Genomic DNA, 57671 nt, shown 5'->3' on the forward strand with positions numbered 1-57671 from the left:
CCGACTGGCAAAAAATGCCGTAGGGGAAAATACCGAATCACTGCGCGTCCGGCAGGATGTACAGGCCGTGAAGGAATTACTGGGGCGACGCCATAAACTGTACCGCAGTGCACTGACCTTTCTGGTGCGCGGTCAGGATTTAGATAATCTGAACCAGCGGGTGCATCAGTTATCTTCCACATTACTGAGCGCCGGATTACAGCCCGTGCGACCTGAATTCAGTGTGTCCCCGCTGAATGCTTATTTACGGGCGTTGCCGATGGGCTTTAACCCGCAGAAAGATAAAAAACACTGGTACAGCCGTCTGACGTGGGTCCAGCATCTGGGAGGACTTATGCCTGTCACCGGACGCTCAACCGGCACCGGGCATCCGGGCTTCAGTTTCTTTAACCGGGGTGGAGCACCGCTGACCTTTGATCCAATGAACAAACAGGATCGCACCCAAAACGCGCACTTATTGCTGTTTGGCCCGACTGGGGCAGGGAAATCCGCCACGTTGTGTGCTTCGCTGGTACAACTGATGGCGATCCACCGTCCGCGTCTGTTTATTGTCGAAGCGGGGAACAGTTTTGGATTGTTGGCAGACTATTACGCCAGTCTAGGGCTGACGGTGAATAAAATCGGTATTAAACCGGGTTGTGGTGTCAGTCTGGCGTTGTTTGCCGATGCGCATCAGTTGCTGCAACTCAGTCCAAAACAATTACGGATTAATGAAGCCGATATTCCGGACACGGAGGAAGGACAGGAAGAGGGCGATGAACAGCGCGATATTCTGGGTGAGATGGAAATTGCGGCCCGGCTGATGATCACCGGCGGTGAGAAAAAAGAAGAAGAACGCCTGACCCGTTCGGATCGCGGTTTGATCCGTGAAGCGATTATGCTGGCCGCACACACCAGCTATGAGGCAGGGCGTCAAATGGTGGCCTCAGACTTACAGGATGCACTTTATGCCATCGCCCGTAATCATCGGCAGGATGAACACGGTCAGCCCTTAATCACGGCACACCGTCGGGCACGGGCCGATGAAATGGCCGGAGCCATGTCGATGTTTACGCAGGGATTTGAAGGCGAGCTGTTTAACCAATCCGGTAGCCCGTGGCCGGAAGTGGATGTGACGTTAATTGATTTGGGTACACTGGCACGGGAAAACTACTCGGCACAGATGGCACTGGCGATGGTGTCACTGATTAACACCGTCAATAACCTCGCCGAACGCGATCAGTATCAGGACAGGGAACTGCAACTGGTGATAGACGAAGGCCATATCACCACCACCAACCCGCTGTTGTCCCCCTATATGACTAAGGTCGTGAAAATGTGGCGTAAGCTGGGTGCCTGGTTGTGGCTGGCCACGCAAAACCTCGCTGACTATCCCGACACGGCTGAAAAAATGCTGAACATGGCGGAATGGTGGTTATGTCTCACCATGCCCCCGGATGAAGTGGAGCAAATCGCCCGCTTCAAAAAACTCAATGAAGAACAAAAAGCCGTACTGCTTTCTGCCAGTAAACTCCCGCGTTGTTATACCGAAGGCGTGGTGCTGGCGAAAAAAATAGAAGCGTTATTCCGGGTTGTGCCACCGAGCCTGTATCTGGCACTGGGCATGACGGAAAAAGAAGAAAAGTCTGAGCGAAGAGCGTTAATGCAGACATATCAATGTAGTGAACTGGAAGCGGCAGTTTTAGTCGCAAGAAAGATGGATGTAGCTCGGGGGTTACAGGTTGATCCCGACCATCCTGTATAAACGTGGGTAACATAGTCTGCTCTTTCTATGGATACAGGCCACACTGGAAGGTAAATGCTTTATCACATGATTTTTTCATCCTAAAGATGGCTCATGTTCATAAACACATCACATAAACTCACATTTTTAGGCACAATGATACTGATATCATATTTTTTTGAGCTGAAAAGAAAGGAAAAAAGATCCCGGCCATTTTCCAGTTTTCTTGTCTTATCGAGTGAGTCAAAATAGCGGTGGATCTCTGAGATGACTTTTTTATGTATTTCACTTTTAACTAAATCATCTCTCTGATAGAGGCTTTCATCGTCTCCATCGTACAGTTCACGAAGATAACGAATATCGTCCTCTTCGTCTTTATCCATGGGAGACCTGATTAAGGCCATGATTTCATCCGTGCGATCTTTCTTGACACCAGTAAAAAAATCATGAATACATTGCTGTAACTGAGGTGTGCATTTTCCCTGTGGTTTCGGCCGTTTGACTTCTTCAAACGTAGATTGTTCCGCCGACATTTTTAGCATATCCGTCATGATATTTTTAAATTCGTCCGGACATTGGGTTTGCTTGACTTCTGCATAAACACAGCGGCCATAATAACCGGCATTGTAGGTGTAATTGTATTTTCTGATGGTCAGAACATAGGTTCCCGGCGGAGGTTCATACCCGCTGATTTCAGAGGATTCATAGGCAAATTTGAAGTAGATCCCGTTTTTTTTGTTATAACCGATTAGGTTTCCTGCCTCCGAAAAATCGGTGACAGTGCATCCATGATCGCAATAGAAGGGGATCTCACCATTAATGAAAAGAAACCATCCTTCCGGAAAAGTTATTGCGTTTTGCATTGGGTTTATCATGTATTGTCGTCCTTTTCATAATGTATGATTGTGGTTATAAAAATAGGTCATGAACTTATTATATGACAGCGGCCACCATAGAGCTAACATAATTTGAACATTTTCCGAGTAAGAAAAATGGAATATTGCAAGGATTTTTTGTCTTTTTCTTTTACATATTTTCTATATCAACTACTTTTTAATATTATAGGATTAAAAACAGCCATTTTTTTATCTTTAGACATTCCACATGGATAAAGACCTTCTTTATATATTTCGAATATCTTTTCTAAGATTGATTCCTTTTGTTCCCCCAGTATATATCTTTGGATAGACAGCATTTTTAGTTGGTAATAGATCTCATCTAAGACCTCAAAATAAAAGTCATCATAATCTGAATTCTCTTTCTTTACTTTTTTCTTTCTATAATAAATTGATATTTTGCTTTGGTGAGTAGAAAAAACTTCCTCTATATCATTTAAATATTCATCAGCATCATCATACTCATTACTTAATCTGAATTTTCCAATTGAATTATCAATAATATCTGACCATACAACATATCCATTAGGTAATATTTGCTCAAAAGCTAGAGTTAATGCTAATTCAAGATCACTAATTTCTAAATAAGATTCAAGCTGAGCACAGGGAGTTCCAAAAAGTAATTTTTCAGATAAAAGAAAATTCATTGGTTCAATCACAAATTCTTTTTTTACATCAATCATATGTCACCTATTTATCGCCTTTATATGTATTTCCAGAACTCTCCCTATATTATCCGTTATGCAGTATAGCAACCATTTTTTGCAATAATTTACTGAATAATTTTATTTTTCAACACCTTTTACCTTTGGTAATGGAGGTATTCTGCTGAATAGGAACTGATGGGGATTATAAATTAGGATGATGATTAAAAACCGGAAGAACAGCGGATCTTGCCGGTTTTTTTATGAAGTTATTATACGGAATTGAATTTATTATCCATAAAAATAGTCAAAGAAATTTACAAAATTGTCTGAACCTATTAATGGTTCAATTTCCTTGGTAATCATTTCAATAAACTCTGTTTTCAGTTCATCATCTTCATCACAAATTTCAAAAATGTCAAATTCACCATACACTATTTCAATTAGTTTTGATAGAGATAAGAAAAAATCGGCCAACGAATCAGATATTTTAAATGGTCTTCCAGAATCATAGTTAGCGTAAACAGGAGTATCTTGAGTATCTAATAAGGCAATGATTGGTTTTCCCCCACCAATATCATCCATGAATACCAAATTATTATCTGGCCAATTAGGATTTTTTGTTATCTTATCTGAGTTTTTTATCCAGCAATATCCATATTGAGCTTCCTCAATCTCATCAAAATTAAAAAGCTTGATTGGAGCAAATCCAGTTTCGATTTCTATATCTATAGGAAAAAAATTTTCAAATAAGAATGAAATTTCTTTAGATATTTTAATATAATCAGGCCATGTTTGATTGGTATCATAACTTTCTTCGAATTTACCCTGAAGAGTAAAATTTTTGTGAATATTAACTAGTTCACTTAACGCTTTTTCTAATTTTTTCATGTTAATCTCTTGGAGTAATTAAATTTATTTAGCTTTACATTTTTTCAGCTGTAATTGCCTTATTGTTTCTTCCCTGTCAATTAGGCGACCTTTTCCTGGATATATTCATATCATTCTTGCATTCACATAATAAGTGCAACACCGTTATAAACGAAGTAAATGAGTTGATATTCCTTTAAATAATTCATTCGGTGTTTTGTAATTCCTCGTTTTACGAGGACGATTATTTAATCGGTTTGCCACAAGATTCACCTCTCGCTCTGATACCTGATTAAAATCAGTTCCCTTTGGGAAGTAATCTCTGATTAATCCATTTGTGTTCTCATTTATTCCTCTTTCCCAAGGGGAATACGGGTGAGCAAAATAAATTTTTGCCTCTAAATTTTTACTGATAAGAGCATGTTCAGCAAACTCCAGTCCGTTATCAAAGGTAATTGTTTTAACTTTGTTTTTTATCCCAGATAAGTGTCTTGTTGCCGCTTTTGCAACGCCTTTTGCTGTTTTATCTTCCAGTTTAATGATGAGAGTAAATAGCGATTTTCGTTCAACTAAGGTCAATAATGCACTTTTATGATCTTTGCCAACAATAGTATCGCCTTCCCAATCACCAATACGCTGCTTTTTATCAACACATTTTGGACGTTTTTCAATACTGACTCGGTTTTTGATTTTTCCTCGGTGTTCATCACTTCCGTAGCGTTTACGATATGGTTTTTTAGCTATCCTGAGATTCTGGCATAAGTCACCACCATTCACTTTATCTTTATAAATCAATCTATAAACTGTTTCATGATGCAAAGAGATGATATTTTCCCTTTTGAGATAACCAACGGTTTGTTTAGGACTCAAATCTTGCCAAGTTAACTGTTTAATCAATTTGACGATCTCAGGTGTCACTTTTACGGCTTTTATCGCGGCATGACGGCGCTCTGAGGCTTTAAGTTGAGCCTGTTTAGGGCAGTATTTCTCGTCTTCCTGGTTTCGTCTCAATTCCCGGCTAATTGTTGATGGATTTCTATTAAGAGACGTTGCGATAAAGCGTTGTGTAAAACCGGCTTCTTTTAAACTAAAAATCTGGTATCTTTCTATTTCGGTCAGTTGTGTATAGGCCATAGTGCATTTTCCTTTGGCGAGAAAGATGCCTACTATAGCAACTGACCGCCTTTCTTAAAAATTGCACTTATTAGGCGAATCCAAGATTGATTAATAAATAAATAAATAAATAAATAAATTATTGTCTACGTCATCAGGGTTTTTACCATTTAGTGGGAATACAATATTTCTAGGGTCTCCTTTCCAAGCCCCTCCTAAGGCTCCATTGCCATTTCGGAAAGGTTATTTCATTTTAGATTGGATTATCATGTATTGTTGTCTTTTTCAAAACTTATGATCGTGGTTAGGACTCATAATATAATTCACTTGTTATATGAATACAGCCTTGAGGGTTACAAAGTAATATGATGATGAAAAAGCCGGAAAATAATGTGGTTCTTTCCGGCTTTTTTCAAAATCTATGACTATATTTGATATGTGACTTAGCCTAAGTAGAGTTTTTCTAGCTATATCATGCTCACATATCTAGCTACTTTCATTACCGTTTATTTATAGAGTATATATATACTTTTTCACCTTTGTTTTTAAAATATATGCCTTCTAAGTTTTTAGTATCATCATATTCTAAATAAATAGAGTTGCATGCGTTTATATTATAATGTGTCATGGATATTATTTCAGAAATAACATCATCATTATAAATATAATGATAACCAAAAAAATCGCCATCATCATCTACTCGATAGCATTCTTGATTCTTTCCCTGATCATCCAAAATTAATTTTGTCAGAGACCTAAAATCTCCTCGAAAATCTTTCAGTATACTGAACACTTCATTATTGGTTCTGATAATATATTCAATATCTTCAATCTCTGAACGCGTATTATATCTGATAATTTTATCTATATTACCATTACCAATGTAACAGTAAGCATTTTTTTTGTTTTTAGGCTCTCTTTTTAGCATGCTATCAGAACTATAGCCTGTCAGCTCACTATAAAAGGGAATGACACCATAAGCTCTGGATTTAGACCAAGATAAAACTGTATCACCAAAGCTACCATTGTTTATTTTTTCATCTAACTCTGCCGTTGAAAGTAACTCTTCCTTTAACTTAGTAAGATGGTTATTCATTGTCTTGATCAATGTTTCCATATTCTGTCCTGTATATTAAGGCGTTGGCCATTTTCCACTAGCCAACTGAAAAACTTTACCGTTAGCCAATTCATCTTTTAGAACTTTAAGAGCAGCAAAAAATTCTTTATCTGTTTTACTGTTTATTAGGCTATCATAAACATGTTGTTTATAAGAATTGCCATGCACCCCATTACCTTTATGTGCTGTTGTTTTTGCACTAGGAACCCTGTCCTTACCCGTATTTGGTAACCAAATACCATTTCTTTTATCATTAATATTAATATCTAAAGAGTCCATCAGGTCCCGAAGTTCTTGCATTCTCTTATCTTTAGCATTAGACATAACAATATGATGTGCATCATGTTGACCTCCCAAGTTAGGTTTAGCACCTAAATTTTCTGCTAATATTTTGGCGTCTGAACATGTGGAAAGACCAAGCGGATCAATCCATCCTGTGGGATTATGAACATAACTATAGGGGTTCTCACCTCCTGTCAGCCCAATCGGATCCGGCGTCAGATACTGCCCCGCAACAGGCGAATAATACCTGAACCGATTGTAGACCAGCCCGCTCTCTTCATCCAGCCACTGGCCGGCGAACTGTTGACCCGGATTGTACTGTGCATTTTCACCTGCGACTTTCAGTCGTATCCCGTATAGGCTTTGAGGTGGCTGACGCCAGACACGGTGACCTTGCGGATTAAACAGTGCCAGCGGTTCTCTTGTTGGAGCACACACGGCATATTGCGTTTGCACTTCCTCCGCCAGCAATTCACTGCGGTTGTCTGGGTCGGGGGTGAAGAACTGGATTTGTTGCGCCAGCAGCTGCCAACCGTCAAATACCAGATGCCGGATACTGTACAACCGGTGGTGCCGGTATTCACGGATTTCCACCGGTACATCCCCGTCCCACAGATAGGTGGTGCGCATGCCGGTCGGTTCACAGACTTTCTCCGTGCGCCGTCCAAAGGCATCATAGCGGTAGTTCCACTGCTGGCCGCCCGGGGTCTGTACCCCGATAAGCTGATTTTGACTGTTCCAGCGGAACTTGGTGAGCTGAGCGCGGTGACCTGCCTGCCAGAGCTGCATAGCGGTCATGCGACCAGCATCATCATACTCAAATAAATGCTGACCGAGCTGGCGTAACCGGTGGCCTTTCTGGTAAAGACGTTCCCCGTCAATGTCGTGCAAACCGTCAAAACGACGTGCTGGGTAACCGGAGGCATCATATTGATAATGTTCCTGCAAGCGGTTCCAGTCGCTGACCGAAGTCACTTGACCGTTGCCGTTGACTACATAACGCAGCCACTGCCGTTCATCGTTTGCGGCCACCAGATTGAGTGCCGCATCGTAGCGATATTCCCGATCCAGTCCAGCCAGTGTCGGTTGGGGAATATCCGCCACTTCATGGGCTTCAAAAAACTCGGTATTGCGTCCGGCACGCTGAGCGGTCAGTTGCCCCATCAATGAGTGTTCCTGCCGCAGAATAAAACCTTTATCTGATTGGCGATGCCATTCATGGCCGTCGTCGTCTCGTTCAAGTCTGAGTGTATGTTCACCGCTGAAACTGATTTTCCGCAGTTCGCCGACTTTATTGGCTTCGGTTTTTGCCTGCCAGACCTGATTATTTGTTGTGATAAGTGTTCTTTCGACGGTGATGCTGTCCGGGTAATTACGCTGGATGTCGCCATGTGCCTGTGTTTCTTTCACGATGCGATCTTTATCATCGTATTCGAACGTCAGTGGTGTATTATCGGGAGTAATGACTTCCAGTAAACGTCCCAGAATATCGTAACTGTAGGTGGTCATGCCTTCGGGAGTGTGCATCGCGGTCATCTGCCCGCTGGCATCATAGTCATAGCGGGTGATGTTATTCAGCGCATCCCGTTTTTCCGTGCAGTTGCCATTGCCGTCATAGGCATAATGCCACTGCGTACCGGCGTAATCAGTCTCCGTGGTCACCTGCCCGTCGGCATCCAGCTGATAACAATAGCTTTCTCCTTGCGGGTTAATCACTTCCCGTAATTGCAGGCTGTCTAAATCGTAACGATACTGCCAGCGATGACCTTCTCCATCGAGCCGACTAACCGGCAGGTCAAACGGCCCGTATTCAATCTGCCATTCCACGCCCCGGGCATCTGTCCACCGGGTCAGGTTGCCGTGGCGGTCATGTCGGAAGCGCTCAAGACTGTTGTTAGGGCGGTCACTTAAAGCAACACGGTGATGGCGGTCATATTGCCACAACCATAAGGCTCCGCCGCCTGATGATAGTCGCTGTAACCGGTCATGGCTGTCGTATCCCAACCGTAGGCTGCGGTTTTCTTCGTCAAACAGCCGGGTCAGCCGCTGATGGTCATCGTATTCCCAGCTTCGTTGATTACCTTCTTCATCTTCGGCCTTCGTCACCAGCCCGAACGCATTGCGGGTCAGGGTGGTTTTGCTGCCGTCCGGGGCAATAAAACATTCAGCCTGGCCCTTATCATCGTATTGCTGCCACCAGACTCTCCTAAGCGGGTCAGTCATGCTGGTCAACCGGTCAGCCTCATCGTAGTGATACTGCCACACCGCACCGCCGGTATCGGTAAATGCGGTAACCAGTCCGGTATCCGCCAGATAGTCCAGTTGCAGAACCTGTCCTTCCGGCAGGATCTGCCGTTGCAGATTGCCCCAGTCATCATACTCATACCGGGTAACGTGACCGCACGGGGTTTCGACCTGCGTGACCTGCTGTCCGGCGTTATAATGCCAGGTAGTGGTATGCCCTTGTGGCGTGGTGGAACGGGTAATACCGGCTTCATAGTCCAGCCGGACGGGGTAATAGCCTCCGCTACCGACACTTTCAATGCAGCGTCCCTGGGCATCATACACATAATCCACGGCTGTCTGGTCGCCATCCGACCAGCGGCTAATCAGCCCCTGTGCATTGTATTCATAGAACAGGTGAAATTGCTGGGTACTGTCCGCTTCCGCCAGCCAGCCATTGTCGTGGTAGTCATAGCGCACCAACACGTCACTGAGACCATTGTCTATGCGGCGAATGTCGGCCAGCAGACCATCATCACGGTAGAGTAATATCAGCTCCGGACCGTCGCTGTGAGTGACTTTTTCCAGTTGATGGGGATCGTTATAGTGAAAACGCACGGTATTGCCATTGCGATCACGGTGTTCAGTGAGTAACCAGCGTTGTACCGTATTTTCTTCTGTGAGTGCTAACCGGGTGAAGTATCTGCGAACCGGATGATTGCGCTCGCTCAGAACGAAACCCTGTTTTTGCCGGCTCAGGGTAAACTCCGGGTGCTCCGGGTTGATACTGTGGTCAACGCTGTGGGGCAGGGCGAAATGCAGGGAGGCCCCTTCCAGTGTCAGGATTTCCACCCGGTCGCCGGTCACGATAATGGCCTCGGAGAAGTTGTCCAGCCAGTTTTCGCCAAGCAGGCCCCGCCTTCCCGGTGACCAACTGCGGGTAAAGGTCAGGGGTATTGTCTGGCCCAGTTCAAATTCGGTGCGCTGGTCAAACAGGCTGCCGGTGGTCACGTCTATCGGGTCACCTGTGAAGAATTTTTTGGTGGCCTGAGTGAAACGTTTCATCCCTTTATTGGCTTTAAACGCGGCCTTGGCACAAATCAGCCTGCCCTTCAGGGCACGACCGGCTTTTTTGGCCCCCAGCTTTGCGCCAGCCAGCACTGCTTGCCGACCGGTTTTGGTCAGCAGCTTACCCACGCCTTTGAGCAGCCCGCGGGTCGGCGGCACCAGAAATTCCACCGCCACCAGTAATGCCCGCTGCCAGCCGGAGAACTCTTCTTCAACCTTGAGGTAAGTCCCCTGACCGGAGCCGATAAAGACTTTGCCCGCGCCCCCTTTGATGGCAGCCCCACAGACCAGCTTGTCGCCGACTCGCGCCGCAGGCTGACCATTGATAAACACGGATTCACTGCCCTGCGCTATCAGGGGCGGCGGTGCCGGGTGTTTGCTACATTTAGCCATATCTACTGTAGCCCGTGCCGCGGGTTTGCCTTCAATGAGGACGTTACCGGAGCCGCTGTCCAGCACGCCGTCCGGTGAGCCGAAGCTGTCGATAAAGTCCGTGACGGCCGAGCTGGCTGCCGCAATGGCATCGCTGGCCAGATAGGTTAATCCGCTGCCGGCGGCCGCCACAATCAGCGTCGCCCCTAGCCCGCCGGTGCCGGCAACCAGTAATCCCACGGCCCCGAAAATCGCGGCACCAATCAGGGCACCGGCCACCGCCCCCATCAGAGCACCAAAGAAACTCTTATGCTGGATGGGGTCGCCCTGGCGTGCGGCTGCCGGCCCTCTGGCCCCACCACCAGGTGGCAGGGGCGGCCGGGCATGGGTAGCCCCGACCCGGGCAATCCGGGTAATAATTTCATCACCTAATCCCATATCAGCCTCTCCTTATGCCGCCTGAAAACTGCTCACCACGGCCAGTAAGGCTGCCCGCTGCCCGGTATTAAAGGGTTGTGGTGAGGTCAGGTTAAATGCCAGTAACTGGCTGCCCCGGATTTGAAGCACCACTGTCTGGTGCATTTCCCCCTCCGGGCTTTGCCATTGGTAATCCAGCCGCCACGCCGTGTCACCGCTGAGTTCCATTTGCAGTCGCTGATGCTCCTGATACCCCGGCAGGTGGGTGACAAACTGGGCCAGTGTCTGTTCATAATACGCATCGCTGTCCGTGCCTGCCGGCACCGGGGTGCGGTTAATCACCAGATTGACACCGCTGTCATCCGGCAGCACAAACACGTGCATCGATTCATCACGCCAGCCGGTAGGCAGGGTCAGGATACCTTCGTTCATCTGGTAGGGTTGTTTGCTCATGATTTTCCTTTTCACTCTTTTTACGTCATTGATATTCAGCGATATTCAGCCCGCCGTAAAAATACGGCTGAGCAGGTGTCAGTCTGTAGTTGGCCTGCCCGGACTCAGTTCAGGGTGATAACCTCTTGTCCGTTCACAATGACGGTCTTACCGGTAATATGGATATTGCCGTCGGCATCAATCGCGATACTCCCTTTGGTGTTGCCGAGGGTGATACCGCTTTCGGTAGACTGAATAGTAATTTGTCCTTTGACGCTGAGGACGCTGGTTTTTTCTACGGTGACCTGCCGTGTCCCGATGCTGCTTACTTCCATACCGACCACTTCTTTATGCCGGTCAGCCCGTACGCTGATAGCCTGATTGTGGCCGACACTTTCGGTATGGTCGTGCATTACGCGGGTACTGCGGTCATTCAGGACGGTGGTATCCATGTCTTTCTGCGCGTGCAGTGACAGTTTCTCACTGCCTTTGGCATCCTCGAACAGCAGTTCGTTATAGCCCTCACCTTTATGGGTCTTGGAACGAAAGGCCATCTGGGTTTTGCTGCCCGGCAGCCCGCCCGGCGGGATATTGCTCGCGTGGTAGGTGCGGCCGGTAACGATGGGCTGATCCGGGTCGCCATGCAGAAAATCCACCACGACTTCCTGCCCGATACGCGGGATAGCGAGCATCCCCCAGCCCTGACCGGCCCACGGCTGGGTGACCCGTATCCAGCAGGAACTCTGGTCGTCACTCTTGCCGTAGCGGTCCCACGGAAACTGGAGATGGATACGCCCGTACTGGTCACAGAAGATTTCTTCCCCGGCCGGGCCGACGACTTTGGCAATCTGTGGGCCGTCGATGACCGGTTTCGGTAACGGTGCCGGACGCCAGTGCTGGTTATGGCGGATAAAGTGGAACTGGCTGTTCAGAGTAGTCCCTGTACCACTGTGAGCAGTTTCGAGTGCCTGAGGCTGGCTGCCGGCATGACTGGCGCCCACCACCTGCCAGGACTGGTTCAGGTCTTCACGCGGGTGGTTGTACAGGGTGAATAACCGCCCCGGTTGGATCGCAATTGCATGACCACGGCCTTGTCCTGTCACGGCATTGTTGCGCAGTGCTTCCAGACGGTAGCGGGTAAAATCCTTACCGTGTGCCTCATCCTTAAAACGGCCCGGATAGTCGTAATGTTCGTAATACAATTGCTGGAGCGTGTCTTCCTTCATCTGCTGGCTGAATTCGGCCGGCCATGCGGGATTCTTGAAGGTGTAGTCTTTGAGTTGTACCTGTGCCGGGCGGACCTGTGCCCGGTGTGTCAGGTGGCTCACTGCCGGCTCTCCCAGCGTACTGGTGTCACCCGGCTGGTAAGGCAGCACAATGCCCGGTGGCACAGAGCCGGCATCATCGGCGAACACCAGCGTATTACGCCCGTTACCGCATTCAAAAAAGTAGAAAATACCTTCTTCTGCGGTCAGCCGTTGCAGGAAGGCAAAATCACTTTCCTGATATTGCACACAGAATTCCCGCTCCGGGTGGGTATGGCGCAGGCTGAAGACGACATCACGGATACCGTGCTCTTTCAGAATCGTAGTGATAATGGCCGCAATGTTCAGTTGCTGGAAAATACGCGAATTCTGACGCAGCGTGGTGCGCCACAGGTCCGGGCGAATACTCATCTGGTAGGTGGTCTGGTGCAATCCGGTATTACCCTGCTCAAAGCTGGCAACGATACCGGTGATACTCCGGCTTTCAACCCCATCCTGTGTGATAGTCAGGGTAGCAGAGCGGTCGAGTACCGCAGGAAAGTCGATGGCCGGGTCAGCACTCGCCAGCCCGACTTCCAGCTGGAACGGCTGGGAAAAATGTTCGTTCAGGGTAAAATCCGTGACGACAAAGGTCTCCGGTGCCAGACCGCCAGCCGTCAGGGTAAATTGCAGGCCGCTGGGGGAGTCGCCACCATTCAGCAACTGGCTGGCTTTTTGCAGGGCTTTGGTGGCGGCATTGTGTCCGACTGCCGCCTGCTGTGCCAGACCCTGACCACCGCCGGGCGGACCGGCAAAACCGCCGGATGTCGTCAGACCCCCTTTCTTCATCAGGCCGGCGGCACCGCTACCCCCCAGCAGGCCTGCCGTCTGTTTACCTTTTTCCAGCAGGGATTGTCCCTGCTGCAACTTTGTCAGGTGTTTTTTCATTGACATGGTGTCATTTTCCTTATTGTCATGGGCTTTTTGTTGTTCTCCTTCCGGTTTTCGCTGACTTATGCCTCCCGATATCCGGACAGAAAAGGGACAGGCAAAGCCCATTCGGTATGCCTACCTTTTTTGCTCATTATGAGAATGGGCTGACTGTTTTATCGGCATATTTTTCATTAAGTTCATAACAAATTTTGTCATCCGGTTAATCCGGGCTGTTATTACATTGGTTTGTCGGAAATGCATCAGCGAATCGGGGCGTTAATTTTCATTTTCGGAAAATCAGTTATGGGCTGACTTTTACCGTGGCTTGCTTCACGCTGGTCTGAGGGTTTGCAACCGAGGCGGAGAGGATGAAAAAGCTGTATTTAGTGTTTTTGCTGGGATGGAGTGGGGCAGGGAGTGCGGGGACAGTGGTGTATACTGACCGTCAGCACCCGCCGGTGAATCTGATGCCGGACAGTCACATCGTCTGGTTGGATGAAGCTGAACAACAGCAAAAGCAACTCTTTGCCCAACTTTCCGCCAATCCGCAGCAAGCCGCTATTCAGGCACAGGTGATACTGCAATCCTCCCAATGGCGTCAGCAGGAGCAACAACTGATCAAGGCTTACCGTGCTGTGGTGCAGGCATGGCAATCAGGCGTAAAAAAGTATCCGGCCGTGGTCTTTGATGATAGGGAGGTGGTGTATGGCACCGCGGATGTGGCAAAAGCCCGCGCACTCAGGGAGCAATATCAACCATGAGTCTTCAACGTGTGACGTTTCCTGCACTCATCACCCTGATAGCAGCATTTTCTCCGGTGACGCAGGCTTCCATCAATACGGCTCAGATTGTTGCCGGCAGTCTTTCACCCTCCTGCATTCAGTGGCGGGTCAGCGGCATCTGTTACTGGCTGCTCTGTGGCCTGCACGGTTGTACCGTGAAAACCTCGGTGAAGGTGACCCATTACCTCCCCGAAGTGGTGGTGTCCACGTATCAGGCCTCTGGTGGCAACCCATGGACAGAAATGGCACAGGTCAGTCAACTCGCCGGTGGCGTGGAAAATACCGTGACCGGGGCGTTCTCTCATCTGAACGCCGGCGGGGGTAATCATAATGTCCAGATTGCCGGGCAACGGCGTACCAGTCTGCGTTTCAAATATGCCGATGCCATCGGGCATCCGGCAACTAACCTGATAGGCGGGCAAATCCCCGGTTATTCGTGTCGCAGTGCGGCCACCCCGCTGATGCCTTATTTTTTCAGCACACTGGATAGCGTGGCATGGCGCTCGGGTCTGCCGGAATCGTTCTACCCGGAAGCCCTGATGCCCGGTCAGCGGGAACTGGGCAGTCAGATGGCTGGCACTATGTGGGGCAATATTTATCCGCGCTCAGGGTTTATTAATCAGACCGATGATGACAAGGCCTCGGCTGTGGTGGCGCAACGGGTAGCGGATATCATTAGTCGTGTCGGGCAACCCCATGTTTATCAGCCCCTGAAAGGCACCCGTACCGCGGGTTACTGGCCACCTGAATCGGTCACCGAAAACACCGGCATCAAAAATCATCAATGGTAGCGGTTATCACCGACGTTAAGTCAGTCCTGTGCCGTGTTTCCTGATGGTGAACACACGGCGGCAATCGATGGTAATCAGGCGTATGCCCTGTGGCAGCCTTACAGTTGTTGCCAGCGGCGTGGACAGCGTTTTCTCAGCAGTACGGATATCTGAACAAGGGATGAATGATAATGAAAAAAAACGCGTTATGGCTGATAGTCGGTGGACTGGTCATCACTTCGGAACAGGCCAATGCCACCGGGCTGTCCCTGACCTTACCGCAGGTGAACCGCAGTGCACTGGGCTATGGGGCAGACGCCAGCGGTGCGGTGTCTGATACGTTGTTCTATACCTTAGGGGGAGGTTCGGTGATTTCTGAACCGGCCAGTCGCAGTGGTTCCACCACTCTCGGTGGATTAGAGCTGGGCTGGCGCTCGGATTTGATGTGCGGCAATTTTAACCTGAAAGCCACGGTCAGCAACCAGTTGAACGGGATTACGGCCGGGTTCAAGAACCTGATGAGTGATGTCATTCAGGGCGCCACCGGAGCCGTGGCCAGCCTGCCGGCGATGATTATCCAACGCGCCAATCCGGGACTGTATGACATGCTGACCAACGGGGTCTTGCAGGCCAATGTGGCGTTCGACAAAGCCCAGTTCAACTGTCAGGCGATGGCCAATAAGATGATGGATTTTGCGCAGAATAATAAATGGACGCAGTCAGCGGCTTTGCAGGAATATAAAAGCCTGGTTAACAGCGGGGATGGCGATGCGGTGCGTGTCAATAACGCCGGCAGCAAAGCAACCGGTGCCGGCGGGCATCCGTGGATTGGCGGCCAGCGACAGGGCGGTAAGGGGCAGAGTGCCATTCGCCCGACCCGGGATTTAGTCAGTGCCGGCTTTAATATGATGAATCAGTTGCCGGTGCTGAGCCAGTCATCGGTCAGTAGCCTTAAGTGTGAAGGCAGTGTCTGCCGTAAATTCAGCAATGCCCATGAAGCGGCCGAAGCGGTGGTCAGTGTGCTGGGCGACCGGGTCATCCGTACCTGTGCTCAGGCGGCAGACTGCACTAGTGGCGGCGAGAAACACCAGCCGGGCACCACCGTGGCGGGTACGGGATTTGCCCCGATGCTGGAAGCACACACCAAAACCAATACGGAACAGCTGGTGAAACTGGTCAGCGGCGCGGAAAAACCGACGATGGTCAATCTGGCGAAACTGAAAACCGGCAGTCTGACGGTAACCAAAGGTGTCATTCAGTCGTTGCAGCGAGACCAGGACCGGGCTGCCCTGACGGGACGTTTAGCGGGAGAGCTGGCGATGGCGGAAACCGTAGAAACGGCGTTACTGATGCGGCGGATGCTTATCACCGGCATGTCCGAACCCAATGCGGCGGCACAGTCAGAAGCGCTGGCAGAAGGGGAACGCCGGATTGCCGCGCTGGACCGGGAAATCAATGCGCTGAAGAATGAAATGCAGCTGAAACAGGCCCTGTCCCGTAATGCCATCCTGACCATCATTGAGCGGGATACCCAGCGCATCAACATGCATCCGCAAAAACAGGTACCGGATAGCACGGATGCGCGTTTTTATCAACTGGAAGCACCCAATCGTGAGCGCAGGTAAGGCGAATGATAGCAGAGAAGCATTCAGTATTCAGAAAAGGTGCGGTGTTATTACTGGCTATCGCTGTGGTGATGGTCATTACTGTAGCGGCAGGCTGGGTCGGGCTGCATCAGGCAGAAAAACTTCACCGCATTCACGACTGGGTGACCGAAACCGGGGGAGTCTGGTTAGTCTGGCGGTTAGGCCTGTATGCGGTACTGAGCTGGGGAGGTCAGAAAACCTGGCAAAGGCTAAAACATCTGCCGGAATACCGCGCAATGTTGATACGAATGATGGTGGCCAGCCTGCTGTTTATCCTGCTGGGTGAGTATGCCCTGTCAGGCACTATTGAGGAGATACGATGACAGCCAACAGCTATCTGGAATATTTTCTGACACTACTCGGCTGGGTCATCAACAATGGCCTGTGGCACATCCTGATTGCGACCGGACTGTTTACGCTGCCGTTAGTGGTAAAAGTGATTTCGGTCTGGCTGAAAGTCAGAGAGTGTGGCGAAGAAGACGGTCAGGCCGGGTTACAGTCGTTGGCCCGGATTGAAAACACCCTGTACGGCGCGTTCTTCGTGATGGTGGTCTGTTGTGTGCCGCTGGTCAATGTCAGCCTGACCACCCTTCAGTACGATACTTCCCGTGCCAAAAGCTGTGGCACCTGGACACCGACAGCGCCGGATAACGGTGGGTATGCACCAATAATATCCAGCCTGAATAACCAGACAGCGGCTGTGCCGCTCTGGTGGGCGGTGGTGCACCGATTATCCAAGGGACTGACACAGGCGGCGGTGGCGTCCATTCCCTGTCGGCCGGATCTGCGGCAACTACGCTTTGACGTGCAGCACACCCGCATCAGCAACCCGGCACTGGCGGCGGAATTGCAGGATTTTACCCACGATTGCTATGCCTTAGCCCTGTATCAGTGGAAACAACGCGATCAGGAGCACATCACTGACCCTATTATCCTGAATGATATCGGCTGGTTGGGCAGCCACACGTTTTTAGCCGGGGATTACCGGATGCTGCAATCTCGCCTCCCCCGGGCGGATTTTCCGTGGCAGGAGAGTCGGGATAACGGGCGGCCGTATACCGGGCAGGGCGGATACCCGACGTGTCAGGCTTGGTGGTCAACGGCCCAGATTGGTCTGAAAGACCGGGTACTGGCGCAGGCCGATCCGGGGTTGTGGCTGCGTCTGTCAGCGACACTGAAAATACTGGGGAAAAACACGCAGGCTTATCAGGAAGCGGTGATCCGCCGTCTGGTCAGCCCGGTAAACCTGAGCGTTTCACAGGACGGGTATGTGTATGCCGGGTATGGTGGTAGTGCCGATCCCACCTTGTTGGATGGCGCTAATCGAATCGGCACTTCCGCAGGGGCTTTATTGGGTGGATTACTCAGTATGCCGATGTTCGATGCGGTACGACAGGCGCTGCCGATGATGCAGGCGGTAATTTTGATGGCGTTGTATATCTTAATCCCGTTGATCCTGCTGTTTGCGGCCTATGAATTTAAGACCATCTTCACGCTGACATTTGTGATTTTCGCATTGAATTTTTTGACCTTCTGGTGGGAACTGGCGCGCTGGCTGGACAGCCATTTACTGGAAGCCCTGTACGGCTCAGACACCCACAGCCTGTTTAATCTGGCGGGTATTCAGAATACCTCGGACGATTTAATCATGGGGCTGGTGATGGGGACGCTGTTTATCGTCCTGCCGATGGTCTGGCTGGGCGCATTAGCGTGGGCCGGCGTGCGGATGGGGGATATGGCAGGGATGATGAGCCAGGGCGTGGGGCAGGTCAGGCAATCTGCGGGTATGTTTGGACAGTTGGTGCTGCAAAAGATGATATCCAAAGGAAAATAAAATTGTGAGGCCGTTTTTTCTGTATCTGGAGCAGGAATATTTTTTCGAGAATATTTACATTTCACTGGGGCTATCATGTCTTTTATAAAATCATCTTGTTTGGAATGAATAACAATATCAACTCATATTATTGTGTTTTATGTTATATTAATCTAATAAATTTACTTATTACTTTTAACGCATTGTGAGTCGTTTCACACTATTGGATTTTAAATTATGGAATGTAATAAACTTCTAAAAAAAATTGGCATCTCAGTTTTACCAATGTCATCAATTTCCTCTATCATATCAATAGTTATTATTTGGTTTTTCCTTAATAGGATGGGACGTTTGGATATATTTAACGAATCTGTCAGTTTCAAAAATATGTTTAATATTCTTGTGTTTTCTTTTATTATTAACATGGCGTTTTTTTTGATTATTTTCTTCATGGGGTCTTGGCTATTATCTCTTTTCATACCGGCAGAAAATAAACACTTTATTTATTATGATAATATAAAAAATAATCTCATAACGATACTTATGGTAAGTGGGTTTTTCACTCCAATAATTATTGCATTGAGTGTATTTATCTTTGATGATCCTAGTAGTGTTTTTCACATAATTATTCTTTCTTCATTTTTTATTTTGGTAGTTAGTATATCAATTGTGTCTTACCTTATGAATAAAGAAATATTAAATCAAGAGTTAAGAATCAAATCAAACACCATAAAAAATAAATATAAATTTAGAATTTATTTATTGATTCCTTTTTTTATTTCTGTTTTATCTTATAGTCAAATTATTCCTATATCATTGTTTTCTGATTCAATGAAATTTCCTGATTTAATGGGAGATACTTATCAAGTTATTGGGTTTGTGGCTATTTCTTATGCTTTTTATATAGTTACTATGTTTCCTGGGGTTGTTTTTATACGAATGAATAATGGTGAAAAATTAGTCAAGAAAGTTACTGTTCCGATCGCGCTGGCATTTGCCATAATGTTAGTGATGTCATACTTTATTACTGTTATCCCGGTTATGTTTGTTCACTCTGTAATGAAACTTTCAGGGATCAGTGATTTTACACCTCATACTTATTTGGTAGATGAAAAAGAATATCCTCAGAACCTTTTTGATAAAGGTGTATGGATAAGTTGGAAAGTTGAGGATACAGGGAAAATTGCTATCAGAGCGGTTTCTATATTTTCATTTGGTGAGTTTCAGCTTATGTGTCCTTCAGAAATTACTAAAGCATATAAAGAGAGTTGGAAATTTATTCCGGGCAATACTGATTATGATAATAAGGTTAGGAAAGCGCTTCAGGAAGACGCTGAATGGTGTATTGCCTTCAATAAAGAAGATATAAAAAGATGGAACGTACCTATTAGTTATCAGGAAATTAATTCAGCAACAGATAGATAATTTTGATAGTGAAAAAATGGAACATTATTCGACACTACAATAGCTCTTATTTCCATGGTCTGGCTTATGTGTGCAATAGTTTTTTCATTTGAAGACTAACATCATGAGCCTTAGTCGATTTGTTCAGAAGAAAATTCGTGAGATGAGTATGATAGAGCAAAAATTTGCTCGTTTCATGTATAACTGTTAGCATCTCCATTAGTAATTATCAAAGTGCCCATCACCTCCAAGGGGCAAAAAAATTCCCGTAGCCTGAAAGGGAGTGCAAGCATTGCGGTACATCTGTGCACTTTTGGGAGCAGATATCCCCGGACACCTAACCCATCGTCTGAGGATGAAAGTTTCCCGGTGTTATTCACCGGCTATTCACACAACAGAGCAAAACAGGCCCTGTCTTACGCTGAATGAGACCATTCTCATCAGTACAACATTTATCTGTATTTTCAGTTCATCACGGTAAACGTCCCGAATATTGTGCGGCGTCACTTGTGTTGAAGCGCAGCGATTACCAAGTGACGCCGCAAAGCGGCAAACGTCCATAGCCCATCCGGTCTGGCTTTACGACCGATTTGAATCCCGCATTACTCAGTGAAACCACGTAAAACAGACTATTAACCACCCTGTTGTCTGATGGATAAACGATTGTCCTATCGGATTTTCAACCCACTGCCTGATTGCAGGCTGATGCAGTAAAAATTAAGGAGAAATGAATCACGTCAAGATAATGAGGCGTTCATCCTGATGAGATCAGGCACTGAACGGGGAGCATGTCATCGCTGTGCTGAGCACGTCGCGAGCTCCTGCAATAACTCAACACAATCTCGCCCTGCTACACATTGTCTGACGCACCACGGAACGGTGAACCTGAACCGACACGCAGGGAATTGTTTTAAAAACGACTAAAAATGAATAAAACAAACGCAAAGTAGCAGAAGAGGCGAGAATGGCGCAGGGATCGACACGTTCAAAGGTTGAGCTGTTCAGAAAAGTTTTTATCACGCATGCCCGACAGGCAGGCGGAAGTTTTGTTACGGTGGCGGATCGGGCGCGGATTGCCCGGCACTTCCTTGATTATTTGAAAGACAATGGCATCAAACTCCGCCAAATGGATAGCCTGAAGGTGAAATATATTGAGCACTACATCGCTGAACGCAAAGCCAACAATATCAGTCATCGGACACTGCAAAATGAAATGTCGATGCTGCGAGCCATTTTAGCGCAGGCGGGAAAGCATAAGCTGGCTGATCCCGATAATGCCCGCCTGAGTAACCGGGCATTGGGTATCGCGGATACCAGCCGCTAGGGAACGAAAATGGCGCTGGTACCGGCTGCATTCTGGGACATTTTTCAGCAGGTGGAACAAAAAGACCGGCGTGTCGCGGTTGTTATGCAACTGGCGTATGTGCTGGGACTGCGTACCAAAGAAGCGGTGGAAGCCTACAAATCGTTAGCGACCTGGAAGAAAGCACTGGAAAACGGGCATACGTCTGTGCGGGTGGTGTTCGGTACTAAAGGTGGACGCCCCAGACAGACGGTCATACTGGTTCGGGAAGCCCTGCAACACGCGATTGCTTATGCTGAACGCGAGCAGACCGGGCGTGGCGGCAAACTGATTGATAAACCCACGATCACGCAGGCCATAGACCGTTACCGCTATATTGTCAGACGTGCAGGACTGAGCGGTAATAAAGCGCCACACAGTATGCGTTATCATTTTGCTCAGCAATCTGGGGAGCATTATATAGCGCAAGGATTCAGCGAGCGGGAAGCGCTGGCACTGGTCTCGATGGATTTAGGGCATGGTGACGGGCGAGGGCGTTATATTAAGCAGGTGTATTACCAGAATATTGAGGGCGAATAAGTTGTATTGGAGCACACACGCTCTGTTGCTCTGGTCATTGGAATATGAGCAAAGCAATCTTGAATCTTAGGCGATTATCCCTATGTTACGCTAACTCACTTTTGGACAAAAGTGAGTTAGTTGTACCAAATAAGACTCGAACTGAACGAGATTCAATCAAATAGTCGGCTTAGTACCCAGACTGTGTAAAAACCCTTGTTCATCTTTTGGTCTCAGTACGATGTACTTATGATCAATTGGTCTTAGCTACCGATCCAATTTCAAAGCCAAGTCCAGTATCATCAGATTGGTAAGCATAATCATGGAGATTCTGGCATGTCTCACCATATTACTGGTCAATCAAGGCATCAATCCACGCTCTTTCCAGAACTCATGGACGACTTTGTTAGCGAAGATACATTAATGATTTTGTGACCATGAATGTAACTATGTGTTGAGGTGAACATGAAGAAAATATACTTAATTACGCACGGTGAAGCTACCCATGGTGTGAATAAATGTGTTGGAGGCTGGTTTGACTCTAGCCTCACTGAAAAAGGGCTTGAACAGGCACGACTGGTAAAGAAAAAACTGGTGGATTCAGGTGCTATCGATGATGTCACAAAAGTCTATTCTTCGGACTTAAAACGTTGCCAGCAGACATCAAATGAGATTTTTTCAGGAACACAGCTACCTATAGTGTTTGATTCGCGATTGCGTGAAATGTCATTTGGGAAACATGAAGGAATGGACCAGGATGAACACAATAAACTCATTGTTCCAGCATCTCCGACAGGAGACCGAGAAAACCATAGGATATGTGAAGGGGCTGAGTCAAGGGGTGAGCTTTTTACCCGTGTAGAAAGCTTTATCCAAGATGTTTACGAAAAAAGCGATTCGTCGATTGCTGTAGTAACTCATGGCTTCTCTGCTTCCTTTGTTATTGCCGCATTCCAGAAACTCAAGCTTGACAGTAGTGGGTATGTTTCATACCGATTTGAGCAAGGAAAATACACAGTTCTCGTTGAGGATTATTTATTTAAGAATAGAACGTTGGCTTATCTCAATGTGTAACGAAACAATTAAAACATACCTTGTAGTTGGTGCAAACGAAGGGATTGGTCGGGCTGTTGCTGATTTAATAGTCAGCAAGGGGAACAGACTAATAGCCTTTGATAAAAGCTACGACGAAATCGGATGCTTAAATGCAACCTAAATCGATGTTTGTTGGATGAAATCACGGTTTTTACACAGTCTGTACCAACTGCGGACACTCATAAATGTGGTTCTCTTAACGAATCAAGATGTCCATAAATAACTCTGAGGTGTCTTTCAAATCTGGTGTATTCAGCCTGAGGTGGCAATCAGTTGCACATGTAACTGATTGCCAAACCTCGATGAGATAAATCAACTATGCTGGTACTTCTTGAAGTTCTCTGCCTGCTCCAGAACGCTTTTGTAAACCTCATCGTTAGCCACTGGGGGGAAGCCATAACGGTGTAGCAGCAGGATAAGATCGACTTTCAGCTTGGCCTTAATGTCGTCGCGGTTACTCCAGTCGGGGTACTGGGTACCATCGTCGACAATGACCTTCATCTCCTTGGCTAAGGCCAACATTTTGTCATCGTCGTAGGTAAAATCGTACTTCTGGCACATATGCAGCAGAATATCGAGAAAGGCCTTCTCTTCCATGTCGATACCGATATCCTCAAATGACATCATCTCGGTCTTGATGTCATAGATCATATCAGCCATCTGCTGAGTGAAGATGTCGAACTCTTCACCGTTGAGCACATCGTTCTCTTTACGCTGGTTATACTGTTCAACCAAGGCTTGGAAGCGCTTGGAAAAGTTGATCCCTTGAAGTTGGTTCACCTTTTGAAAATCATTGATGGCTTTTGCCAACATCTTTTGTAGCAGTTGCATCCGGGTGTTGGGCAGCTTGATTTTGCCAATGCGATCCATGTACTCATCATCAAAAATATCGATGGTTTCGGCTTTGTCATCACCTAAGGTAAAGATTTCTTCGACACCTTCCGCCTTGAGTGCTTCGGCTATCATCTCACGCACTTTTTGGTTCATCTGCGCAGTATCAGGGGCATCACCTTTCGTCAGTTTGTAGACAATCGAACGTACCGCTAAATAAAAATGGATTTGCTCACGCTCTTCCTGTGTAATTTCTTCACTACCAACGCAGACATCATAGGCAGCTTTTAAGCGTTTCACTAACCCCATAAAGCGTAGTTCGACTTTCTTCGTCTGCAATACGAATTCAGCCGCCTTATTGAGGCATTCTAATTGCAAGGTCGGTGCACCTGAAAAGTAATCACGACTATCAAAATTATGAAACACTTGCGCCAATAAATGCAGGTGATTACGAACCTCGACGATGGATTGCTGAACATCTTCAAAGTTAGATTTATCCGCCTTCGAGTACATCGCCAACGCCATATTCATTCGGCTTTTAATGCCGATATAGTCAACTACAAGCCCCTTGTCTTTACCTTCGAAACGACGATTTACCCGGGAAATGGTTTGGATAAGATTATGCTTTTGCAACGGCTTATCAATGTAAATGGTGTCGAGTTCCGGCACGTCAAAGCCCGTCAGCCACATATCCACCACAATCGCTATCTTGAAGTTAGACTTAGGGTTTTTAAATTGCTTGTCTAACTCTCTGCGGTACTCTTTAGTACCGAGCAAATTGTACATAGCTTCTGCGTCATCTTTCCCCCGTGTCATTACCATATTGACCAAAGGAAGACTCACTAACTCTTTTTTCTCTTGTTCAGTAAGAGATATACCATCAATAGCCTGTTTCGCTTCAAACCACTCAGGGCGTTGCTGTTTAAGGCTCTGGTAAAAAGCATACGCAATCTCACGGCTGGCGCAAACAACCATGGCTTTACCTTTGATCGTTGAGCCTTCCTCTACGCGTTTTTGGTAATGTTGAGCAAAATCTTTAGCTAGAGCCTCTATGCGGTCGGGGTCACCAAGAATGGAGTTCATGTTAGCGGTTGCCTTCTTGCTCTCTTCAATCTGGTACTCGTTTGTTCCTTGTGCTTCACACTCCTGATAATACTGTTCGATTGCCTCTAGTTTGCTGTTATCAAGGACTATCTTGGCGGCTCGTCCTTCATACACAATGCGAACGGTGATTTCATCATTGACCGACTCCGTCATGGTGTAGCTATCGATAGTATCGCCGAATACATCCAGCGTTGCGTCGATAGGCGTGCCCGTAAACCCAACATAGGTCGCATTCGGTAGTGAGTCATGCAGATACTTGGCAAAACCGTAAGTCTTTTTAACCGTGCCATTTTCCTGATTAATACTGATTTTCTGGTCAAGGTTGATCTGGCTACGGTGGGCTTCGTCAGAGATACAGATAATATTGCTGCGCTCAGAAAGCAGTTGAATATCTTCGGTAAACTTATGAATGGTGGTGAGAAATACCCCGCCACTGGCTCGTCCCGCCAGTTTGTTCCGCAGATCTTGCCGACTCGATACCGGTTCAATAATCTCATCACCAATAAAGGCAGTGGCATTACAAAACTGCTTAGCGAGCTGCTCATCGAGATCGGTACGGTCGGTAATTAAGATAATCGTTGGACTGGCAAAATTGACACTCTTCATCAATAAGCGAGTCAAAAATTGCATGGTGTAGCTCTTACCGCAACCCGTTGCACCGAAATAGGTTCCGCCCTTACCGCTACCACCAATATTCTCGCCACTGCCCGTGATTTGCTTACGCTCTTTTTTAATGTTGTAGTAAAGCTTACGGGCTGCATAATATTGCGGATAACGACAACACACCTTTACTTCATGCTTACTGGTATCAGGGAAGAAAATAAAATTTTTCAGCACGTCCAGTAACCTAACGGGATGGAATAGCCCTTGAAGCAGGGTATAAAGGCCATTGATGCCCTCTTTCTCCGTTGACTCGTTGCCGTTTACTTTGCGCCATGCGTAGTAGAATTCGTAAGGGGCAAACAAGTTGCCCATTTTGTTATTCACGCCATCACTGATAATACACAATGCGTTATAGACAAATAGTTTAGGGATGTCGCGACGATAACGAACACAAATCTGTGTCCAAGCATCAAACAGTGTCGCTTCTTCCTCACGCACTGCCGATTTAAATTCGAACACCACCAGCGGCAAACCATTAACGTACAAAATCGCATCAGGAATACGCCGTTGTAGCCCGCCATCACGCGTTTGCCCCTCTATTTCCAACTGATTGACCAATCGGTAGATATTATTATCCACCTCTGACGCCACTTCTTCACCCGCAAACAGCCTAACCAGCTGGCTTGGCAGCGTTTGGGTATCAATCAGTTCGATATACAGGTCTTTTTGTTTACGGTCTTCACGTTTGAGTAAAAAACCATTACTGAGCCAATGACAGAAGGTTTTGTTGCTTTGGTATAGGTCACTTGCAGGCAAGGTTTGTAACTGTTGTAGGATGGAGGTAATTTCCCCTTCGGTTATGCCTTCCGCCTGATATTGATTGGCGAGATACTGGCGCAGATCATCCGTAATTATCACTTCACTGTTATCTTTGCGTGGAATATCGTTACCCATAAAATGTGGGTAGCAAGGCTGCCCTGCATCATTTACGTGCTGTCCTAGCAAGGTGATAATAGCCTGTTCCAGTTTGGCTTCTGTAAAAATATGGCTCATGTCAGTGGCTTCTTATTGGTTTTTATAGGATTTGTTTTTATAAAATAAGTTTAATCGATTAGATAACAAAAACCGCCTCACAATGGGAAAACTGTGAAGCGGTCGAATTATTTATATCGATGCATCTTCTGCGATACTTGTTTTAACATCGCTTAGGGATAGCTCGCCAGAGATCAACTTAGGTAATAACGCATCACGGAGTTTTTCTAATGCTGACCTTTCTGTAGCATTTAGCGTCATTTTATTGAGATAGCTTTTAGTTGTAACTGTATAGATACCAATTACCTTTGTATTCGGAATGACCATTGAGATGCTTTTGAACGTTTTTTTGCTGATTTCAGCAAATGTTGTACCGCCAGCAATTCCTTTAATTTCATCCATAGAAGAGTTCAACCAATAAAGGACATACTCCGGTGAAAGCCTTTTTGTTGTAGGAATCGCGATATAGCCCTGATTAACCGCAACCGGAATTTTTGTCAGAGCAAGATAACCAATAGGTGCTCGTGAAGACATCAGCACCGTTTCAACTGGGAGTAATCCAGATGTAATTTTATTTAACCCAACATCAGTGATTTTTCGCTCTGTATCGAGCATTATTTTTTCTTTGCTACCCGATAGGTCTTTTGGAGAAGTCCAGTGAATATTTCCCCCCACCCAGAATTCAGGATTTGCAGTGCTTGGTGTAGAGCCACCTTTTACAGTAAGTTCATCACCTACGGTAGATACTTCCCACCCCTTCGGCACCCAGCCACCAAGCCCCAATGAAAGCTCTTCACATTTTTCAAAAGAAGATGGAAATAACTTACGGATATCCTCAGGTAGCGATTTAAAATTACCACTTTCACGCGCAATTTTACGCATTTCTACTCGATGCAATAACTCTTCAGAAAATGCTAAATCCTGCTCAAAAAAACCTGTATCAAGTGCGTTATCGACCACTGGATCAAAATCTACAAACCACGATTTAAACAGAGTTTGTGCCATTTGCTCCAAGGTTTGGTTGATTTGAAGGTTGAGGGAGATTTTTTTCTCTATTGATAGCAAATAGTTACCGATCGAAATTTGCAAATCCTTCGGAGGTATTCGGAATTCATATGAGAGGATTTTTGTTGGAGATGTGTGTTTTACTGTTGTCCCAGTAGCCCCACTGACAACGTGATGTCGATACTCTTTTGAGCGCAAAAGGAAATATAGGAAAGTTTTGTCTAGTGCATCGTCTTTAAATTGTACCAATCCCGTTCGCTGATTGTGCAGGAAGCGTTTAACAGATTGTTCTGGTATTAACGCAGAGTAACCAAGAGTATCAGCCTGCTTACTCAAGTCAGTCATTGTTACAACTAAATTACCAGATTTTAAAACATAGTCACTCGGAACGGGACCATCGTAGTACTTGTATTTATCCCCTTTGAACCCTCCACCAATTGCGAAGTTACCGGGTGTTAATAGGCAATTAGATGTAGGTGAATCTTTGAAATACTCTCCCTTGAAAGCAAAACCGTGTTTGATAGAAATGTGTCTATTAAGGCAAGTTACTGGCCATTCATTCCCCATAACCCAGCACCTCCATATTGGTACGGATAGCCTTATCCAACTTTTCTGCTTCATCCATCTGGCGATATAAAGTTTGAGTCAACTCCTGCATCTTGGTTTCAAAAGCAACGCCGTCATCTTCCACTTCCGCAGCGCCCACATAGCGCCCCGGCGTTAATACAAAATCGTTAGCCTTAATATCGTCAAGGGTAGCAACCTTACAGAAACCCGCCTGATCTTGGTACTCCTCAATACTAATTTCTTTAGCTGCAACACGGCGCTTAAGTTCGCTTTCGCTACTGCGCCACGCGTGGAAGGTATCGGCGATAGTGGCAATATCATCATGGGTGAGTTCTTTTTGGGTACGGCTGATCATAGTGCCGAGATTGCGCGCATCGATAAACAGTGTCTCGCCTTGACGATCACGGTAACCATATTTAGCGCTAGTTTGCTTACTCTTGCTAATAAACCATAAACAAACCGGAATTTGTGTAGTGAAAAAAAGCTGGCCGGGTAAGGCAATCATGCACTCGATACGGTCATCTTCTATTAGCTTTTGGCGAATTTCCCCTTCACCACTGGTGTTGGAACTCATCGAACCGTTAGCCAATACAAAACCCGCGACGCCGTCTTCGCTCAACTTAGAAAGCATGTGCAAGATCCATGCGTAGTTGGCATTACCAGTAGGTGGAGTGCGGAAACCGGTAAAACGGGGGTCGTTAGTCAGTTCCGCTTCATTGCGCCAATCCTTCAAGTTAAAAGGAGGATTAGCCATGATGAAATCAGCTTTGAGATCAGGGTGCTGGTCAGCAAAAAACGTATCGGCTGGGCGTTCCCCTAAGTTGCCAGTGAGACCTCTTACTGCTAAGTTCATTTTAGCCAGTTTGTAAGTGGTGCTGGTGAGTTCTTGCCCATAGATAGCAATATCTTTGCTTTTTCCTTGATGGCTATCAACAAATTTAAGTGACTGTACAAACATACCGCCTGAGCCACAGCAAGGGTCATAAATCTTGCCCTGATAAGGTTCGAGCATTTCGGCTAGCAGTGTTACCACCGATTTAGGGGTATAGAATTCGCCGCCCCCCTTACCTTCACTGGCAGCAAATCTTCCTAAAAAATATTCGTAGACTCGACCGACCAGATCTTCTTCCGCCAGACCGCACTCGCTTGCAAGGGTATCAATATTCTCAATGCTATCGATGAGGGAAGCGAGCCTTTTCACCTCTAATCCCTGACGGGAGAAATAGTTATCAGGTAAAGCCCCCGTCAGCGATGCGTTGCTCTTCTCTATAGTAGACAGGGCTGTGTCGATAATTACCGCGATATCATCTTGCTTCGCACGGGCTTTGACGTAAGACCAACGAGACTCTTGAGGCAAAAAGAAAACGTTATCCTGCTGATAGAAAACATCCATATCAACAAAGGCTTCCTGACCGTTAGCAATTAATTGGTTACGTTTGGCTTCGAACTTATCACTGATAAATTTCAGGAAGACCAAACTCAACACTACATGCTTATATTCGGAGGATTCTATGCTACCACGCAGTTGATTAGCGGTATCCCAGAGGGTCTCTTCGAAGCCTTTGTTGGTTTTTTTAGCTGGTGATTTAGCCATGTAAATAGGTTCTCTTTTTTTACGAAAAATAATCGGAGTTCTGCATATTGAGGACTAAGCTCTGGCAAAGAAGAAATGCCATCACTAGTTAATCCCTCTTCTGTCGTCCGATAATATATATAAAATGATCTTGGATGAGATTATCTCATAAAATCAGTCTGACTTAATTGCACCAGGCCAAAATGGATGTAATTTTGGTATCCCCACAGATGGGCTAGGCAATCGACCGCTCACAACCTGCGTCTTCATAACTAGGAAAATTGACCGAGTTTGCACAACAAATAGTGGTTAAACAGCTTGTAGCAGTATTGGAGTCCTATGTTGTAACTGATCGGCGCCAAAAATTAGATACAACCGTCACTAAGTCATGTCGGTATGATTGTAAATATCCCGCATAATCATGCCATCCACTGTCAGCCCTGTGCCAATAGCAGATGCTCATAGAGTTGGGGAGCTTCAACCATGGCAAAGTCAGCCCATAATAATTCTGAGTTATCAATTAAACCTGTGGCAATTCAATTTTCAAGCTCAGCAATGAAGCCAACATGCCTAAACATAAAACGCCCTGTTGATGTTGGCACTGTTGCAAATTTTTGCTGGAGATGGTTTCCCTACTACATTTTGTTATTTCTATTACTAGAAACGCAATATGTTGTGGCAATAGAGTTCCATTTTTATAGAAATCAAATTTTGCAGTAGTGCCCATTTAATTTGGTTTTAAGCTTCTTGCTTAGTGGACGCAAGAACAATTTCTCTGATACAGATATTTTGAGGTTGGCTGTAGGCATAATTTATAGCCTTAGCTACATCTTCTGCGGTTAGAACCTCACCACCCATACTTTTTTTCCAGTCTTGATATTCTTCTTTTATTTTTTTATCGGATGTGTGGCTTAATAGCTCAGTTTCGACTGCACCCGGAGCAATTATTGTGACTCTTATATTGTACTTTGAAAGTTCTTCTCTTAAATTCTCACTCATTCCATGTACAGCAAATTTTGTACCAACATAAACGGTATGGTTAGGAAAAGTTTTACGTCCGGCTACTGAGCTGATATTTATTATGGTTCCGTTTTTTCTGTTTATCATCCCTTTCGTTACAGCACTAATACCATTCATCATTCCTTTCACATTAACATTTAACATTTGTTCCCATTCGTTAGAATCTTGTAATTCCATGCTTCCTAACAGCATGACTCCTGCATTGTTAATTAGAGCATCAACGGGACCAAACTTTTGTTCTGCTTGTTCTATTGCTTTGGAAAATGATTTTTTATCTGTAACGTCAACTGCCATACATAATGTATTTGGCAAATTTAGACTTTCCATTCGTTCTATTCGTCGAGCGATTAAAAGTAGTGGATAGCCATATGAGGAAAGCAATTTTGCTGTTGCCTGACCGATTCCTGAACTAGCTCCAGTTATTACGACTAGTGGCTTTTTCATTGATATATCCTCATTAAGTAAATTTATATCAAAATGATAATTCTTACTTTAAAACTAAAGTTTTTGATGAGAAATAGTTTATTTTTTTCACTGAGATAAAAAAATTATAGATAAGGATCAGTTTTTGGTCTTTATTAAAGTGTCCGAAAATCCTTGACTGCTACACTAGCTCGCTGGATCAGAACGGAAAATTTTTTTAGCGTGCTTGATGTAAAATTACACAATTCATTTTGAAAATTTCTAAGCCGAAAGGTTGTTAGCCTTTAAGAGGGGGGCGCGATAAGTTTGCTATCATTCCGTTTTTCCTGAAGTCACTCATCGCGAATTTTGCTGATGTGTTTGAGATTGGTTGTTTAGATTCTGTTATTGTTTGCTGTTGGGCTTTTCGATCCGGCTTTGTAAGAAATCGATAAATGTCCGGACGTTTTCGGAGACATGGCGGGTATTGGGATAGAGCGCGTAGATGCCTTGCCTGGGAAAGTGGTGATCAGGCAGTAATGGGGTTAAACATCCGTTGGCAATATCTTCTTGCACCAACCAAGCGGGCAGTAATGCCACGCCTGCGCCACTGCGGGCAAATGCCCGCAGTGAAGTCGCGCTGTCAGCCATAATCATGGGAGGAGCATCTGCCCTGAACAGTACATTGTCGCCTGCAGGCGTCAAAACCTGCCAGCTTAATGGTGTGGCAAGACGGCTATGTGCGATCCAGCGCGCACTTTGCAGTTGTTTCAGGTCAGTGATGGTATTGTCATGATGCGTCGTTAAATATTCTTTTGAAGCGACAGGTAGAATATCGAACCAATCGATTAGCTTCGCATGATGAGTAGAATCTGCCAGTTGGCCAAGACGTATTGCTACATCAAAACGTCCAGAGATCAAATCATCATTTTTTGATGACGATACGTGCTGGATGCGTAGTTGTGGATGCAGGGCGGCAAATGCCGAGATCACGGGAACCACAACTCTGGCCCCATATTCCTGCGTGGTGGTGATACGCAGCATGCCTCTCAGGCCGGCATGATCGCTGCGGACATCGCCTAGGATTTTTTCCATATCCTGCAACAGCTGCAAACAGTGCAGATAAAAACGTTCGCCGGCATCGGTGATGGCTACCTGCCGGGTACTGCGACTGAGCACGGAAATGCCTAATTCCTCCTCAAGCTGCTTAATGTTAAAACTCACTACTGCTTTGGTCAGCCCCAGCGTATGCGCCGCGCCGGTAAAACTGCCGGCTTCCACTACCGCCACAAATATCTCCAGACGTTGCATATTCAGCATGGATCTTCCTTATGAACTTGGATTATTGTCAAAATAATTTAGACAGTGTAACTGCAAAACGTCGATTTATCTTTTTTTTTCTAACTGTATACTGCGCCCATTATGTTGTTTTTCATGAGAAATATATGAATTATCGGGTGCGTGTCGCCAGCGTCTATCTGCTGGGTTTTTTCATCGATCTGGTCAACATGTTTATCGCCAACGTCGCCTATCCCGATATTGGCCGGCAGCTTAATGCGCCGGTTAGTCAGCTGGCGTGGGTGAGTAATGGCTATATTCTGGGATTAACGTTGGTTATTCCCCTAAGTAGTTGGCTGGCAAAACGAGTGGGCTCAAAGCGCCTGTTTATCCTCTCATTGATTATTTTCATCATCGGCACCGGCTGTACAGCCGGCGCCTCCCATATTGAGCAACTCATTGCCTGGCGCGTGGTACAGGGACTGGGCGGGGGACTGCTGATCCCTGTTGGTCAGGCAATGACTTATGCCCTTTATCGCAGTCATGAGCGGGCAAAACTCTCTTCGGTCGTTATGCTGGTCGCCTTAATGGCGCCGGCGCTCTCTCCGGCCATCGGCGGCGTGCTCGTGGACAACGTCAGCTGGCGCTGGGTATTTTTAGCCAGTTTGCCCTTGGCATTCGTCGCATTGATTCTTGCCGTTTGTTGGCTGAAGAGTGATGTGCGTGCCACCAGTGCCGAACGGCTGGATTTCAGCGATCTTATCTCGGGCTGTCTGGCGCTGACTCTGATTCTGCTAGGCCTGACTTACATGGGCGAATCCGATCGCCTGAGCTTGGGGGCGGCGTTACTGGGCTCTGGTATTGCGCTGATGTGCTGGTATGTACGCACTTCGTTACGTAAAACGCAACCGTTGCTCAACCTGCGTCTAATCCAGAAGCCGATGCTGCAAACCGCGATGCTGATCTATCAGCTTATTCCGGGCATTTTTACCGGCGTCAGCCTGATTACGATGCTGTATTTGTAGGATCAGCTTGGGATGCATGCCACCCTGGTGGGCGCGATGATGTTTCCCTGGGCGATAGCCTCATTTGCCGCTATCTCTCTCACTGGCAAAAAGTTTAATAAGGTCGGGCCGCGTCCGTTGTTCATCATTGGTTGCCTGGTGCAGGGGATCGGTATTGGATTATTACCTCTGGTTGGCAGTGCCGATGACGTGATTTTGGCGGCTGTCGCTTATGCATTGATGGGATTCGGGGGCAGCCTGTGCAGCAGCACCGCGCAGAGTTTGGCGTTTATTCAGATACACGATGCTGAATTGGCGGATGCCAGCGCCCTGTGGAACATTAACCGTCAGCTCAGTTTCTGTTTGGGCGTGACGTTAATCAGTTTATTACTGAACGTGTTACTCAACATATCAGGTATTCAGCAAACCCAGGCTTATCATCTGTGCTTTGCACTGGCGGCCATCAGTGCTGTCATTCCCGTCTTACTCTGCCTACGGATAGCTAATAGCAGAGTTATTCTTACGTTTAATCAGGAGAAATGATGAATCGCTACTTTCAGGAAGTCTTAGATGCTCACGTACTGATCCGCCGTTGGCTCGGCGATGCCAGCAGTCCCGCCGAGGTGTGTGAAGATTTGTTGGCACGTTTCAGCCCAGCCTATTCCATGGTGACTCCAGGTGGAGGCCAGCTTGATTACACGTCGCTAACTTCGTTTTTCCGTACGCAATGCGGCGCAAAATCGGGGCTGGAGATTGAAATCGACAATATGCAATTGATTGCAGAGAGTGCTATAGGGGCTACCGTGACTTATCAGGAACGGCAACAGCTGCCAGGCCAGAACGCAACGCTGCGCTTTTCGACCGTGGTGTTCGAGTTGGAGGCGGATAATCAGGTGATATGGCGTCATCTGCATGAGACAGCTCTTCCTTTATCAGCATTCTCATTGGATTAATTTCCTTAAATCGGCTGGATGTTAGGGTATGGGCATTCAGCCGTGTTACGAAATACAACTCATGTTTTTTGTGCAAAACGTAGGATTAAATCGCATCAATATTAGCAAGTGTTTTCACATGTCATATTACCGTAAATTTAAAGCCTTCTATGTGGAGTTCTCTGGAAGTATCACAATCATAATTTCCCAGCTTGCTCAGTTATACTCGTTCCACCAGTATTGCACCTTCCGGTTTAGTGTCACTATGTAGTTATCTGACAAATTCAGGCTAAAAATAGGTTCCCGATATAATTCAGCTAGCGACACCAACACACAATGGGGCAGAAACATGCTGGCGATGATCATGCCCCGATATGTCCTTGGGCATAAATGAGTTAACCCAAAGGTAGGTAACGATCTGACGATGATGAGAAAATATATGGCTAACTGCCAGGTCAAGTTCGAGTGACGACTAATACACTTCAATATTGCCTACTATGTCTCATTTTTAAATATTCCCTTTGATAGTTATGGATTTCATTAATATGATTAATACTTGATGTGTTGAGGGATAACTACGCCATTAACTGGACTTAGTCCGAGGAAAGAGAAATCTTTCTACCCTTTTACCCCCACATGCCTAGCTTCTCTATATTAGTGACAGCATGAACATGGGTGGGTACTCGAACCTTTTGGGCGACCAAAGGTTCGTCGAGACGGGGGCTTTGTGCTGATCAATCCCTTCCTTTGTGAGGCGAACTTGTAACTTCTTAATCTCATCTGCGGATGAGGTGGGTTTCAAGGCACATAGGAGATATTTATGAAAAAACATAACGCACATCAAGATCAGCAAGTAAACCAAAAGACACGCCCGAAGAAGTGGGAAACCGTTTTTTCAATCATTAAGTTCATACTCGTATGGATTTATAGAATCTGGCTCTTACTACGTATGTTAGAAGGAACAGAAAGGGGTGACGAGTAAGTTTACTCCCCCTTGTTTCGAACCTACTATGGACTACCTAATGATCCACAAAGCTTTAAAATTAATTCGACAATATCATGAACTAACGGTTAGCGATTTAGCTAACGAGTTTGGTTTGACGCCGTTGTATTTAAAAGAACTTGAATCAGGTAATAGGCCTATCGAGAGCGAATTACTTGAGATGTATTCATCAAAGTTTGATATCCCCGTAACTTCTCTTGTAATGTTTTCTCAGAACATCCACAAGGAAGGGAAGTTAGCCAAAAAATTCAGACAATTAATGGTTGGTAAAGTTCTAGTAATTGCAGACTGGGCGATCAATAAGAATGACAAAAAAATCAAAGCTTAAAATAGTTACCAGAAAAAAATCCTATACCTTACAAGATTCTCCTTTCTACAAACTTAAGTCAAAAAAGAAGTTAACAAATCTACTCAAAGTTGATATGGAAACTCTGCTTCGTATGATGAACGATACGGAAAACTACAACGAGTTTGAGGAAAAAGGTAAGAAGGGTAAGGTACGTAAAATACAGCATCCAGTAGGCGAATTAGATGTAGTTCACACACGGATCGCAAGTCTAATTTGCCGAATTGCTACACCGAGTTTTTTGCATTCTGGAAAGAAACAACACTCAAATGTAGGTAATGCTCGTATTCACTGTAACAGTTTTCCACTCATGACAACGGATGTTTGTTCTTTTTTTCCATATCGACAAAAAGAAGCATGGTTTTTTCGTTTTTCTACACAGTTATGGAATGTTCATCAGATGTCGCAGATATCTTAAGCCATATTTGCACAATTCACGGTCACCTTCCAACAGGTAGTCGCATCAGTATGCCACTCGCTTACTGGGCTAACTGTAGAATGTTTAGCGAGCTCGAACAGTTAGCTATTAAGCACAATGTAACAATGACTTTGTATGTCGATGACCTTACTTTCTCGGGAAACCACGTAAACCCACTTTTCAAGTCCATAACTCGTCAGATTATTGAAAGGCATGGACACCAAATGCACCCGACCAAAACAAAATTGTATCGCGGCAAAGAACCGAAGCTTGTAACAGGCATTGTGATAAAGGATGAAATAGTGTTCGTACGTAATGAGCAGCGAATGAAGCTAGTTTCAGACATTACATGTTGGAAATCTATAAAAGACATTCCTAATGCCATCAATATGCAGATTACACTCACATTACTAGGTAGATTGTATGCACTAAGTTCTATTGACCCTAAGTTCAAAGATAGAGCCAGAACTATTAAGGCCAACACTCAAAAATAATATTTGTATCTACCTATTATACTTAATTTTTTCTTGGTAGTTTAAGATTAAGAATAGGATAAGGCTTTACATATCCATTAGCTTTGGTATGAATAAGCACGAAAAGGGAGGATTGGTAAATCTTGGATCTAACTCGTAATGGGTGGTGGCCCCCTATAATTCAGGGCCACATGGCTTAACAATCTGTTCCTTCTGAAAGTCGGAGGGCATCCTCCAATTCAACACCAAGATAACGGATAGTATTATCTACCTTTGCGTGCCCAAGTAATAGTTGAACTGCACGAATGTTCTTAGTTTTAGCGTATACAAGCGTTGCTTTCGTTCTCCTCATCGAGTGAGTGCCATAGAAATTTGGGTCTAACCCAAGATTTGATGCCCACGTTCTAACGAGATGCCTATAGTATGAGTAACTAATTGGTTGCTGCTTACATCTCAAACTTGGGAAAAGATAATTGCCAGCAGTCAAAGAAGCAGAGAGCATCCACTTAATTAAGCTATTCTGAGTCTTAGAGGTAATCTCAAATTGGACTTCAATATCAGTTTTCCTCTGAGCATGTCTAACCCTATCAAATACCATACCTTGTGACGAAACATCGCAAACTTTGAGAGTCAGCAAATCACTCGCTCGGAGTTTGCTATCGATTGCCAAATTGAGTAACGCCAGTTGCATCAGGTTATTTTCGATTTCGAGCCTTGTTCGGATACGCCAGATTTCTTCGAGTCTAAAAGGCTTTTTGATACCACTACGTCGACTTTTGTTTGATACGACCATAATGATTTCCTTTTTGTATAATTAGTCATCATGATTGTAGTCTTTTGAAGATGGGTAGATATTTGTCAGTGCTTTTTATCTAACTTGTAAGACTTGGACTTATTGCTTCATTCAGCTCGTAAATTAACCGCATGGATATCCTCAATGGTTGAAAAAATGCTACCAAGGACGTGATAGCATGAGATATTGAGTATGGAAAATATACTTCCACAATGAAACCAGGGTGAAGTTAAGGTTGTTATTTAAAAATCATCCTTGCTGCTCATATAGGTCTTTTTGATATAATCATCTTCGAAAATAGTGTTTTCCCTTGCAGTGACGTATTTCCTAAATCATCGGTTGCTGGACATAACAGAATTTCTATTTTATTAACTCCTTGAACTGATGGATGATAAATAACGAAAAATTCATTCCAGTCATTCCGTGCTCCAGTTCTAATAAATTCACTATATTTAATCTCATTATCAATGTATTCTCTAATTAAAAATGAAGACTCTGGGGAACTCAATTCTTTTACATGGCAAGAGAAATAAATAATATCATCTTCCAGAACAGGGATTAATGCAGCAGAATATTCCCGTACTGATAATGGTTCTGAATCATCTAATTCAATAGCATAAGGTATACCAATAGGTCTATCATCGGATGAGGTACCACCAATATTTTTAAGTAGTATATCCGAATTTTCTATGCTGGGGGGGTAATTACAAAAATATGGTTTTTTGAATCTGTAAATTATAGTGCCGTTATTAATTTTACAAGCCATTTTTCCATTGATAGGTGGAGTGTTAATTAACAATGGATAGTCAGTAGAGACAATTAAACCTGTATCGGAATCATGAGTTACAATATCTTCGATTGTATTAAATAAAGGTTTATTCATTCCGAGATTTCGCTCAAATGAAACTCCATTTTTGCAATTATTAATGCTCAAGCCATTTACTTTTACATTTGACGCATTAATAATTCTGATGGCTCCATTATCAATGTTGTTTACTTGACAGTTACTAATATGTATATTTTTACTTTCATTACTTCCTGGTAATGAAGGATACTGATAGTTAGTGATTAAAATACCCGCGACTCCCGCTCTTTTATCATCCGGTGCTCCTTTGAATATAGAGGATGTTACAGTTATATTTTCCCCCTGAATTTCAAGGAAGTTTTTATTCCTATAAGACTTTCCTGTTTGTTCTCCAATGTTATCAGAAAAAATTCCGTCTCTAGAGCCATCAGTAGAATGGTGGCAATCATTCATATCATATGTATTACATAAAGAAATGCTCCACTTTTCACAACCGCGTTTCAAATCGGTCAATGTTCTATGCCCTCTTGCTGTATTTCCTCGGCTTACAATATTGCGTATTGTATATATTCCATACTCTGATGGTGAGTCTATGGAGCCATTCATACATTTAAACGCATTGAATCCTACTGAGGTTTTTTCTGGGTCTTCGCCTTCAGATGAACAATATAAATATCGTATACCATCTATTGTTCCTCCATTAGTTGTGTAACCTTCCCAGGCTTCATGAGGCATATTTTTAAAGTGGCAGCGCAATGCTGTGATATCAGTTAAAACAGAATCTCTATCTGCATGCCAACAAAATCCCCTGATTAGTGATTCCACCTTAATTTCATATCCACCTTGATATTGACCATCCATTCCAATATCTTCAAGCATGGCGTAAGTGAGATTTTGTTCGGGATCTTTTCGTGTAAACCACGCATAAATACCATAGCCATTTGAACCAACGGTTGCTCTGGTTAATGACACAGGTTTTATCGTGGTATCAAATCGGCCGGATGAGCGCCAATGAAACCAATCACCGATAGAAATGTAACCATCGAAACATATTTCTCGAATACCTGAAAAATCTATCGGGATCCGCAATAATTCAGATCTATCTTGTAGATCCTGTAATAATTTCCTATTACAAACTCCAGACTCAATGCCAAATTCTTTTGCAGATATTACTCTGATTGAATTAAATGATTGAGATGGTAATAAAGAACTATGTATCATTTCTGACATCTATGTTACTCCAAAAAATATTTATCCTATATGATAGTTTTTAATTTATTCAAAAACATCTTGGTTTTTGCTCATAAAACCTTATTTGATTATTAATGGCATTTCATAAAGGATAGTGTGATTGAGTTTTAAATAGGTTTAATTCCCTGTTTATAATCACCTTAAGATACCACATGAAGTTATTTTTTTAATTAATCAGTCTTGTGTGATTTCCCATACATATGAATTGCTTAAAAAGTAAATGTTTCTTATCTCAATCATATGATTAAATATACAGCTCTAACTAGAGCGAATGACTTAAATAAAGTCGGCTTTATCTTTTACCTAACCATTAGTTTATATATTGTAAAAATAGGTTACCGATATAATTCAGTCATCGGCGTCAACACACAATGGGGCAGAAACATGGGTCGTGTATTCAATCTGTTGATTGATCATCAATAATAGAATTCACGCTCGATGAATGTGCCAATGATCTTGTCATGCATTTCAACTGACTTAGAATAACCCAGCGTCTTGCGATTGAGTCGCTTTAGCCTGTTACGCAGGTTCAGATTTTCTCGTTCAATACGTTGAGTATAAAGTTTACCGGTGATGTGTTTCTCATCAGCCAATATGTCATATGCCCCTAAATTATCGGTGCACCAGAATGCTACATCAAAAGCGGATAACTTTTCCAGCAACGTTCTGAGTGTCTGTTTGCTACGGGCTCCAAAAGCGTGAGCAACAATACGTTTCAAGCGAGGCTCCCACGCGTACCACAACCAGCGTTGCCGTTTTTTGTTGCCGATGAATGACCACATCTCATCGACTTCACAGATAAGCTGAAGCTCAGGGGTATCCAGCGGCAGCGTGGTTACACATCGTGGTGCGAGTTTTTTAAAGTGCGTACAACAGCGTTAATACTGACATGAAGTGCCCGTGCCGTATCACGAATACCGGCGTTATTCATGGCAAGCTCGACGATTTGCTCTTTCATACCCGAATGGCAAGCCCGGTAAGTGTATTCGAGCTGGAAGGTTCTACGACAGGACTGGCAATAATATCGTTGATGCCCACCTTCTCCTTTGCCGTGCTTTTTAACAGGCGTGGTTTGGTCGCAAAATCGACACTTCACTTCAACTAATGCCATCACGATCCCTCACGTATTTACCTTCATTATATGTGAGGAACAACGGGATGAATACGTGACCCTATTTTTAAACGAAGCTGAGGTTAATGTAAGATATATCAAAAACGATAGCGGTTCTACAAATATAAATATTGAAACAGTAAAACAGAAAGCCCTTTTTAAAAAGCCAGGTACAGTAATCGATAGTGGTTCAACAACAAATAAGCAATTAGTTAATTTCACAGTTCAAGATATCAATAACACACCTGAAAACAGTGTAAGACCTACAAATAATTACAGAATCACAGCAATTAGCTTTGATCAAGTAGCTTATGTTGATATAATTCTATGTAGAATTAATGGATCATATAAGTCTAGAGTGGTTAGTGATAATGCGGGAAATGTAATCACAGCCACAGCAACAGATAGTAACGGTAACATATCTGCAACCATAGAATCACAGTGCTCTTATTATCTAACCTGGTTATAAGTTCTTAGTTGATATTGGACAAAAGTGAGTTAAATTATTTGTATTTGCTCTAACTTACTAGATTTAGATTACTAGATGTAATCTAAAACACTTGAAATATGCTCTTTCATTCTCTAATTCCAAAGAGACTCAATATCAATATCGTCACTGTCTGGCCTACTACCGTCAGGCATCACATTGAATTGAACAACCATTGGGACATCGAATGATGTTCCTATAATTATCGAACAACCCTTTGAAAGGTTGGGAATCATTTGTCGTGAGAGTTCATCAAGTGAGCTAATAGTGTTCTCTAGCAACTTGAGGTCACGCTCATTGACTAAGCGATGAATAAAAAAATTATGTAGCTGAGACATAATCGTAGGTGAGATATCTGCTGGCCTCTGACTTGACAAAGTTAAGAAGAAACCAAATTTACGGCCTTCTTTGATAATTTCCTCAAATAGCTCCAAACGATAATCCTTCCAACTCTCACTTTCACGACTCGATTGGGTCGACAGTATGTTATGAGCTTCATCAATTATCATGTGGAATGTTTGCTCTGGTGGACTCTGGTTCATAACCTTCTGCTTGTGTTCACCATAATAAAACTTAGCAAGCAAAAGTGGCATAACCTTCTTAATTTCTTGATTAGTCCTTCGAAGTGATACCACTGACAATAACATGTTTGCTGGTCGTTCTTCTCTAACGTCAAACACACGATCTAGTGCTGTCAATGACGCTTCTACTCTCTTTAGTAGAGGTTGTATATGGTCGAACTGAACATAACCGCTAATGAGGTCAGAAAGAAGTTGAGTGTTGATTCTCAGTTTTAACTCATTGAATGGCGATAACTCTCTAATGTTGATGTCGTCTACGTATGCTCTGCAATGATGATTGTACGTAAGGTCATTATCACCACCATTAAAATAATTTGGGTGGGGGGTGTTTGGGAAATACAACCGAGATCGTTCACCATGCCAGCCTATTTCCCTAACTTTTTTCTCTAGGTCTTGGGAGCCAACAAGTTTTGCAATCTCTTCAATAAGAGCTACAAACTCTTTCTTTTGTGCGGTACTTGTGAGAGCACGCTCGATAGTTGACTTGACGTACTTCTGCAAGCTATCTGGATTGTCTTTGAACCTGTTTCGACCAGAAACTATCCGCTTTAAGAACGGCTTCTGAGTATTCTCAGTTGCTTTGAATAAGATGCCGAATAATTCTTCATCCCAGAATACATCGCTAGTGAGTGGAAATTTATCGCCATCATCATTGCGAGTATCTAGTTGGTATACCTTCTTATACTTGTCTTTTGATATTAGCTGGTTATTTGTGTACTCTCCATTAAAGTCGATAACAACAAAGTGACTCTTGTTTATGAGCTTGTCCAGCTTATTGCGAAATAGCGTTGTGTATATGTTAGTCAGCGTATTAGATTTGCCACTACCAGTATTGCCGAAAATTCCTATATGAGTGTTGAATAGCTTTACCCAAGGTAGCGATATAGGTATTTCTTCAGTAAGCGTTTCACCGACAACGAAGTTGTCGTCAGGCTTTCCAAAGATAGATTTAACCTGAGTGTCACTCATTAAATACGCAATATCACGGATCATCGGAAGGTGTTTTATGCCTTCATGGAATTCATTGAACTGGAAATGCCCAATTGGTACTAACTCAACTTTACGGATATAGCAGCCGCTCTCTTCGTCTTTTAGTCGTTCATCTAGGTATTCGCCTTGTACTCTAGCAACGATATCCTTGAACCCACGACGAATTAAAATGAACTCCTGGATCGATACACCGTTGAATTTTTCGCCGTTATAGAACAACGTCTCGTTGTTGGACTCTTCGTATAATTCTACAGTGATATTAGTGCCTTTAACTGAAATTACTTCACCAATTGCTATACTCATTTGACACCACCAACTACAGCTTCAAGCATTGGCTTCATGGTTTCTTCAGGCATAGGTTTGTTTAGTTTATTTACCGTGAAGTATTCATCATTGAAAAGCGTAAAATCTAATTTTCTATCTTCGGAGTAAATCAACTTAACATTCGGGTACTTTCTGAATATTTCCGACATCCTGTCTTTCGTTGACTCGTCATAGCACATTACGTACATAGTCAATGACGGATTAGACAATGCTCGCTGTACAAGACTGAGAATGTGCTCGTCGGCAAAAGAGAAGCCGAAAGCAATTAATACTGAATGAGGGCGTTCAAGTTCATAACTTAGGTGACGAAGAATCTGATAGTAAGCCTCTTCAAAGACGGTTTCATGAAACTTCCACTTTGTGGGGTTCACGATAGGCATTTTGTTATAGTCCTGCCCAAATTGCTCAGAACGAAGTTTCGTAAAATCTGTGTGAGCTTCAAATACACTCAGGTCATTGAGCGATTTATTTGTATCATAAAGAATCACCTTGCAAGCATCTAGAATATTATTTTCGTCTTGATTGAAGTCTATGTTGTAACAGCTAGTACCGTAATTAAGTTCAATATCACCATCTTTGTTGCCTTTCATCCAATGTACTGAGCCGTGAGCATGCAGAAGGTTTACTTGAGGAAGAAACTGTTCGTGACGGTCAAACACGCCTTTATTTACGATACGGTTATTGAAGTTTCTTGTGTGGAAAGTACGCGCTTGAAAACCAGTGCTGCCATCATTAACTTCGAACTGAGATGTTCTTTCTGCCATCAACTCTTCGCTAGCAATTTCAAAGCAATTATCGTAGTTAGTTGTGAAAATGTTTGCTTTTTTGGCTGATGGTTTTTGCTTGTTTAAGAGGTGAATCAAAGTGGTCATGAACCGCTTATATTCTTGAATGACGCTTTCTTCATGTGGCGGTCTAGGAGGAGCAGGAATACCTTTGGCTGGAACTGAGGGTAAACCAGGCTTAATACATTCTCGGTAGTACAACATGAACAGCAGTGTTGTCATTTCTTTGTTGCTTTCATATTTCTTTGCAAGTGTCTCGAATGTGCACTTACTACCATCTAGCCCCTTTACCTCTAGTGCTAACGTCGGTAGAAAACCATTTGAAGCACCAGCACCGACAAGAAAGTTCAGGTTATGATCGTAGATTTGATGTAAGTTAAATTCAGCAGTCATTTAAATCTATTTCCAAGAATAAGTCATGTCGATAGAAAGACTGAATAGCCACCGAATCAGAAGACACAGGCTGGCCACACAGATACAAAACTTAACACATATTGATTCATTAGCTAAATTTGGTCAAAGAGAAAAGCTAAAGCGTATGACTTTTTGGAGCATAAAACAGTTTGGGGCAAAAGCGAGTTAGTTGTACCAATGTGATTACCAAATAAGACTCGATCTGACACTATTGATGATCTGAGCTAGACCTAATCTGATGAGATGGATGCCCTGTATGGCGTCAATTGTACCAAAATGAAATAAATATATTGTGAGATCTCTGACTTCGACTGACAGATCATTTTTAGCTATTTAAATTGAACGCTTAAGTGTTTACTGTTCCATTGTTCCCGAAATCCCTATGAACTGTATATTTTGTCTCCCGTTATTAAATGAAAAGGATTCAGTTATGGATATTCGAACTACTCTCCGGGCTGCGAGTCTTTCTCTCGCTCTTGTAAGTACGGTTACTGTTGCCAATGAAGCCCTGGTGTTTCAGACAGATTTCGGCCTAAAAGATGGGGCAGTATCGGTTATGAAAGGGATATCTTTCAAGGTGAATCCTAGCCAGCCTATTTATGATCTAACACATGAAATTCCACCTTATAATATTTGGGAAGCTTCATATCGCCTTTACCAGACTCTACCATACTGGCCCAAAGGGACTGTCTTTGTAAGCGTGGTGGATCCGGGAGTGGGCACTGACAGGCGCTCAGTGGTTATCAAGACACAGAGTGGTCATTACATAGTCTCACCGGATAACGGAACATTGACCTTGGTAGCTGAACACTTTGGTATTGAATCTGTACGTCAGATTGACGAGAAGTTCAACCGTGTACCTGGCTCTGAAAAATCATATACTTTTCATGGACGTGATGTATACGCATATACTGGGGCACGACTTGCTTCAGGTATTATTAGCTATGAACAGGTGGGGCCGCTGTTACCAAATAAAGTAGTAAAGATCCCTTATCAGACTGGTGTAGCTGAAAGGGATGGAACTCTTAAGGGGACTATTCCAGTTCTAGATGTACGGTTTGGGAATGTCTGGAGTAATATCAATGACAGCCAGGTCAGTAAGGTGGGTATTCACAAAGGGGATCAGGTCTGCATTAAAATAAGTGAAGGGGATAAGATCCGGTATGAAGGCAAAGCCCCATATGTCAGCAGCTTTGGTGAAGTTCCTGAAGGTCAACCTTTGGTGTATCTCAACAGCCTGCTACAGGTATCGGTAGCACTCAATATGGATAACTTCGCTGCCAGATACCAAGTGCAGTCTGGTGATAACTGGCGCATCAGCCTAAAAAAGTGCTCAGATTAAAGGGAACTGGCAACTACACAAAATGCTAATTAAGGTCTGGGTTTTCCACTATATTTACATGCACCTTTGATTACTTAACCCATGACTGGTCTGGCGCAGCAGGTATTCCCGTGGCGAACGGTCAGTACACTGTGCAGATGCTGCCCGCTCAAAGAATCTCGGGCAGTTTTGAGCGAATAGCCGACTTAACTTAACATATTACTATGGTGCAAACTTACGTTGTGTTTCGGTTATGCACCATAAAGCCAATTAGTTGAGTCTTTCTTATTAACTCTTTTAATTAGTCATTAGATTTTCTAGGTGACCCCATCCAGTTTAACTTTTTTAACAGGAGTAGTGTGCAACACATTTTGGGGCATAAATGATTTAGACAAACGACCAGAACGGGTCACCTCGTATTGACAGCCTCTCTCTGACTCCCCCAAAATCCCGTCGTGTTCCTGACATTATTTTTTGTCCCGAGAAATGAATTACCCATTGACCTAATGATTTCCGTTTATTAGCGTAGTCAGACTTATCCATGATCCGGTCGCTTGTGAGGATCACCTTCGGGCAGCGACAGCAACACTCCTGTAGCCTGCAAGGGAGTACACACTGTGTGGTACATCTGCGCACCTTTGGAAGCAGATATCGTCAGTCTGATGACGATGAAGGTCTCTTAATCTCATCCATGATGGCCAACAGGCCAGTCACCCAACGGGGAACACATTTCCCATTGGGTCAGGTGTTCTCCGTTGTTTTATCAGGAGAATACCATGCAACAAAATATCACCCCGGCCACGGTGCACACTGTGTCCCCGGCTGAATTATCCCCTTTTGCTGAAATTTTTCCGCACACCGGTCCACTGGAACTGATGCTGCTGGAGCACACGTTCATTAAAGCCGCTGCTGTGCTTTGTGACGATGACCGGTGTGACCGATGGCAGTACCGGAAAGTGTCAGACAGCATCGCCTATATCGTGCCGATGCGGCCGGATTCTTCTGTGGTTAACGTGGATACGACTGACTTTAAAGGTGAAGTCTCCGCCGATGCCTTTGGGCTGATGGTAACTCTGAGCGTATTGGGTTATCTGACGGCCCTGATGAAGCTGGACGGGTACGCTGAGCGGCTTTGCGCCTTGCGTGAATATGCGTGGCAACATCCTCAGGCTTCGTGTATCCGGGCTGCTTTGGGCTTAAAGGGTGCATAACAGGAGAACGTGATGCCAAATAATGAACTGATTATGTTGGACAGTCTTGCGCTGTCGGCCGTGTTTCCCGACAAAACCCCGCTGGAACGGTTGTTTCTGGGGTTCCTGCTGGCGAATACCGCATCGACGTTATGTAGCGATTATCAGCCTGAACAGTGGACAAGCCGACAGGTGTCTGAATCGCTGACTTATATGGTGCCGACACGGGCGGAAACGTATTCCGTTTACCTGCCGGTTACGCAGCTGACGGTCACGCTTTCAGCCGATGCTTTCGGGCTGGCGGTCACGGCCATCGTATCAGCCCGTATCGCGGTGCCGGATACACAGAATGAGGAGGCGTACCGGTTCTGCGCATTGCAGGAGTATGCACAACAGCACCCGGAAAGCGGCCTGATAACATCGATCATGACACTGAAACCCAGAGAGGACGTTATCAGTCCGTCATTTATCCCTAACAAAAATAATCATCATTAACGTTATCAGCCCATGAGGCTGTTAACGCTTTTCTTAAGCGCCTGACCGGGGAAGCCAAAACACCTTCCCGGTATCGGGTGGGTGTTTTCTTTCATTGACATAAAATCAAGGAACAACACCATGAATCCCATTTTTTTACCGGTACCGGATGATACCGATATCGTATTACGTGAAGAGCTGTTTACCGCTCAGGTCACCGGCCTGAGGCAATACCCGAAAGCACCACAGTCATTGCAGCCGGAAACCCTGATGGTGTGCGAAGCCTCCACCGTCACGGAAGTGGTGCAGCGGCTGAAGGTGATCCATCGACTGGGTGACTGGCCGGTGCCGGAGAGGTTATCTGCTCAGGTTTCGGGGATTTTTTTTCCGCTGACCGTTATGATTTTTGATGCACAGGACAGAAAAGTGCTCGGTGGCCGGTTTGATGAAGAGATTATCTGGGCGCAGCCGGTCACACTGACGTCAGAACGCCTGTCACTGGAACAGCAACAGCAGCGGTTATGTCAGGCAGCGATGCTTGAGCAGAGCTGGCAGAATACTCCGGCGGCGCGTGCGTTGTGGCACAAGGTGCATTTATTGTCACTGCATGGGGTTTCCCCCTGTTATCAGCAGTGCCATGAAGTGCGGGATATTCTCCGGTATGGGGTCTCCGTCAGTGTCTTTTCTGAGGGGACGTTATGACCACGTTACGTTTAACCGTCTGGCAGGTGATTGCGGCTGCCTTGCTGAAACGGCATTTTGGCCTCAGCCTGACCGATACGGCCCTGTGTGAAACCGATACGGTGGCAGCACTGATAGCTCGCGGTGTCCGGCCTTCAGAAGCCATTAACGAACTGGTGGATAAATATGACTTAATCCGGCTGAACACGCAGGTTATCCTGCGCAGTACGCCTTATCTGGATATCCACGATGAGCTGACGGTTATTTTTGACAGTGGTTTGGCTGACAGGCTATTCAGGCAGACCGGACAGTAATACTTTTTGTTCAATCTACCCATCGGGGGAATTGTGCCCCGACCGGGCGGTTCCTCCTGTTTATTTTTATCATTCAAGTGAGGAACTTAATTATGGCAGAATGGTGCACCAATCAACTGGAAATCACCGGCAAATCCGTCTGTCTCGATGTGATGCAACAGTGGGTCTGCGGGGAAGAAGTCCCTCGTTACCGTCAGGCGGTGTTACAAAGCCTGCGGTTATTTCTGGCGGGTTGTGCGGGAATACTGAAACCGACCAAACCACAAACCTACACCCCGTACCGCGCCTTTCGGGGCGCTTTTTTTGTTTTTAAATGGCTTTAATACAATGAGTTATGATGGAAATTAAGCGAATTCGGTCAGTCAGGGGATGAACCGGGTCAGATTAATTTTCATTTTCGTAAAAAGAGTTGTTCCTTGTTTCCGGCCGGGATTCACCGACACTGAGCTAAATCTGAACCGAAAGAGGAAAAGTGATGTTTCAGCGTTTTAAATCCCGTTTTACCCGTGACCTTTCCCCGTCACAAAAAGCCCCCGGGCTAGCGCCTGAAAGAGTACGCGGTGCCGGAGGTTATTTCCGTCCACAGTCAGCAGAGGTGCTGCTGGCAACTTCAGAGCGTGGCCAGTATCTCCGGCAACTGTGGGAAAACAGTGCGCTGCCCGCTGGGTTGTATCAGCAATTCTATCTGGATCCGCTCCGGCAATTATGCGTCCGTGTGCAGCATGTTCCCGCAACACAAGAGGGCGTCTGGTCTTATTGCGGCGGATTTATCGATCTGACCCTGCAATTTACTGCCTGTGCCATGCGGCTGGCAAAAGGGCATATGTTGCCTCCGGGGGTGGTGCCGGAAACACAGGCCGCACAAAGTCTGTTGTGGCAGGCGGTGGTGTTCTGGGCGGCGCTGTTTTACCACCTGCCGCTGTTGCGACAACTGGAAGGGGAACTGGAAGACGGACATCACTGGCAGCCGGGATTGTGGATACCTGAACGTCGTTTCCGCTTCCGGTTTCAGGCACCGCGGCCTGAGCTGCCAGTCCTTTATAAAACATTGCTGGCTGCCCGTTTGTTACCGGAGGAAGCGGTGATTTGGTTGTCTTTAGTGCCCGGTGCGTGGCAGTGCCTGATGTTGCATCTTGGCGGACATCCGTCTTCTGTCCCGTTGACGGACTCACTGCTTCAGTCTGCCGCTGAGCAGGTGCAGTCACCGCTGCTGAATCCCGTTGAACCGTCTAAACCGGCTACCGATACCAGGCTGTCATCATCAGAACCCGATCCGGTTATTCCGCCTGTCACACCGGGAACAGTCCCTGCGCCCGACACCACCGAGGATACCCGGAGATTACTGTCATTGTTTCAGGCAGAGGAATGAAATTTTGATGAGAAAGAATGCAAATGGTAACGATAACGATTCGAAATTGTCCGAACGCACCGCATCAGCGCCGGAAGGCCTTGTTTCTGCAATGTACAAAAGGTCATTATATGAAAAATGAAATAATTCAAAGTGTTAATTAATCTTTCAGTTTATTAACGGGACATTTCTGTACCGGGACACAATATTACACACTAAGGAAACAACAATATGTTAAATAATAAGGAAAAAATGGGCTGGGATGCGTTACTGGACGAGTATTTTTTTTCACGGATGTTACGGCCGGCAACCGAATGGAGTTATCGCAAGGTGGTGCGGGTCTTTATCCGGTATATGGGGGAAACGGGGTTGCCGGAGAGCGTGACTCACCGGGATGTCCTGTGCTGGCGGCGTCATCTGCTGATGGAAAAAAATCAGTCCGGCTATACGTGGAACAATAAGGTGGCGCACCTGCGGGCCATTTTTAATTTCGGGATGGAAAGAAAACTGTTGTCACACCCCAAAAATCCGTTTAATGACGCGGCAGTCAAAAAAGAGAAGAAACAAAAGAAAACCCTGAGTAAGGCGCAGATAACCGGGATTTACCTGCGGATGCAGCAGTATGAAGAGGAAGAACGTTTACAGACCGCCCCGCGGGGCGGACGCTGTGCCTTATACCCGACGGGGTACTGGCTGACCGTACTGGATACCTTCCGGCTGACGGGCATGCGCCTGAACCAGCTGCTGCATCTGCGGTTACGGGATATTAATCTGGACAACAGTTACATTGAGTTGCGTGTGGAAGGCAGTAAAAACCACAGTGAATGGCGGGTGCCGATGATCCCGCAGCTGAAACCCCGGCTGGCGCAGTTGATTGAACAGGCAAAAGCCTGTGGCGCGAAAGAGGATGATCCGCTGTTTGATTTAACCCGCCTGCGTTTTTGTCATCACGGACGCCATGTCAGTCACCAGTATCATCATGACAGAGAAAAGCAACATCTCCGTTCTTTCTTTAACCGCCTGTCTAAAGAATGTGGTTTTGCTGTCTCCCCCCACCGCTTCCGTCATACGCTGGCGACAGAGCTGATGAAAGCCCCCGACCGCAATTTGCAGCTGGTCAGGTGTTTGCTGGGACACCGCAGTGTGGCGACCACGATGGAGTATATTGATATCGATATGGAAATCGCGGGTAAAACTCTGGCGAATGAACTGGCGTTTTATCTGGATCTTGCTGTGTAATCCGTTAACGTGATGTAAAAAAACAGGGCAAGATATCAGCGGGATTGCCCTGACTGTGTCACTGAATTATGGGATGGTTTGGAGGTGGAGACACAAAACGAAGAAACCGGGAAGTGTGCTCAAAGAGCAATTCTGACAATCACCTGACTTGACATCAGAATCAATTACTGAAATCATTACTTTCAACGCAAAAAGGTGAGCACAAACTGTGTTCACCTGACTTCGTATAGAGTGGCTGTTTTTAGTTTATTAACTTACGCAAAGTAATAGATTATATTCATTAACATTTTCTTAACAGCACTTATTTCTAACTCACGTGTTAAGTTATTGATATCACTTCAACAAGCGAGTTTTAAAATTGGTGCCCGGACTCGGAATCGAACCAAGGACACGGGGATTTTCAATCCCCTGCTCTACCGACTGAGCTATCCGGGCTAACGGGGCGCATTAAACCGTATTCAGCTTAATCCGTCAAATACTTTCTGCAAAAAAACGATGAAAAATGATTGTTTGCTGTATTTTCATACCGAATTAGTGTGGTTATTCAACTTTAGTTGTTTTTTCTTAACTTAATGCTCCGTTTTTGCGGCATTTTGCGATGGTTAAAATATCTTGTGCTAGCAATTTTGCGGTGGTTACAGCTTCAAACTCTCTTTTCACTAACAATTTACTGAGACACCCTTCAAGTATCAGTTCCATTTGGTTGGCGACTTGTTCATTGTCGTCAATATCGAGTTGTTGTAATAACTCCGACGTGTAATGAAAAGAATTTTGTTTTTGCAATTCAGCTAACTGGTGAATCGGATGAGTAGGATCAGGGAAAGTGCTGCACGCCGCAATGAACAGACACCCCGGATATCGTTGTTCCTGTACTTTTTCCTTGAGGGTATCGTAACGGGCCAGTAATTTCTGCTCAGGATCCAAGGTTTCGTCCAGTAAGATTTGGCGCTGCCATATCTCAATTTGCTGGCTATGATAGCGAAGGCAATCGTAGAGCAGGGCTTCGCGATCAGGCCAAAAATGCTTTATATGGCTAATCTCAATTTTAAGGGGAGTTAAAAGCGTCTCCAATGTTGCTGATAGGCCATGCTGTTCCAGTATATTCAGGGCATGACTGAGCACATATTCACGTTGCATGGTAGCTCTCCTTCCAGATTATTTTTGTTGTGGATGCTGTACTTGTTGTATTTTCTGTAAATGCTGGCTAAAACGTTCTGCATTCATGAATCCATTGACTTGCGAATTGGTTAGCTCTTTTCCTTCTGTATCAAAAAACAAGATAGTAGGAAGTCCTATTACGTTTAATTTTTGCAGTAATTCTTTCTGGTTTGGCTCATTACTTGTGACATCAGCTTGTAATAAGAAGAATTGGCTCAATTGTGACTGTACTTGTGGATCACTGAAAGTATATTTTTCAAACTCTTTGCAAGCTATACACCAGTCAGCATACAGATCCAACATAATCGGCTTGTCATGATTTTTAGCTAAAATCTGGTTTAACTCCTGCCAGCTACTGATTTGTTGGAATGTGACAGAGGCTTTCTGTTGTTCTGTCGCCGGGCTTCCCCATACCCAATCTTGCAATGGGCGTGAGGCAATCAGAGCCAGCGCCAGTAAAACAATTTGCAAGGTTCGTAACCAGCCCTTTTTACTGCTTAAGGTCAATGCGAAAGACCAGCCAAGGAAGGAGACGGCCAGCAGGCTCCATAATCTCGTACCCCATGTGTCTCCGAGTATCCGCTCCAGTAAAAAGACAGGCAATGCCAGAATAATGAATCCGAAAGCCTCTTTAATATATTGCATCCACGGGCCGCTACGAGGCAAAAGTTTGTGGCCGAATAAGGTAACGGCGATAAGTGGTATACCCATACCCAGTGCGTAGAGGTAAAGGGTCAGGCCACCGACCAGCGTATTACCGCTTTGGGCGATATAGAGCAAAATGGCACTGAGTGGTGCAGTGGTGCAGGGGGATGCGATCAACCCTGCTAAGGCTCCCATAACTAACACACCAATATAGGAGCCGCTTTTCTGTTGGTTGCTCCAATCTACCAGACGAGTTTGGGCAGAAGCAGGGAGTTGTAAGGTATATAGCCCAAACATGGATAGGGCGAGTAAAATAAACAGGATTGACAGCCCGACCAGAATGTAAGGATTTTGCAGGGCCGTTTGAAATTGTAAGCCTGCCGACGCGACGATTAACCCCAATATAGTATAGGTGAGCGCCATTCCCTGAACGTAACTCATGGCGAGCCAAAAGATTCGTTTCAGGCTTTCAGGGCGTTTCTGTCCCAGAATAATGCTGGAAATCAGCGGATACATGGGCAATATGCAGGGAGTAAATGCAATACCAATGCCAATCAACAGTGCCCATAGCGGTGAAAAAGGCACGTCATGGGTTTTGCTATTGGTATTTTCTTGTTGCAGTGGCTCTGTCGATAATGACGCATTTTGGGAAGTCGTTATATTATCGGGCGCTGTTGCTATTGCATTATTTGGTGCCATTGACGTTACCACTACTTGTAGTGGTACGTTGACGGTTTCTGGAGGATAGCAGTAACCCGCCTCTGCACACCCTTGGTAAGTGACTTCAAGTGAGGAGTCATTAGTAGCAGATAGGATCGGGACATCAATATGTACAGATTGAAAATAAACTTCAGTCTTACCAAAAAACTCATCTTCATGCTTGCTGCTTTTGGAATACTCAATTTTTCCCAGCGACGCTTGTTTAGGTGTGATACTGAACTGTTGTCGGTAGAGATAATAACCGGGTTTGATATCCCAGTTTAATGTGAGTTTATTTCCCTGTTGCTGAAAATCAAACATGAATGCCTGATTAGCAGGAAGGTAGCGATTTTGTCCGAGTTGTTCAAACAGTGTGCTGGCTTTGATGGGTGAGGTAGCAATACCGCTGAACAGCAGAAACAACATGAGAATACGTTTCATCATAATATAGTTTTTGACCTGCTTGTATCGTGGTTTGATTTGTGAAACTTACCAGACTTTGAACTATAACTGATGGCATCTATGACAGAAAGTCAATTGACTAATATTAATGCAATGTTAATTTTTTGATAGCCAAATATTTTTGGCTGGAAATACTTCAGGGGCATTGTCAGCCCCTGAAATAACGTTTTTGAATGAATGTTCAGTATTATGACGTTACAAGATCATGCCACCAAACAAAAAGCCGAATGAAACGGCCAACACAACGGCAATGGTGCCCGGAATAAAGAAAGGATGATTGAATACAAATCGGCCAATACGGGTGGTTCCGGTATCATCCATTTGCACAGCGGCAACTAATGTCGGATAAGTTGGTAGGATAAACAGGCCAGAAACCGCAGAGAAAGAAGCTATCGCTGTTAATGGTGTTACATGCAATGCCAGTGCCATTGGCATCAAAGCCTTCGCTGTTGCGGCCTGCGAATAGAGTAATGCAGAGCAGCAGAAGAAAATAACCGCCAGCAGCCACGGTTGAGCATGAATCAGACTACCGGCTGTTTCTTTTATCCAATCAATATTGGCCTGCACAAAAGTATCACCCAGCCATGCAACCCCTAAAATACAGATACATGCACTCATACCTGCTTTAAAGGTACTTGAGTTCAGAATAGCATCGGTATCGACAGAGCAGATGATGGTGGTTAGGGTGGCAATACTGAGCATAATAATCAGAATCGCATTAGTGGTATTCATCAGTGGTTTTTCAATCAGACCGACACTCGGACTGTTGATAATTGCATAGATGACAACACTAATAACGCCCAGCAGGAATAACAAAACAGACAGTTTAGCCTTGGGTTTAATCTGAATTTGATGAGCGCCACGCATTTCTACCAGACCATCTGCAAGGCGTTTTTGGTAGATGGGATCTTTCGACAGTTTGGAATCAAAAACCCATGAAATGATGAATGACATCAGGATGATTGCAAAAAATGTTGAAGGCATTAGTACCATAAGTAAATGTATATAACTGATGCCTTGATTTTCCATGACAGATGCCATGTAAACGACCGCTGCCGAAATAGGGGAGGCAGTAATCCCTATCTGAGCTGAAACAACCGCAGTAGAGAGTGGGCGACAAGGTTTTATGCCCTGCTCTTTTGCCACTTCCGCAATAACAGGAAGTGTTGCCAGTGATATGTTTCCGGTACCTGCAAATAAAGTCAGAAAATAAGTGACGATAGGTGCAAGGATTGTGATGTATTTTGGGTTCCTGCGTAGTAATTTTTCTGTTTGTTGAACTAAATAATCTAATCCACCTGCTACTTGCATGGCTGAGATAGCGGCGATAACCGCCATAATAATTGAAATAACATCAAATGGTATGCTACCCGGTTTAACACCGATGGCTGCAAGGACTAAAACGCCAATCCCGCCAGCAAAACCAATTCCTATTCCCCCTAGTCGTGCTCCCAAAAAAATGGCCAGCAGAACAATAACTAATTCTACGGCTAACATGTTACGTACTCCTTAACTTATTTAGTATTATGAAAATCTATGGTTAATATTTTGTGTTTGCTGAAAATTAAAAAGGCACGCTTCCGGTTGGAGTTGCGTGCCTTAAAAATTAAGACGAGCTCGTTATTATAAGCATTTAATTAATCATCAAAACGTTTTGCTTTATAAGTTGGATGTTTTAGGTTCTCAACGGAGAAAATATCATCTAATTCAGCTTCGGTCAGTAAACCACGCTCTAGCACAACTTCACGAACACTTTTGCCGGTTTCAGCACAGATCTTGCCCACGATATCGCCATTGTGGTGGCCAATGAATGGGTTCAGATAAGTGACGATACCGATAGAGTTGAACACAAAGCTTTCGCACACTTCTTTATTAGCAGTGATGCCGTTGACACATTTTTCAACCAGATTACGGCATGCGTTGCCCAGGATGGACATTGACTCGAACATCGCCTGACCAATCGCAGGTTCCATTACGTTAAGTTGTAACTGGCCTGCTTCTGCTGCCATTGTGATACAAATATCGTTACCAATAACTTTGAAGCAAACTTGGTTAACGACTTCTGGCACAACAGGGTTAACTTTGGCTGGCATGATGGAAGAACCTGCCTGCAATTCTGGCAGATTGATTTCATTCAGGCCAGCACGAGGGCCGGAAGAGAGCAAACGCAAGTCGTTACAAATCTTGGACATCTTAACTGCCAGACGTTTCAATGCCCCATGAACCATAACGTAGGCGCCGCAGTCAGAAGTCGCTTCGATCAAGTCTTCTGCTGGCAGACAAGGTAACCCTGTGACTTCTGCCAATTTCTCAACGACCAGTGTTTGGTAGCCTGGCGCAGTGTTTAAGCCGGTACCGATTGCTGTCGCGCCGAGGTTCACTTCCAACAGCAATTCTGCCGTGTGAGTGATATTTTTGATTTCTTCTTTTAGCAGTATGGAAAATGCGCGGAACTCTTGACCCAGAGTCATTGGAACAGCATCTTGCAGCTGGGTACGACCCATTTTCAGGATATCGTCGAATTCAACGCCTTTTTTGTCGAAGCCTGCTTTCAACAACTTAATTGATTCAACTAAGCCCATTAGTGAATTATAGACAGCAACGCGAAAGCCAGTAGGATAAGCATCGTTGGTTGATTGGCTTTTGTTCAGGTGATCATTAGGATTCAGGTACTCATATTCACCTTTTTGATGTCCCATCAATTCAAGGCCGATATTTGCCAGTACCTCATTGGTATTCATGTTCAATGAAGTACCCGCTCCGCCTTGAAAGACATCAACAGGGAATTGATCCATATACTTGCCAGTGTTGAGGATTTCATCACAGGCTTTGACAATAACGTCCGCAATTTTGCCAGGGATAGTATGGAGTTCTTTGTTTGCCAGAGCCGCAGCTTTTTTCACCATCACCATGCCGCGGATGAATTCAGGGACATCGTTGATGGTACGGTCACTGATATAAAAATTTTCAATCGCACGCAGAGTGTGAATACCATAGTAGGCTTCAGCGGGAACTTCTCGTTTACCTAACAGGTCTTCTTCGATACGAATGTTGTTTGACATGAGAACCTTCTTAACTTGGATACGTTTTTTTACTGTTATATTAAGTGTTTGTTGAGAATAATGTTGCCGTCAACAAATGACGTGATATTAATTACTTATCACGAAATTGCCGGCGCGATCATATGTGGATTTACCAGAAATGCCTTGAACCTAGATCACTTTATAGTGCTATTTTATTAATGAGATCACATATGTGTGACTAAGGTCACGATTCCAGAGATGAAAAGTCAACTATCTGTAGTATTGAAAATGGTTACTATTATCTCCATATTATGTAATCTGATCCCACATTATGTGATTTCACTTTATGTGAATGAGAAATAGAGTGTGGACAATAAATAATTAAAGGAGAACCACGTGCGCTGGCTCCCACTAATTCTTATATGCTTGCTGGTTTACATCGAATCAGTCCTGTTTGTTCGTATTGCCTCTGAAGTAGGGGTTTTGTTGACTCTGCTGCTTGTTATTCTTACTTCTTGCCTTGGGGTTTCTCTTGTACGCAATCAGGGCATGAGTAATTTTATGTCGATGCAACAAAAAATTGTGGCGGGTGAAAGCCCTGCGGAAGAAGTCGTTAAAAGCGTTTCTTTGGTCTTTGCCGGTTTTTTGCTGATATTACCCGGATTTTTTACCGATTTTCTCGGATTACTATTGTTATTATCCCCTGTACAGAAACTTCTGACAGCAAAATTATTGCCCCATATTAAGCTCTATCGGCCGAATGTTTTTCGTGGCTCAAATTATACTGGTGGCTATGGGCAGGACGGCCAGAATGGACAAACTTTTGAGGGCGAATATGAACACAGGCGGGATGATGCTTCCAGTAAATTGAATAATCAGCCGCAAGATGATCAGAAAAATCATGGCGAACATGGCAGTGGGCACGATAAAAGATAATTGTTCCTGCTTTGCTTATTATTTGAGCGGGTAAACAAAAAGTAAAATATTTTTTACTTGCCGCCCCTTGAAGTACTGATCTTAAGCCCCAATTTGTAGCTTCATGGTACTGGTTCTATTGGGTTCTGGTATCAATCCTCTTACCTGATATGGACTTTATTTATAGGAGATCTATCAATGAAAATTCGTCCATTACATGACCGCGTTATCGTTAAGCGTACAGAAGTTGAATCAAAATCCGCTGGCGGGATTGTCCTGACTGGCTCTGCTGCGGGCAAATCTACCCGTGGGGAAATTTTGGCAGTTGGCAACGGTCGCATCCTTGAAAACGGGGAAGTGAAGGC

44 protein-coding genes, 1 tRNA gene and 5 pseudogenes (2 of these 50 cut by a window edge) are annotated in these 57671 nt (G+C 44.9%); 27 read left to right on the forward strand and 23 right to left on the reverse strand.

Going from position 1 to position 57671, the window contains the following annotated elements:
• On the forward strand, positions 1-1744 hold the 3' portion of the coding sequence (locus Xhom_RS45065) for a conjugative transfer ATPase (RefSeq protein ID WP_069317010.1). It extends 1019 nt beyond the left edge of the window; 1744 of the gene's 2763 nt are visible here — the last part of the coding sequence; the start codon falls outside the window, past its left edge; the stop codon is at positions 1742-1744.
• An 80-nt stretch (positions 1745-1824) separates the two neighbouring features.
• Here Xhom_RS45065 and Xhom_RS45060 read toward each other — a convergent pair whose 3' ends face one another.
• From Xhom_RS45060 to tssI, 8 genes are all read right to left on the reverse strand, one after another.
• A complete protein-coding gene (locus Xhom_RS45060; RefSeq protein ID WP_069317009.1) occupies positions 1825-2598 on the reverse strand; it encodes a hypothetical protein in 774 nt (257 codons plus the stop codon).
• A 167-nt stretch (positions 2599-2765) separates the two neighbouring features.
• Complete coding sequence (locus Xhom_RS45055; protein ID WP_069317008.1) at positions 2766-3302, reverse strand: hypothetical protein; 537 nt, start codon at positions 3300-3302, stop codon at positions 2766-2768.
• A gap of 252 nt (positions 3303-3554) precedes the next feature.
• Entirely contained in the window at positions 3555-4154 is a 600-nt protein-coding gene (locus Xhom_RS45050) for a hypothetical protein (protein WP_069317007.1), read from the reverse strand.
• 144 nt (positions 4155-4298) lie between these two features.
• Positions 4299-5267 (reverse strand): IS30 family transposase, encoded by a 969-nt coding sequence (locus tag Xhom_RS45045; RefSeq protein ID WP_069317006.1) that lies wholly within the window; start codon positions 5265-5267, stop codon positions 4299-4301.
• Between the two features lie 478 nt (positions 5268-5745).
• Positions 5746-6363, reverse strand: coding sequence for a hypothetical protein (locus tag Xhom_RS45040; RefSeq protein WP_069317005.1), 618 nt, complete (start codon positions 6361-6363; stop codon positions 5746-5748).
• Between the two features lie 15 nt (positions 6364-6378).
• A complete protein-coding gene (locus Xhom_RS45035; protein ID WP_084023151.1) occupies positions 6379-10746 on the reverse strand; it encodes an RHS repeat-associated core domain-containing protein in 4368 nt (1455 codons plus the stop codon).
• Between the two features lie 12 nt (positions 10747-10758).
• A complete protein-coding gene (locus Xhom_RS45030) occupies positions 10759-11178 on the reverse strand; it encodes a DUF1795 domain-containing protein (protein ID WP_069317004.1) in 420 nt (139 codons plus the stop codon).
• Positions 11179-11282: 104 nt separating this feature from the next.
• On the reverse strand, positions 11283-13355 hold the full coding sequence (tssI, locus tag Xhom_RS45025) for a type VI secretion system tip protein TssI/VgrG (RefSeq protein ID WP_069318489.1): 2073 nt from the start codon (positions 13353-13355) through the stop codon (positions 11283-11285).
• 347 nt (positions 13356-13702) lie between these two features.
• Between tssI and Xhom_RS45020 the strand changes: the two genes are divergently transcribed.
• The 8 genes and pseudogenes from Xhom_RS45020 (at position 13703) to Xhom_RS44985 (ending at position 22684) form a co-directional block, all read left to right on the forward strand.
• A complete protein-coding gene (locus Xhom_RS45020; RefSeq protein WP_069317003.1) occupies positions 13703-14095 on the forward strand; it encodes a TIGR03757 family integrating conjugative element protein in 393 nt (130 codons plus the stop codon).
• Positions 14092-15060 (forward strand): annotated as a pseudogene (locus tag Xhom_RS45015) (TIGR03756 family integrating conjugative element protein). Before Xhom_RS45020 ends, Xhom_RS45015 begins: the two are co-directional and overlap by 4 nt.
• A gap of 11 nt (positions 15061-15071) precedes the next feature.
• Positions 15072-16511, forward strand: a complete 1440-nt coding sequence (locus Xhom_RS45010; protein ID WP_069317002.1) for an integrating conjugative element protein — start codon at positions 15072-15074, stop codon at positions 16509-16511.
• Positions 16512-16516: 5 nt separating this feature from the next.
• Entirely contained in the window at positions 16517-16855 is a 339-nt protein-coding gene (locus tag Xhom_RS45005) for a hypothetical protein (protein ID WP_198148708.1), read from the forward strand.
• Positions 16852-18366, forward strand: a complete 1515-nt coding sequence (locus Xhom_RS45000; protein ID WP_069317001.1) for a conjugal transfer protein TraG N-terminal domain-containing protein — start codon at positions 16852-16854, stop codon at positions 18364-18366. Before Xhom_RS45005 ends, Xhom_RS45000 begins: the two co-directional genes overlap by 4 nt.
• Before the next feature lie 216 nt (positions 18367-18582).
• A complete protein-coding gene (locus tag Xhom_RS44995; RefSeq protein WP_069317000.1) occupies positions 18583-19770 on the forward strand; it encodes a hypothetical protein in 1188 nt (395 codons plus the stop codon).
• A 943-nt stretch (positions 19771-20713) separates the two neighbouring features.
• Positions 20714-21631, forward strand: a pseudogene (locus tag Xhom_RS44990) (integrase domain-containing protein).
• A gap of 444 nt (positions 21632-22075) precedes the next feature.
• Positions 22076-22684 carry a histidine phosphatase family protein gene (locus Xhom_RS44985; RefSeq protein WP_069316999.1) on the forward strand — a complete coding sequence of 203 codons (609 nt, stop codon included), beginning with the start codon at positions 22076-22078 and terminating at the stop codon, positions 22682-22684.
• Positions 22685-23017: 333 nt separating this feature from the next.
• On the opposite strand, the gene Xhom_RS44980 is transcribed toward Xhom_RS44985, so the two are convergent.
• The 3 genes from Xhom_RS44980 to Xhom_RS44970 form a co-directional block, all read right to left on the reverse strand.
• Complete coding sequence (locus Xhom_RS44980; protein ID WP_069316998.1) at positions 23018-26296, reverse strand: type I restriction endonuclease subunit R; 3279 nt, start codon at positions 26294-26296, stop codon at positions 23018-23020.
• 111 nt (positions 26297-26407) lie between these two features.
• Positions 26408-27847, reverse strand: coding sequence for a restriction endonuclease subunit S (locus Xhom_RS44975; protein ID WP_069316997.1), 1440 nt, complete (start codon positions 27845-27847; stop codon positions 26408-26410).
• The gene (locus Xhom_RS44970) at positions 27837-29441 is read right to left on the reverse strand and encodes a type I restriction-modification system subunit M (protein ID WP_069316996.1); all 1605 of its coding nucleotides are present in this window, start codon (positions 29439-29441) and stop codon (positions 27837-27839) included. Before Xhom_RS44970 ends, Xhom_RS44975 begins: the two co-directional genes overlap by 11 nt.
• A gap of 462 nt (positions 29442-29903) precedes the next feature.
• On the opposite strand from Xhom_RS44970, the gene Xhom_RS44965 reads away from it, so the two are divergent.
• Positions 29904-30140 (forward strand): hypothetical protein, encoded by a 237-nt coding sequence (locus Xhom_RS44965; protein ID WP_145957420.1) that lies wholly within the window; start codon positions 29904-29906, stop codon positions 30138-30140.
• Positions 30141-30158: 18 nt separating this feature from the next.
• On the opposite strand, the gene Xhom_RS44960 is transcribed toward Xhom_RS44965, so the two are convergent.
• Together Xhom_RS44960 and Xhom_RS44955 are read right to left on the reverse strand one after the other, a co-directional pair.
• On the reverse strand, positions 30159-30884 hold the full coding sequence (locus Xhom_RS44960; protein ID WP_069316994.1) for an SDR family oxidoreductase: 726 nt from the start codon (positions 30882-30884) through the stop codon (positions 30159-30161).
• A 363-nt stretch (positions 30885-31247) separates the two neighbouring features.
• Positions 31248-32162, reverse strand: a complete 915-nt coding sequence (locus Xhom_RS44955; RefSeq protein ID WP_069316993.1) for a LysR family transcriptional regulator — start codon at positions 32160-32162, stop codon at positions 31248-31250.
• A gap of 125 nt (positions 32163-32287) precedes the next feature.
• Between Xhom_RS44955 and Xhom_RS44950 the strand changes: the two are divergent.
• The 5 genes and pseudogenes from Xhom_RS44950 (at position 32288) to Xhom_RS44930 (ending at position 35823) form a co-directional block, all read left to right on the forward strand.
• Positions 32288-33667 (forward strand): annotated as a pseudogene (locus Xhom_RS44950) (MFS transporter).
• Positions 33667-34077 (forward strand): DUF4440 domain-containing protein, encoded by a 411-nt coding sequence (locus Xhom_RS44945; RefSeq protein ID WP_069316992.1) that lies wholly within the window; start codon positions 33667-33669, stop codon positions 34075-34077. Before Xhom_RS44950 ends, Xhom_RS44945 begins: the two are co-directional and overlap by 1 nt.
• Positions 34078-34189: 112 nt before the next feature.
• A pseudogene (locus Xhom_RS44940) lies at positions 34190-34337 on the forward strand (IS982 family transposase); the annotation flags it as partial.
• Between the two features lie 741 nt (positions 34338-35078).
• Entirely contained in the window at positions 35079-35387 is a 309-nt protein-coding gene (locus Xhom_RS44935) for a helix-turn-helix domain-containing protein (protein ID WP_069318487.1), read from the forward strand.
• Positions 35365-35823, forward strand: coding sequence for an RNA-dependent RNA polymerase family protein (locus Xhom_RS44930; protein WP_232326115.1), 459 nt, complete (start codon positions 35365-35367; stop codon positions 35821-35823). Before Xhom_RS44935 ends, Xhom_RS44930 begins: the two co-directional genes overlap by 23 nt.
• 669 nt (positions 35824-36492) lie before the next feature.
• Here the strand turns inward: Xhom_RS44930 and Xhom_RS44925 are convergent.
• The 3 genes from Xhom_RS44925 to Xhom_RS44915 form a co-directional block, all read right to left on the reverse strand.
• Positions 36493-37089, reverse strand: a complete 597-nt coding sequence (locus Xhom_RS44925; RefSeq protein WP_069316991.1) for a tyrosine-type recombinase/integrase — start codon at positions 37087-37089, stop codon at positions 36493-36495.
• Positions 37090-37351: 262 nt separating this feature from the next.
• The gene (locus Xhom_RS44920; RefSeq protein WP_069316990.1) at positions 37352-39124 is read right to left on the reverse strand and encodes a hypothetical protein; all 1773 of its coding nucleotides are present in this window, start codon (positions 39122-39124) and stop codon (positions 37352-37354) included.
• A gap of 437 nt (positions 39125-39561) precedes the next feature.
• Positions 39562-40256 (reverse strand): IS1 family transposase gene (locus Xhom_RS44915; RefSeq protein WP_099139630.1). Its coding sequence is split into 2 segments (ribosomal slippage): positions 39562-40007 and positions 40007-40256, totalling 696 coding nucleotides; the frame shifts between segments, so codons are not numbered across the junction.
• 55 nt (positions 40257-40311) lie between these two features.
• Between Xhom_RS44915 and Xhom_RS44910 the strand changes: the two genes are divergently transcribed.
• Positions 40312-40725, forward strand: coding sequence for a hypothetical protein (locus tag Xhom_RS44910; RefSeq protein WP_069316987.1), 414 nt, complete (start codon positions 40312-40314; stop codon positions 40723-40725).
• A 113-nt stretch (positions 40726-40838) separates the two neighbouring features.
• Here Xhom_RS44910 and Xhom_RS44905 read toward each other — a convergent pair whose 3' ends face one another.
• Entirely contained in the window at positions 40839-42617 is a 1779-nt protein-coding gene (locus Xhom_RS44905; RefSeq protein ID WP_069316986.1) for an ATP-binding protein, read from the reverse strand.
• The gene (locus Xhom_RS44900) at positions 42614-43816 is read right to left on the reverse strand and encodes an SIR2 family protein (RefSeq protein WP_038187162.1); all 1203 of its coding nucleotides are present in this window, start codon (positions 43814-43816) and stop codon (positions 42614-42616) included. The genes Xhom_RS44905 and Xhom_RS44900 overlap by 4 nt, the downstream gene beginning before the upstream one ends.
• A 457-nt stretch (positions 43817-44273) precedes the next feature.
• Here Xhom_RS44900 and Xhom_RS44895 point away from each other — a divergent pair, with 457 nt between their 5' ends.
• The 9 genes and pseudogenes from Xhom_RS44895 (at position 44274) to Xhom_RS44855 (ending at position 50404) form a co-directional block, all read left to right on the forward strand.
• Complete coding sequence (locus Xhom_RS44895; protein WP_418384931.1) at positions 44274-45179, forward strand: SAM hydrolase/SAM-dependent halogenase family protein; 906 nt, start codon at positions 44274-44276, stop codon at positions 45177-45179.
• A gap of 520 nt (positions 45180-45699) precedes the next feature.
• Positions 45700-45984, forward strand: a complete 285-nt coding sequence (locus Xhom_RS44890) for a hypothetical protein (protein WP_145957419.1) — start codon at positions 45700-45702, stop codon at positions 45982-45984.
• Entirely contained in the window at positions 45935-46369 is a 435-nt protein-coding gene (locus Xhom_RS44885; protein ID WP_069316984.1) for an antirestriction protein, read from the forward strand. The genes Xhom_RS44890 and Xhom_RS44885 overlap by 50 nt, the downstream gene beginning before the upstream one ends.
• A gap of 12 nt (positions 46370-46381) precedes the next feature.
• Positions 46382-46843 carry an antirestriction protein gene (locus Xhom_RS44880; protein WP_069316983.1) on the forward strand — a complete coding sequence of 154 codons (462 nt, stop codon included), beginning with the start codon at positions 46382-46384 and terminating at the stop codon, positions 46841-46843.
• Positions 46844-46963: 120 nt separating this feature from the next.
• Complete coding sequence (locus Xhom_RS44875; RefSeq protein WP_069316982.1) at positions 46964-47524, forward strand: hypothetical protein; 561 nt, start codon at positions 46964-46966, stop codon at positions 47522-47524.
• The gene (locus Xhom_RS44870) at positions 47521-47817 is read left to right on the forward strand and encodes a TA system toxin CbtA family protein (RefSeq protein ID WP_069316981.1); all 297 of its coding nucleotides are present in this window, start codon (positions 47521-47523) and stop codon (positions 47815-47817) included. The genes Xhom_RS44875 and Xhom_RS44870 overlap by 4 nt, the downstream gene beginning before the upstream one ends.
• Before the next feature lie 92 nt (positions 47818-47909).
• Positions 47910-48098 (forward strand): annotated as a pseudogene (locus tag Xhom_RS44865) (DUF1281 domain-containing protein); the annotation flags it as partial.
• A gap of 194 nt (positions 48099-48292) precedes the next feature.
• Positions 48293-49186 carry a TraI domain-containing protein gene (locus tag Xhom_RS44860; RefSeq protein WP_069316979.1) on the forward strand — a complete coding sequence of 298 codons (894 nt, stop codon included), beginning with the start codon at positions 48293-48295 and terminating at the stop codon, positions 49184-49186.
• Positions 49187-49396: 210 nt separating this feature from the next.
• The gene (locus Xhom_RS44855) at positions 49397-50404 is read left to right on the forward strand and encodes a tyrosine-type recombinase/integrase (RefSeq protein WP_069316978.1); all 1008 of its coding nucleotides are present in this window, start codon (positions 49397-49399) and stop codon (positions 50402-50404) included.
• Between the two features lie 359 nt (positions 50405-50763).
• On the opposite strand, the gene Xhom_RS44850 is transcribed toward Xhom_RS44855, so the two are convergent.
• From Xhom_RS44850 to aspA, 5 genes are all read right to left on the reverse strand, one after another.
• Positions 50764-50839: transfer RNA gene (locus Xhom_RS44850), tRNA-Phe, on the reverse strand.
• 129 nt (positions 50840-50968) lie between these two features.
• Complete coding sequence (gene dicD, locus Xhom_RS44845; RefSeq protein ID WP_069316977.1) at positions 50969-51541, reverse strand: division control transcriptional repressor DicD; 573 nt, start codon at positions 51539-51541, stop codon at positions 50969-50971.
• 18 nt (positions 51542-51559) lie between these two features.
• Entirely contained in the window at positions 51560-53350 is a 1791-nt protein-coding gene (locus Xhom_RS44840) for a protein-disulfide reductase DsbD (RefSeq protein WP_069316976.1), read from the reverse strand.
• A 213-nt stretch (positions 53351-53563) separates the two neighbouring features.
• On the reverse strand, positions 53564-54865 hold the full coding sequence (locus tag Xhom_RS44835) for an anaerobic C4-dicarboxylate transporter (protein WP_069316975.1): 1302 nt from the start codon (positions 54863-54865) through the stop codon (positions 53564-53566).
• Positions 54866-55005: 140 nt separating this feature from the next.
• Positions 55006-56430, reverse strand: coding sequence for an aspartate ammonia-lyase (aspA, locus tag Xhom_RS44830; RefSeq protein ID WP_069316974.1), 1425 nt, complete (start codon positions 56428-56430; stop codon positions 55006-55008).
• Between the two features lie 357 nt (positions 56431-56787).
• Between aspA and Xhom_RS44825 the strand changes: the two genes are divergently transcribed.
• Positions 56788-57327, forward strand: a complete 540-nt coding sequence (locus Xhom_RS44825) for an FxsA family protein (protein WP_069316973.1) — start codon at positions 56788-56790, stop codon at positions 57325-57327.
• A gap of 177 nt (positions 57328-57504) precedes the next feature.
• Positions 57505-57671, forward strand: partial view of a co-chaperone GroES gene (locus Xhom_RS44820; protein ID WP_069316972.1) — the 5' portion only. Its footprint extends 127 nt past the window's final position; 167 of the gene's 294 nt are visible here — the first part of the coding sequence; it begins with the start codon at positions 57505-57507; its stop codon lies off the right edge, out of view.

Source organism: Xenorhabdus hominickii, from assembly GCF_002632725.1.
Classification (GTDB): domain Bacteria; phylum Pseudomonadota; class Gammaproteobacteria; order Enterobacterales; family Enterobacteriaceae; genus Xenorhabdus; species Xenorhabdus hominickii.

Excerpts from the sequence above, each read along its gene's own strand:
- Xhom_RS45060 (WP_069317009.1), bottom strand. The coding sequence starts at position 2,598 with ATGATAAACCCAATGCAAAACGCAATAACTTTTCCGGAAGGATGGTTT.
- Xhom_RS45055 (WP_069317008.1), bottom strand. The coding sequence starts at position 3,302 with ATGATTGATGTAAAAAAAGAATTTGTGATTGAACCAATGAATTTTCTT.
- Xhom_RS45050 (WP_069317007.1), bottom strand. The coding sequence starts at position 4,154 with ATGAAAAAATTAGAAAAAGCGTTAAGTGAACTAGTTAATATTCACAAA.
- Xhom_RS45045 (WP_069317006.1), bottom strand. The coding sequence starts at position 5,267 with ATGGCCTATACACAACTGACCGAAATAGAAAGATACCAGATTTTTAGT.
- Xhom_RS45040 (WP_069317005.1), bottom strand. The coding sequence starts at position 6,363 with ATGGAAACATTGATCAAGACAATGAATAACCATCTTACTAAGTTAAAG.
- Xhom_RS45035 (WP_084023151.1), bottom strand. The coding sequence starts at position 10,746 with ATGGGATTAGGTGATGAAATTATTACCCGGATTGCCCGGGTCGGGGCT.
- Xhom_RS45030 (WP_069317004.1), bottom strand. The coding sequence starts at position 11,178 with ATGAGCAAACAACCCTACCAGATGAACGAAGGTATCCTGACCCTGCCT.
- tssI (WP_069318489.1), bottom strand. The coding sequence starts at position 13,355 with ATGTCAATGAAAAAACACCTGACAAAGTTGCAGCAGGGACAATCCCTG.
- Xhom_RS45020 (WP_069317003.1), top strand. The coding sequence starts at position 13,703 with ATGAAAAAGCTGTATTTAGTGTTTTTGCTGGGATGGAGTGGGGCAGGG.
- Xhom_RS45010 (WP_069317002.1), top strand. The coding sequence starts at position 15,072 with ATGATAATGAAAAAAAACGCGTTATGGCTGATAGTCGGTGGACTGGTC.
- Xhom_RS45005 (WP_198148708.1), top strand. The coding sequence starts at position 16,517 with ATGATAGCAGAGAAGCATTCAGTATTCAGAAAAGGTGCGGTGTTATTA.
- Xhom_RS45000 (WP_069317001.1), top strand. The coding sequence starts at position 16,852 with ATGACAGCCAACAGCTATCTGGAATATTTTCTGACACTACTCGGCTGG.
- Xhom_RS44995 (WP_069317000.1), top strand. The coding sequence starts at position 18,583 with ATGGAATGTAATAAACTTCTAAAAAAAATTGGCATCTCAGTTTTACCA.
- Xhom_RS44985 (WP_069316999.1), top strand. The coding sequence starts at position 22,076 with ATGAAGAAAATATACTTAATTACGCACGGTGAAGCTACCCATGGTGTG.
- Xhom_RS44980 (WP_069316998.1), bottom strand. The coding sequence starts at position 26,296 with ATGAGCCATATTTTTACAGAAGCCAAACTGGAACAGGCTATTATCACC.
- Xhom_RS44975 (WP_069316997.1), bottom strand. The coding sequence starts at position 27,847 with ATGGGGAATGAATGGCCAGTAACTTGCCTTAATAGACACATTTCTATC.
- Xhom_RS44970 (WP_069316996.1), bottom strand. The coding sequence starts at position 29,441 with ATGGCTAAATCACCAGCTAAAAAAACCAACAAAGGCTTCGAAGAGACC.
- Xhom_RS44965 (WP_145957420.1), top strand. The coding sequence starts at position 29,904 with ATGGCAAAGTCAGCCCATAATAATTCTGAGTTATCAATTAAACCTGTG.
- Xhom_RS44960 (WP_069316994.1), bottom strand. The coding sequence starts at position 30,884 with ATGAAAAAGCCACTAGTCGTAATAACTGGAGCTAGTTCAGGAATCGGT.
- Xhom_RS44955 (WP_069316993.1), bottom strand. The coding sequence starts at position 32,162 with ATGCTGAATATGCAACGTCTGGAGATATTTGTGGCGGTAGTGGAAGCC.
- Xhom_RS44945 (WP_069316992.1), top strand. The coding sequence starts at position 33,667 with ATGAATCGCTACTTTCAGGAAGTCTTAGATGCTCACGTACTGATCCGC.
- Xhom_RS44935 (WP_069318487.1), top strand. The coding sequence starts at position 35,079 with ATGATCCACAAAGCTTTAAAATTAATTCGACAATATCATGAACTAACG.
- Xhom_RS44930 (WP_232326115.1), top strand. The coding sequence starts at position 35,365 with ATGACAAAAAAATCAAAGCTTAAAATAGTTACCAGAAAAAAATCCTAT.
- Xhom_RS44925 (WP_069316991.1), bottom strand. The coding sequence starts at position 37,089 with ATGGTCGTATCAAACAAAAGTCGACGTAGTGGTATCAAAAAGCCTTTT.
- Xhom_RS44920 (WP_069316990.1), bottom strand. The coding sequence starts at position 39,124 with ATGTCAGAAATGATACATAGTTCTTTATTACCATCTCAATCATTTAAT.
- Xhom_RS44905 (WP_069316986.1), bottom strand. The coding sequence starts at position 42,617 with ATGAGTATAGCAATTGGTGAAGTAATTTCAGTTAAAGGCACTAATATC.
- Xhom_RS44900 (WP_038187162.1), bottom strand. The coding sequence starts at position 43,816 with ATGACTGCTGAATTTAACTTACATCAAATCTACGATCATAACCTGAAC.
- Xhom_RS44890 (WP_145957419.1), top strand. The coding sequence starts at position 45,700 with ATGATCCGGTCGCTTGTGAGGATCACCTTCGGGCAGCGACAGCAACAC.
- Xhom_RS44885 (WP_069316984.1), top strand. The coding sequence starts at position 45,935 with ATGCAACAAAATATCACCCCGGCCACGGTGCACACTGTGTCCCCGGCT.
- Xhom_RS44880 (WP_069316983.1), top strand. The coding sequence starts at position 46,382 with ATGCCAAATAATGAACTGATTATGTTGGACAGTCTTGCGCTGTCGGCC.
- Xhom_RS44875 (WP_069316982.1), top strand. The coding sequence starts at position 46,964 with ATGAATCCCATTTTTTTACCGGTACCGGATGATACCGATATCGTATTA.
- Xhom_RS44870 (WP_069316981.1), top strand. The coding sequence starts at position 47,521 with ATGACCACGTTACGTTTAACCGTCTGGCAGGTGATTGCGGCTGCCTTG.
- Xhom_RS44860 (WP_069316979.1), top strand. The coding sequence starts at position 48,293 with ATGTTTCAGCGTTTTAAATCCCGTTTTACCCGTGACCTTTCCCCGTCA.
- Xhom_RS44855 (WP_069316978.1), top strand. The coding sequence starts at position 49,397 with ATGTTAAATAATAAGGAAAAAATGGGCTGGGATGCGTTACTGGACGAG.
- dicD (WP_069316977.1), bottom strand. The coding sequence starts at position 51,541 with ATGCAACGTGAATATGTGCTCAGTCATGCCCTGAATATACTGGAACAG.
- Xhom_RS44840 (WP_069316976.1), bottom strand. The coding sequence starts at position 53,350 with ATGATGAAACGTATTCTCATGTTGTTTCTGCTGTTCAGCGGTATTGCT.
- Xhom_RS44835 (WP_069316975.1), bottom strand. The coding sequence starts at position 54,865 with ATGTTAGCCGTAGAATTAGTTATTGTTCTGCTGGCCATTTTTTTGGGA.
- aspA (WP_069316974.1), bottom strand. The coding sequence starts at position 56,430 with ATGTCAAACAACATTCGTATCGAAGAAGACCTGTTAGGTAAACGAGAA.